Here is a 54,754-nt window from a genome sequence, read left to right on the forward strand (position 1 = left end):
CCCCGCCCCGCCCGTCGTGATCGAAGCGCTGAAGGAATGGCAGTCCGCTTGTCCTAAGGGCGAACTCGGCCTCGTTTTTCCAAATGGCGCCGGCAAAGTCGAAGCGCTGAACAACATTCTCCGCCGCGGGCTGCATCCTCTCTGGATCGCGGCGGGCGTCACGATCCAGACGAAGGAGAAGGACGAGCACGGCAAACCGATTCTGGCGCAGCGCTATTCTGGCATGCACGCGCTGAGGCATTTTCATGCGTCGTGGCTGATCAACCGAAAGGAGGATGGCGGCCTCGGCCTACCGCCGAAAACGGTGCAAGATCGCACGGGTCATTCCACGATCGCGCTGACGATGAATAGATATAGCCATCTGTTTCCGACCAATGATGATGGCTCAGAAATGGCCGCCGCGTCGGCTCTGCTCGTCGGCTAGATTTCAGCCCGACAAGGTCGCTGGGGCCGATTTGTGCGGTTTGCAACAATATGGCCCTGCAACATGGACGCAACATGGCTTCGGAACCCCAGCATTCGCGGGCTTCGGACAGGCTTTGTAATCAGGGGGTCGCGGGTTCGAGCCCTGCAGCCGGCACCACGGGTCCACAAACCTCCATTCGATCGTTGATCTTTGTAGTCTTCCCAGCGTTCGACGGCGTCGGGTGAGTTTCAGAGCGTGGCAGTTTGCTCCCGATATCTCGGTCGAGCCTTGCCTCTTCTTCTGACCCTCGCCAATATTGATTGAATCGTATTTTCAATAAAACCCGCTAATGAGAGCAAGCATGTTTTCGCCATAGGCGGCAGACATGCAAATGGCATGGCCGTTACTGATCAGTTGGTTCGATCTTTAATGGTTTTTTCCATCCCGCCTGAACGGCCGGTGGCCAATCTGGCCCCACGCTGAACATGCTGATGGAGCCTAGCGATGGCCAAGAAAACGAAAACGAAAGCCGTGAAGGTCGAGACCGGCGAGCCGGCGACCAAGCGCGGCCTGTCGCGCAAGGTCAAGATTCTGGCCGGCTGCGCCACGATGTTCGCCATCGTTTCAGGGGCCGGTGGGGCCTATCTTCTGACGCAGTCGCCCGCCCATGCCGTCGAGACGGTCGAAGCCGGCCCCCCGCCGATTCCGGTTCCGATGCCGGTGGAACTCGTCGCGTCCGCTGCGCAGCTTCAGGCAAGCGATTATCAGATCGTGTCGATCTTCCGGAACGAGGCGATCGTGGCGACGCGCGACAATCTTGTTCGCCTGAAGATCGGCTCGTCCGCGCCGGGCATCGGCACGGTGACCGCCATTCAAGCCGGCGACAATGGCGGCGGCGCCATCGTCGGAACGGACGCGACTTTGAAAAGCCTCTGACGGCACGCGAGGCCCGATCTCGGGCGGAGATGGTCCGTCTTCGCGAAATCGATCGTCTCCCCTTCTCGCGTTCCTTCCCAACTCACCATTCGGAAAGGCCAGCCTTCGGGCTGGCCTTTCGCGTTTGCGGCTTCGTTTCGGGGATGACGCCCCTTTTCGAATGGCGGGCTCCGCTATATCCATTCGGACATATCGGATCAGCTGAGGGGTCGTCCGTGACGAATCGTAGATGCCTGTTTCGTCTTTTGACTGCCGTGGCCCTCGTGATCGGCGGGCTGTGCCAGGCTCCCGCTCACGCGCAGGACAAGGCTCCCGTGGTCTTTGCGGCCGCGAGCCTCAAGAACGCGTTGGACGATGCGAATGCGGCTTGGAAGAAAGACGGCGGCTCCGGCGCGACACTGTCCTATGCCGCGAGTTCCGCGCTCGCGAAACAAATCGAGGCCGGCGCGCCAGCCGATCTCTTCGCCTCCGCCGATCTCGCCTGGATGGACTATCTCACGGGGCGCAAGCTGATCCGGCCGGACAGCCGCGTCGATCTTCTCGGAAACGATCTGGTTCTGATCGCACCGGCAAACTCGACTGTCTCGGCCGAGATCGCATCGGGCTTTCCGCTCCGTTCGATGCTTTCAGGGGGCAAGCTCGCCATGGCGAATGTCGATTCGGTGCCGGCGGGCAAATATGGCAAAGCCTCGCTGCAAAAGCTCGGCGTCTGGAGCGATGTGGAAGGCAGCGTGGCACAGGCCGAAAACGTGCGCGCCGCGCTGCTCCTCGTATCTCGCGGCGAAGCGCCGCTCGGCATCGTGTATAAGACGGACGCGGTGTCCGACCCGAGTGTTCGAATCGTCGCGACCTTTCCCGCCGATTCGCACGAGCCGATTGTCTATCCCTTTGCCCTGACGGCGGACACGAACTCGACGCAAGCCGAAGCCTTTCTCACCTTTCTGAAAAGCGACGCAGCCGCCGCGCTGTTTCGGAAACAGGGTTTCACGATCCTCGATCCGGCCCGCCCGTAAGCGTCGGGCGAGGTCGAGGCATGGAAACAGCATGGGGCTTCAGCCCGGACGAATGGACGGCCGTGCGACTCAGCCTTCGCGTGGCGAGCGTCGCGACGCTGGCCAGCCTGCCCTTCGCGCTTCTGGTCGCCTGGCTCCTCGTGCGCACCCGCTTTCCTGGCAAGACGCTGCTGAACGGTCTCGTTCATCTGCCGCTGGTTCTGCCCCCGGTGGTCACGGGCTACGTTCTGCTGCTGCTGTTCGGGCGGCGCGGGCCACTAGGCATCTTCTTCGAGTCCTGGTTCGGACTGGTCTTCTCGTTCCGCTGGACCGGCGCCGCGCTTGCCTCCGCCGTGATGGGGTTTCCGCTCATGGTGCGGGCGATCCGCCTGTCGCTGGAGGCGATCGACCGCCGGCTGGAGGATGCCGGCGCGACGCTCGGCGCGGGCCCAGTCTGGGTCTTCCTCCTCGTGACCCTGCCCCTCGCCCTGCCCGGCATTCTGGCGGGCCTCATTCTGGGTTTCGCCAAGGCAATGGGCGAGTTTGGTGCCACCATTACCTTCGTCTCCAACATTCCCGGCGAAACACAGACGCTTCCGGCAGCGATCTATACGCTCACCCAAGTGCCAGGTGGGGATGCTGCGGCGCTGCGCCTGACGGCACTCTCCGTCGCTCTCTCCATGGCCGCACTGATCGCCTCCGAGTGGCTGGCGACGCGGCTCAACCGACGCGTCGGCTCTGCATGAGCCTCGATGTGTCCGTGCGCCAGCGCCTCGGCGCGTTTCAACTCGACATCGCCTTCCGCGCCGAAGGCGGGCTGACCGCGCTGTTCGGGCGCTCGGGCTCGGGCAAGACCTCGCTGGTGAATCTCGTCTCTGGTCTCACGCGGCCGAATGAGGGGCGGATTGCGATGGGAGACCGTGTGCTGGCCGATACGAAGACCGGGCTGTTCGTCCCCGCCCATCGACGCCGGATCGGCTATGTCTTCCAGGAAGCGCGCCTGTTTCCCCATCTAACGGTGCGGCAGAACCTCGTCTTCGGCCGATGGTTCGCGCCTCGGGCGGAACGACGCGCGGATTTCGACGGGGTGGTCGATCTCCTCGGCCTATCCTCGCTTCTCGCGCGCCGTCCGCAGCGCCTCTCGGGTGGAGAAAAGCAGCGGGTCGCCATCGGCCGCGCGCTTTTGGCCAGCCCACGCCTTCTTCTGATGGACGAGCCGCTGGCCGCGCTGGACGAGGCACGGAAGGCGGAGATCATCCCCTATATCGAACGGCTGCGCGACGAGGCGGGCGTGCCGATCCTCTATGTCAGCCATTCCGTCTCCGAAGTGCGACGGCTCGCCTCGCATCTGGTGGTTCTCGCCAACGGCCGCGTCGTCGCCAACGGACCGGCTGCCGGCGTGATGGATCGTCTCGACCTGTTTCCGCTCGCAGCCGATCAGGAGCCGGGCCGAGAACTCGATGCACAGGTCGTCTCGCATGACCCATCCTATGGGCTGACCACCGTCGCATTGGCAGGCGCGCGGTTTCATCTCCCCACCGTCGCCGCTCCGATCGGCAGTCCTCTGCGGCTGCGCATCCGCGCGCGGGACGTGATGATCGCGACACGAGCGCCGGATGGGATCAGCGCGCTGAATGTCGCGCGCGGGCGGATCGTGTCCGTGCGCCCCGATGGCCGCAGCGGCATGGATCTGGTGCTGGATTGCGCGGGTGACGAAATCCTCGCGCGCATCACGCGCCGCTCCTTCGACGAACTCGGCCTGCATCCCGGCACCATGGTCTATGCCGTGGTCAAGGCGGTGGCCTTTCGCCCGGCCGGCGAGCGCCTGCCAGAGGACTGATCTCAGACGAAACGCAGCGTCGCCAGCGGCTTCAGCGCGGCCTCCAACGGTTCGACGATAGAAGGTTCGCGTCCGTCGACCGCGACCACACAGGACGCGAAGGCGACGGGCTCGCGCAGAAGAGCGGCAAAGGCCGTCGCCCAGGCCCGTGTGTCATCGCGTGTCGGAATGCGGGTCGATGTGATCTGGGCCAGTCCGGGGACGGCCAGAAGCCCGGCCAGTCGCGCGGGCGATAGATCCAACACAGCGGCCGGGGTAATGAGGCGGCCCATGAAGCCGGCCGGCCGATAGCCATCCGCGATCAGCCAATCGGCTAGGCCGGGCACACGCCCTTCCGTTTGGAGAAGCGGGCCTGCGCGCGTCCAGGCTGCCTCGGCGCGGCGGCCGGGCACGGTGACGAGAAGAATCGTCCGAGTCTCCATGCTGTCGGCCTGTGCGCCCCAGGGACGGGCCACGGCCCCGCCAGCCAGCGCCAGCCCACCAGCCAGAACCGCGCGACGCGTCGGGCCACTCGTCACGCCTTTCATGATCCACCTTCCTCGATCTGGATGGTCTGGCGCAGAAGCTGCGTGCGGTCGGCCGAGGGGCCGACGAGGATTTCATATTCACCCGGCTCGACGGAGGGCGTCAGATCGGGGCCAGGAAAAGCGAGAGCAGCCACGGGCAGCGTCAGCATCGTGCGCGCCTCCTCGCCCGGACGCAGCGCCAGGCGATTGAAGCCCTTGAGTTCGAGCAGCGGCCGGGCGACGCGCGCCACGGGCTTGCGCACGAAGAGGAAGACCGTTTCTTCCGCCAGATGCTCGCCGTCGTTGGCAAGATCGACCGCGACCGTGATCGTCTCGTTGCCCTTCGGCCGCTTCGGCTCGACCTCCAGCGAGGCATAGCGGACCCGCCCATAGGTCAGACCATGGCCGAAGGCGAAGAGCGGCGTCGTCGGCAGGTCGATATATTTGCTGGTATAGTGCCCATCGGACGCCGGCCGGCCTGACGGCCGTTCGCCGAAGAAGATCGGCACCTGCCCGACCGAGCGCGGCCAGGTGATCGGCAGTCGGCCCGAGGGCGAGGCGCGCCCGGTCAGAAGATCGGCGACCGCATGACCCGCCTCGCTGCCGAGGAACCATGTCGCCAGAACCGCATCGGCCCGGGCAAAAAGCCAAGGCACGGCGATCGGCCGGCCGGAGGACAGGAGCACGACGGTCGGCCGGCCGAGATCGAGAACGGCGCGGGCGAAATTAGCTTGATCGCCCGGCAGGTCGAGCCCCGTGCGGCTCGCGGCTTCGCCGCTCATGTCGCGCGTCTCGCCGATGGCCAGAATTACGAGATCGGCCTCGCGGCAAAGCGCCAGCGCCGCTTCCGGCCCGCCCTCTTCCGCCTCGTCCACACCGACGCCGCGCGCATGGGAAATGGTGCAGTCCGGCCTGATCTCGCGCAGCCCTTGCAGGAAGGTGACGCACTCGCCCGCCTCCCCCGCGCCGGACCAGCTTCCCATCATGTCCGTCGCCGCATCGGCCAAGGGGCCAACCATAGCGATCCGCTGCGGACGCTCGGACAGGGGCAGGACCGAATGGCGATGGCTCAGCAGCACGGCCGAGCGCCGCGCCGCCTCGCGCGCCAGCGGGCGGTGCTCGGGCAGAAGCGCCCCGGCGCCCTCACCGCCGGGCGCAAGCCCGCGCATCGGATCGTCGAAGAGGCCGAGACGCTCCTTCAGCGCCAGGACGCGGCGCGTGCTCGTCTCGATCTCGCCAAGGGTCACAAGCCCGCGCTCCAGGGCAAGAGGCAGCCCCTGCTCATAAGCGCCGCTCATCATGTCGATGTCGACGCCGGCCTTCAGCGCCAGTGCGGCGGCTTCGGTAAGATCGGTCGCGACGCCATGCGCGACGAGTTCCGCAATCGCGTTGTAATCGCTGATGACGACGCCATCGAACCCCGCCTCGCCGCGCAGCCAGCCGTTTAGGAGCGGGCCATTGGCCGTCATCGGAACGCCCGATAGATCGGAAAAAGCTGGCATGACGGCCGCGCAGCCCGCCGCGATGGCCGCTTGAAACGGTGGCAGATAGGCTTCGCGCAGCGTGCGCTCGGACATGTCGGTCGAGGCATAGTCGCGCCCCGCCGAGGCCGCGCCATAGGCGACGAAATGCTTCACGGTGGCCGCGACGCTCCTCGGATCGGACAGATCGTCCCCCTGAAAGCCACGCACCTTGGCCGCGCCGAACAGTGACTGGACATAAGGGTCCTCGCCCGCACCCTCCACCACGCGGCCCCAGCGCGGATCGCGCGAGACGTCGAGCATGGGTGCGAAGGTGAGCGCCACGCCGTCGACGGCCGCTTCACGCGCGCTCGCCCGCGCCGTCGCCTCCCAAAGCGACGGGTCGAAGGCGGCGGCTTCGGCCAGCGGCACGGGAAACACCGTGCGATGCCCGTGCACGACGTCGAAGCCCAGCAGCAGCGGGATTTTCAGGCGCGATTCCTCGATCGCGACGCGCTGGATGTCGCGCACAGACTTCGGGCCGAAGACGTTGAGGAGGCTCCCCGCCCGCCCCGCGCGCACCGCGCCGGACGCATCGCCGCCGAGAATCGGCCCGGTGACGGAAAAGCCGGCGGCCAGCATGTTGAGCTGGCCGATCTTCTCCGTCAGCGTCATCTGCGACAGAAGCGCGTCGATGCGCGATGCGGACATGGGCAGGTCTCCGTCTCGAGAGATGTCTTGGACCATGGCGATGGGCCGCCTATCAACCGGTCCTGCGACGAGAATGAGGCCGCGCGTAGGGGCCTGCCCCAGGCGCGGACCGCTTGCCGGCTGACCATCTCCATGGATAAGCATGGTCTTTCGTCCATGGGAGAGGTGCGCGGATGGCCGTCTTTTCGGTTCGTCACAAGACGGTGTTCTATTACGCTCGGCCGGTCTCGTTCGGCGAGCACAGGCTGCTGTTCCGTCCGCGCGACAGCTACGACCAGCGCCTGCTCACCTCCACGCTCGATATCGATCCGGCCCCGGCCGACATTCGATGGATGCACGACGTTTTCGGAAACTGCGTCGCTCTAGTCAGCTTCGACACGCCGGCCAAGCGCCTGTCCTTCGACGCGCGGCTGACGGTGGATCACGCCCCGCAGGCCGCGCCCGACTTCCAGATCGACCCGGCCGCCCTCACCTATCCGTTCGACTATGGCGCGGACGATCGGCTCGATCTCGGACAGACCATCGAGCGCCATTATCCCGACCCGCAGGACGAGGTCGGCAAATGGGCGCGGCGCTTCCTCGCCCACGGGGACCGGCATACGGATACGGGCAAGCTCCTGATGACGCTGTGCTACGCGATCCGCGAGTGCTTCTCCTATGCGCGCCGACACGAGCGAGGGACGCAGACGCCCTACGAGACGCTGCTGCTGCGCAAGGGCACCTGCCGCGACTTCGCGTTGTTCATGATGGAGGCCGTTCGCTCGCTCGGCTTCGCCGCCCGCTTCGTCACCGGCTATATCTATGTGCCGGATCGGGATGGGTCGGATACGCTGGGCGGCGGCGCCACCCATGCCTGGTGCCAGGTTTTCCTGCCGGGCGCCGGGTGGATCGAATTCGACCCAACCAACGGCATCGTCGGCAATCGTGATCTGATCCGGGTGGCCGTGGTCCGCGACCCCACGCAGGCGACGCCCTTGTCCGGTACCTTCAGCGGCGCCGCTGCCGACAGTCTCGGCATGACGGTGCAGGTCAACGTCACCACCGAAGGTAGATTGGAAGGGACACTGCCTATCGAAGAGGCAATTTGTAAAAAGATTGGAACATAAGCAGCGTTCGTGCCTTCATAGCGAAACGGCGCACTCCGCGCCGCGCGAAGGGGACTCACGAATGCGGATCAAGGCAGGCTTCACGCTGGGTTATGAATGCGCGCAGCCCACGCCCATGCTTCTCGTCCTGAATATCCACCCATCGCGACGGGTCGATCTTTTGAGTGAGCAGGTGCTTTACTTCGACCAGCAAGTGCAGCCTTGGACCTACACGGACGGGTTCGGCAACTCCTGCACGCGCATTCTCGCGCCGGCCGGCACGACGCATATTTCAACGAGCTTCGAAATCTACGACTCCGGCGAGCCTGACGCCGTTGCCTGGAACGCCGTGCAGCACGAAATTCAGGACCTGCCCGACGAGGTGCTCGTCTATCTTCTTGGCAGCCGCTATTGCGACACCGACAAGCTCGCGAACTTTGCCTGGCAGCAATTCGGGCACACCGCGCCGGGCTGGGGCCGGGTGCAGGCCGTCTGCGATTTCGTGCACAACCATATCGCCTTCAACTATCAGAACGCCGATTCCACGCGCTCGGCGCATGGGGGGTTCACGGATCGCACCGGCGTCTGCCGCGATTTCGCGCATCTGGCGATCACGCTCTGCCGCTGCCTCAACATTCCCGCGCGCTACTGCACGGGCTATCTCGGCGACTTCGGCGTTCCTCTTTCGCCCGCTCCCATGGACTTCAGCGCCTGGTTCCAGGTCTATCTCAGCGGCCGCTGGTACACGTTCGACGCGCGTCATAATTTCCCGCGCATCGGCCGCATTCTGATGGCGACAGGCAGGGACGCGACAGACGTCGCCCTGTCCACCAATTTCGGCCCCGCCCTCCTTTCGCATTTCCATGTCGTTACCGAGGAAGCGTTCGCCTACGCCTGACGGCGAGGTGATCTGCGACGGATTCGTCAGCCGGCTCATGAGCACGGAACGGGCGAGCCCTTGCCCGATTGCAGTTTCGATAGCGCCGCAGGGCGCTCGGACTTCAATCGGATAGGTAGGACATGGCCGATAGCACGCAGATTCAAGAACATATGGAAATCCTCGGCTCCGACGGGGAGCATGTCGGAACCGTCGATCGCCTCGATGGTGCGCGTATGAAGCTGACGCGCACCGACCCGGCCGCCGGGGGCGAACACCACTTCATCCATGTGGACTCGGTGGAAAGCGTGGAAGATGGCAAGGTCCGCCTGAACCGGACGGGGGCGCAGGCGCGCGACGAATGGGGCGTGGAAAGCGTCGGTGGCTTCACGGCGGAGGATCACGAGCATGGCGCCGAGCCCGGCTCGGCGAGGGTCGGCCCATGAGCCGCCTTCCGAACCATCCGCAAACCGGCATCCGCGCCGCGCTCATGGCTGCTGCGCTGCTCACCGTCTCGCCGGCCGCCTTCGCGCAAGTGCCCTCGCCCGCACAGGCTGCGCCCAAGCTCGAAAAGCTGGCCGATTTCCCCCATCAGGTAACGGGCGTGACCGTCGCCGAGGATGGCCGCGTCTTCGTCAACTTCCCACGCTGGACCGAGGATTCGCCCGTATCCGTCGCCGAACTCACCAAGGCCGGCACACTGAAGCCCTATCCGAGCGACGAATGGAACGCGTGGCGCAACGCGCGCAAGGACGAGATGGACGCCAGCCAGCACTGGGTCTGCGTCCAGAGCGTGGTGGCCGATGGGCGCGGCCATGTCTGGGTGCTCGATGCCGCCGCGCCCGCGCAGTCTCTGCTGGTGCCCAAGGGCGCCAAGCTCGTGCGCATCGACCTTGCAACGAACGAGATCGGGCAGACCATCGCTTTCGACGAGACGGCCGCGCCGCAGGGTTCTTATCTCAACGATGTGCGCTTTTCGCCGGACGGACGCCACGCCTTCATCACCGATTCCGGTGCCAAGGGCGCGCTTCTGGTGGTGGATCTCGAAAGCGGAAAAGCCCAGCGCGTGCTGGACGGCCATCCGTCCACGCAGGTCGAGAAAGGCGTGGAGGTCAAAGCCGACGGCCAAGTGCTGCGCCGTCCCGATGGGCGCGGCGTGGAATTCGCCGCCGATGGCATCGCCCTCTCGAAAGACGGCCAGTATCTCTATTGGCAGGCGATCAAGGGCAAAACACTCTATCGCGTCGCGACTGAAACGCTTGTTGGCTCCGGTCTGAAGGGGGACGACGTTTCGAGCGCGGTGGAGCCCTTCGGCGAGAACGGCGTGGCGGACGGGCTGCTGATCGGGCGCGAGAGCGGAGCCATGTATGTGACCGCGCCGGAGGAAGATGCCGTGAAACGGCGCGACCTCTCCGCCGGCCCATCGGGCAAGCCGGAAATCCTCGTGAAGGACGAGCGGTTGCGCTGGCCCGATACGTTCAGCGAAGCGCCGGATGGCTCGGTCTATGTCACGACCTCGCGCATTCAGGACTCCGCCTTCTTCAAACCGGACGCACCGGCCAGCCTGCCAACGCAGCTTTGGCGGATCAGCTTCGGCGAATGAGCCTGCGCAATTCGTAGAAAAGGCCGGCGCTTTGCCGGCCTTTTCGTTGCAACCCGTGCGACGGCAACAACAAGGGAAAGCCTCGCCCGACTTGCAGCCGAGGCCCGCAAACGGCATGGAGACGGCAGGAATGTTTGTCGCCGCGCCGAGATCGCGGCCTTGAGACTGAAAAAGGCTTCATCATGAGCGCCGCAACGGACATGACGCAGGCTGCGTCCGCCGTGCCGACCGGCTATGCCGCCCGTCGCACCTTCGCCATCATCTCCCACCCGGACGCCGGCAAGACGACGCTGACGGAAAAGCTGCTGCTCGCCGGCGGGGCCATCAACATGGCCGGCGCGGTCAAGGCGCGCGGCGAGAACCGCCGCGCCCGGTCCGACTGGATGGAGATCGAGCAGTCGCGCGGCATCTCCGTCACCTCTTCGGTCATGACCTTCGAGCGCGAGGGCATCACCTTCAACCTACTCGACACGCCGGGCCACTCGGACTTCTCGGAAGACACCTATCGCACGCTGACCGCCGTCGACAGCGCCATCATGGTGGTGGACGCGGCCAAGGGCATCGAGTCCCAAACGCGCAAGCTCTTCGAGATCTGCCGCCTGCGCGACATTCCCATCATCACCTTCGTCAACAAGGTGGATCGCGAAGGCCGCAGCCCGTTCGAGGTGCTGGACGAGATCGAGGAGGCGCTGGCGCTCACCGTCTCTCCGCAGGTCTGGCCTGTCGGCATGGGCACCGATTTCCAGGGCTGCTACGATTTCGCCCATGACGAGTTCATCTATTCCAAGACCCGCGCCAACGGCCCCTGCGACAGTCTGAAGAAGGTCGAAGGGCTGGACGACCCGGCCTTCACCTCCATGATCGCGCCTCACGTGCTGGAGCGCTTCGCGGAAGAAGCCGAACTCGCGCGCGAGGGCTATGCGAGCTTCGACGCCGACGCCTATCGCCAGGGGCATCTGACGCCCGTCGTCTTCGGCAGCGCGCTGCGCGACTTCTCGGTGGACCAGCTCTTGCGCATCGTCGCGCGCTTTGCCCCGCCGCCGCGCCCGCAGCCCTCCGACAAGGGGCCGGTCGAGCCGACCAATGACGAGGTTTCGGCCTTCGTCTTCAAGGTTCAGGCCAATATGGACCCGAACCATCGCGACCGAGTCGCCTTCGTGCGTTTCTGCTCGGGCCATTTCAAGCGCGGCATGAAGCTGAATCATGTGCGCTCGGGCAAGCCGCTGGCCGTCAACAACCCGATCTACTTCTTCGCGCAGGAGCGCGCGCTGACGGAAGAAGCCTTCGCGGGCGACGTGATCGGCATTCCCAACCACGGCACGCTGCGCGTCGGCGACACGCTGACCGAAGGCGCGGCCTTCCGCTTCACAGGCCTGCCCTCTTTCGCGCCCGAAGTCATGCGCCGCGTGCGCTTGGAAGACACGATGCGCATGAAGCAGCTCCGCCGTGCGCTGGAGGATCTGGCCGAGGAAGGTCTCGTGCAGGTCTTCAAGCCCATGTTCGGCTCGAACTGGATCGTCGGCGTCGTCGGCCCGCTCCAGCTCGACGTTCTCGCCTCCCGCATTCGGGGCGAATACAAGACCGAGATCGGCTTCGAGCCCGTGCCCTATTCCACCGCGCGGTGGATTTCGTCGGCCGACGAGCGCAAGCTCAAGGACTTCATCAAGGACAACGGCATGAGCATCGCGCTCGATCGCGACGAGCGGCCGGTCTTTCTACCGAAAAGCGACTGGGAGCTGCGTTACGCCCGCGAGCGCAACCCGGACATTTCCTTCGATGAGACCCGCGAACTGGTGGCGGTTTGACATGTCTCAGGCCGGTGGGTGCGGATGATGCCCGCCGGCTTTCTTGGGTCGATCTCTGTTGGAGCTATTGGCAAGAGAAGCGATGGCCTGAGCGGCAAACGCCTGACGGCGTTTGCCTGAGGTGACGCACCGTTTCCTGTGTGGAGCATTGACCGGCCACCACCGCATCGCAACAGTGCGCCGAACTCGTATCCCACAGGGAGACTTAATATGAAAAAGGTCGCCGTACTCGTCGGCTCGCTCCGCAAGGATTCCATCAACCGAAAGTTCGCCCATTCGCTGGGCAAGCTCGCGGAAGGCCGGCTGGAATTTCACTTCGTCGAACTCGGAGACGTGCCGATGTACAATGACGATCTCCTGGCGGACATGCCCGCGCCCGTCGCCCGCCTGAAAAGCGAGATCGCCTCGGCCGACGCGGTGCTCTTCGTCTCGCCCGAATATAACCGCTCCTTCCCCGCCGTCCTGAAGAACGCCATCGACTGGGGTACCCGCCCCTATGGCCAGAACGTCTTCGCGGCCAAGCCCGGCGGTCTCGTCGGCACCTCGCCGGGCGCGGGCGGCGCGGGCACTGGGCAGAACCACCTGAAGAGCGTGCTCAACGTCGTGGACGTCGTGCTCATGGGCCAGCCGGAAGTCTATTTCCACTACAAGCCGGAGCTTTTCGCCGAGGATGGCTCGGTGACGGACGAGGCGACCAAGGCCTTCCTTCAGCGCTATGTCGACCGTTTCGTGCAGTGGATCGAGCGCACGTCGGAGCCCAAGGTCAACGCCCAGCCCGACGCGGCCTGAGCCTCAGGGCAGATCGCGCATCGCGATCCTGACGATCCCGCGCGCGTCCATCTCAGCTCGGGCGCGCGCGAGCGAACCATCGAGATCGATGCCGCGGCAGGCATCCTCGACCACCACGACCTCCAGCCCTGCTTCGCGTGCGTCAAACGCCGTCCAGGCGACGCAGAAATCCGTGGCGAGGCCGCAGAGAAACACGCGGTCGACGCCAAGATCGCCGACATATCCGGCCAGCCCCGTGGGGCTCACGCGATCCGCCTCGCGAAATCCCGAATAGCTGTCGACGGCAGGGTTCAGGCCCTTGCGGATCACCGCCCGCGCGTGGGGAATGTCGAGGCCGTGGTGGAACTCCGCCCCGTTCGTCCCCTGAATGCAATGATCGGGCCAGAGAACCTGCGTGCCATAGGACAGTTCTACCGTCTCGAACGGCGTCTTGCCATGGGTCGAGGCGAAGGAGGCGTGGCCGGCCGGGTGCCAATCCTGCGTCAGGATCACATGCCGGAAGCGCCGGCCCAGCGCATTGGCAAGCGGCACCACGGCATCGCCCTCAGTCACGGCCAGCGCGCCGCCCGGGCAGAAGTCGTTCTGCACATCCACCACCACCAACGCGTCGCGGTCACTCGGGGTCAGGTCCATGGATTCGCCCTTCTGAAACGTACGGTAAAGCTAAGCGGGAGACCCCACTCCTGCCAAGCACCTGCTGCGGCGCAGCGGGAACGAAGCGAAGCCTTCGCGGGTTCGACCTCAATGAGTTCCGAGTGGAGGACACGGCGATGAAATGGACCCTCGTCATGGCATCGATCAGCCTGATGGCGGGCCTGTCCGCCGCCTCGGCCCAAAGCGATCTTGATGCCCTTCGCTGGAAGAACCGCATCCTTATCCTCTTCGCGCCGGAGACGAACGACCCCGCGCTCACCCAGCAGAAGCAGCGCCTCCTGTCGGACCGCGAAGCCCTGTCGGAGCGCGACCTCGTGGTGCTGAGCGTCGCGGGCGAGCGGGTCGAGGCTCTGTACGGAGACCCGAAGGCGCAGCACAGCGCCGCGGCGCTGCGCCGCCATTTCGGCTTCGGAGCCAAGCCCGAATTCGAAGCCATCCTGATCGGCAAGGATGGCGGCGTGAAATGGCGCAGCGACGCGCCGTTCGAGCCCAAGGCCATGAACGCCGTCATCGACGCCATGCCGATGCGGCGCTCGCAGAGGTGACCTTTCAATGCGGAAGGCTTAGGTCTTTCGCTTCTTCTTCTCGTCCTTCACCATGCGCTCATATTGCTCGACCAGCTTCGGGTCGGCGGGCTTGGGCGAGAGGTCGACACCGGCCGACAGGCGATCGGCAATCGTGCCCAGCGCCTCGATGCGCGCATGGCGCTTGTCGTTGGCGGGTACCACGAGCCAGGGCGCGCAATGGCTGGACGTTCGCTCCAGCATTTCGTTCGCTGCGTCCTCGTATTCCGACCATTTGTCGCGGTTGCGGAAATCCTCGTAGGAGAGCTTCCAGCGTTTCAGCGGATCGTTCATCCGGTCTTCGAATCGCTTCATCTGTTCATCGGCATCGATGAACAGGAAAATCTTGACGATACGCGTTCCCGCGTCGGTCAGGAGGCGCTCGAACTCGTTGATTTCCCCATAGGCGCGCCCCCATTCCGCCGGCTTGGCGAAGCCCTCAACCCGCTCTACCAGAACGCGGCCGTACCAGGAGCGGTCGAAGACGCAGATTTCTCCCGTAGCCGGAAGCCTCGCCCAGAAGCGCGAGAGATAATGATGCTGCAGGTCCTGCGGCGTCGGCGCGGCGATGGGCCAGACCTTGAAGCCGCGCGGGTCCATCACGGCCGACATACGCCGGATCGCGCCGCCCTTGCCGGCCGCGTCCCATCCCTCGAATACCACCACGGCGCTATCGCCCGTGTGCAGATAGGCCTGCTGGATTTCCTGAAATTTCAGCTGAATGGCCTTGAGCCGATCCTCGTAGAGCGCCTTGTCGAGCTTGGCTCCCATGTCGAGCCTGTCGAGCGGCCGATGGCCTGCATGGGTCGTGTCCTCGTGATGCGCCATGGGAATCTCCTCTCCTGTCTCGAACGTCCCGCCATAGCTATCGGCCGGGCCTCGACCGACCAGTGGCGACACCTCAAAGAGCGCAAGCCGTTGCTCGAACCATAGCCAACCATAGGTTCGGGATCGTTGCGACGGATCGCACGTTTCTCAAGCATGCCCGATCATGGGCGAGGCTTCGAAAGACCCCATGCTGCAATCCGTGACGATCGAAACGCAGGCCTCGAATGTCGATGCGCTGGTGCCGCTTCACCCCTTGGGCGCGACCGCGAGTCTCATTCGCGAGCGAGCGGCAGAAGCGAGGGGCCGCCCGATCGTCTATGTCGCGCAGACGGTTCGCCGTGCGAAAGAGCTGATGGCTATTCTCGCCGGCTTCGACCCCGACCGCTCGCTGGCGTTCTTTCCGCCATGGGACTGCCTGCCCTATGACGGAAGCTCACCGTCCCGCTCGGTCATGGGGCAGCGCATGGGCGTCCTGCGCTGGCTCACCAACCCCAACAACAAGCCTGAGATCGTGCTGACCACCGCCGAGGCGATCCTGCGCCGCGTGCCCCCGGCCTCGATCTGGAACAGGCTGCACCGTGAGTTCCGCGTCGGCGACCGAATCGAAATCGGCGAGGTCGAAGCCTATCTGCGCGGTGTCGGCTATGTCTTCGACGACCGGGTGGACGAGCCGGGCGAGGCCGCGATCCGGGGCCGGGTCATCGACTTCTTCCCCGCCGCCGCGCCTCTGCCTTGCCGCATCGAGCATGAAGACGGGATCGTCAGCGCGATCCGCTCCTATGATCCGGTGACACAGAGAACGCTGGGCTCCAGCGACATGTTGATCGTCGATCCCGCGAGCGAGGTTCCCGGCGCGGCCCCAGCGCCCTCCGGCGAAAGCGTCGGCCGAGAGCACTGGCTCTGCCAACATTACGAAACGGGCCTCGCTACGCTGTTCGACTACGTGGACGAGGCCAGCGTTCTTTTGGAAGACGGGGTCGAGCTTCGTGTCGGCTCGTTCTTCGAAACCATCGCCAATGGTTTCGAGGAAGCCGGGGCGGGCCGAGGCAAGCGCCGTGCGCCCAAGCCGGAGCGCATGTTCCTTCAGCGCGAGGAATGGGAGACTCTCGTCGGCACGCGTCTTCTGGCGACGATCCATGATGGCGACGAGTCGTTCGAGCTGCCGCGTTTCGCCGAGATGGACGCGCCCTGGCGTGCTTTGGCCGACTATCTCGACAGCCAAAGCAAGAACATGACCGTCATTCTCGCCGCGCCCGATCAGGGGCTTCTGAAGGAATGGTCACGTCGCTTCCGCCGCAATCTCGGCCGCAGCCTCGAACTCGACGCGGATTGGGCGACAGCGCTCGCGTCCAAGAAGAAAGACGCAGGCTTCGGACTGGTTCTTCCCGTCGCGCATGGGTTCAGGGTGCCGGGCCACAAGGCCGTCGTCGTCACCGTGCAGGATCTCGGCGGCTCGTCGGCGGTCTCGCGGCGCGCGGACTCGGCCTCTTCGCTTCTGGCACCGGCCGATGCTACCTTCTCGCTCGGCGACGCGCTGGTCCATCTCGACCACGGCATCGGCCTTCTGGAAGGGCTGACGGAGGTCGAGCAGGACGGCACCAAACGGGACGCGGTTCGCCTGCGCTATGCCGACAATGCCACGCTGCTCGTGCCCGTTCGCGAGATCGGTGCGCTCTGGCGTTATGGCGGCCAAGGCACCGGCGTGACACTCGACCGCCTCAAGGGCGGCAATTGGATCGAGCGACGCAATCGCCTGCTTCAGGACGTGCATCGGACGGCCGAGGGGCTGGTCGAGATGGCGCGCGCCAAGGCCAAGCGCCGCACCAAGGCCCTGCGGCCCGACCGGCGCGATTTCGAGCGCTTTTGCGGCCGCTTCCCGCATGAGTTGTCGAACGATCAGGCAGCCGCGGTGGATGCCGTGCTGGAGGATCTCGCGAGCGGAAAGCCTATGGATCGCCTCGTTTGCGGTGATGTCGGCTTCGGCAAGACGGAGGTCGCCCTCCGGGCGGCAGCGGCCGTCGCCTTCAGCGGCCGTCAGGTGGCCATCGTCGCACCGACAACCGTTCTTGCGCAGCAGCATATGCGCACGGTCCAACGCCGGTTTGCGGGCTTCGGCATCGAAGTCGCGCACCTCTCGCGGCTTTCGACCCCCGCCGAAGCCCGCCGCGTCAAGGCCGGGCTGGCGGACGGTTCGATCCGTATCGTGGTCGGGACCCATGCCGTCGGCGGCAAGGGTGTCGGCTTTGCCGACCTCGGGCTTATGGTGATCGACGAGGAGCAGCGCTTCGGCGCCAAGCAGAAGGAAACCCTGCGCTCGCTCGGAAAGGACGCTCATCTGCTGACGCTGACGGCCACGCCCATTCCGCGCACCTTGCAGGCAAGCTTCGTCGGGTTGAACGATCTCAGCATCGTCGCGACGCCGCCGGTTCTGCGCCAGCCTATCCAAACGGTTCTGGCGTCGTTCGAGGATGACCGAGTGCGCGAAGCCTTGGAGCGCGAGACCAGACGTGGCGGCCAGAGCTTTGTCGTTTGCCCGCGTGTCGAGGATATCGAGCCCATGCGAGAGCGCCTGACGCGGATCGTGCCCGATCTCGACTTGGCCGTGGTTCACGGCAAGCTGCCGGCCGAGGAGGTGGACGACACGATGCTGCGCTTCACCGAAGGGCATGGCGACGTTCTCCTCGCCACCAACATCATCGAGAGCGGATTGGACGTGCCGGCCGCCAACACGATGATCGTCTGGCACCCGGATCGCTTCGGCCTGTCGCAACTGCACCAGCTTCGCGGGCGCGTGGGACGCGGCACACGGCGGGGCGTCGCCTATCTCCTGACCGAGCCCGGTCGGTCGCTGACGCCAGAGACCGAGCGCCGCCTTCGCACTCTGGAAGCGCTGAACCGCCTCGGCGCGGGCTTCGAAATCAGCGCGCGCGATCTCGACATGCGCGGCGCGGGCGAGCTTCTGGGCGAAGAGCAGGCGGGCCATCTCCAGCTCGTCGGCCTCGCGCTCTACCGCCATGTGCTCGGCCGCGCGCTGACCGTGGCGAGCGGCGGCGCGGTTCTGGACGAATGGCGGCCCGACGTGGCGCTGGGCGTCGCCGGCCGCATCCCGGCCGAATACGTGCCCGACGAGGAAACCCGTCTCAATCTTTATGCCGAGATCGACCGGGCACATGACCGCGCCGGTCTGGACGAACTCGCCGCCGACATCGAAGATCGTTTCGGCAAGCCGCCCGCTGCCACGCGTACGCTTCTGAAACTGGCGGAGGTGCGGGTCCGTTGCGCCGAACTCGGCATCCAGAAAATGGCGGCCGGTCCGAAAGGCATCGCGGCCACGTTCCGAACAAAGGACGACGCCAAGCTCGGAGCGGCAGCCAAACTCTCCAAGGACTGGAAGTGGACCGATATGAAGCTCGTTTATCCCATCGCGACGCAAACCGTCGCCGAGCGATTCGAGGCGGCGACCCATCTTCTGGACAGGGTGGACCCGGCCGAAGAATGAGCGCGCGGGTCTCGGCCGGCTTCGTCCGGCCACACGCGATCCCGGACGAGGTGGAGCATGTCTTCGCGATCGGCGACGTGCATGGGCGTGTGGACGAGCTTGCGGCGCTCCTCGCCCAATTCGAGCAGAGCACGGGCGCGACGCGGCGCAGCGCGCTCGTCTTTCTGGGCGACGTCGTAGATCGTGGCCCGTCGAGCCGCGAGGTCGTGGCGCTGGTGGATCAGGCCCTGTCGCGCTGGCCGGACAGCGTGTTCTGCCTCGGCAATCACGATGACTGGTTTCATCGCTTCCTTCTGGCCGATCTCGAATTCGAGGAGGAAGTCGATCTCTGGCTGATGCAGGGCGGGGAGGAAACGATGCGCTCCTTCGGGGCAGATCCGCTGCGGCCGCGCGAGGCGCGAGAGAGCGTCCTAAGCGAGCATCCTGTCTGCATCGACCTGCTCGGCCGCGCGGTTCTCCTCGCCACGTGGAAGGGGTTCGTCTTCGTCCACGCCGGCATCGACCCGGCTGCGTCGCTGGAGCGCCAGACGCGCCGCACTTGCCTCTGGACTCGCGCGCCGTTTCTCGACCATCGCGCTCCTCTGCCCGGTCTTGTCGTCCATGGGCACACGCCGCAGGTTCCCGCCCGCCCTCACGTGACCGAAAACCGCATCTCGCTCGACACCGGTGCTTTCTTCAGCGGGACGTTGACGGCGCTGGAAATCGACGGCGCACGATCGGAAATCCGCTTCTGGCAATCCCGGCATGGCGGGAAAGCCCAACATGTCGACCCGGTCGTGCTGGAGCGCGGATACGACCTGCCGTTTCGGCCCGATGCGTCGCAGCCGGGTGTGTTCAGCCTCGCATTCCAGAGCCTCTCCGATAAGGGCTGAGCGATCTTTCATGCCCCGCGGATGCGCCGCGACTGGTCGCTCAAAGCAGGGCAAAAAAAAGGGCGGCCGAGGCCGCCCAGTTTGGCTGGAGTATCGAGCCATGAAAGAACCCGATGCCTGTTAAGTGGTTAAGTCAGGAGAAGGTTGCCATAATCCTTACGAATGTTTCACGAGGCATGTTCTCCCCATTTTCACACCGCGTCGCAACCAAGAACAAGGCGTGACGTTATGGCAGCGCTGACGGGCGCGGTCCGTCAGGCGTGTTTTTGACTGGCGATCGCCTTCTGCGATCGAGTCCAGCGAAGTTGAGGAGAACCCCATGTTCCGCGACAAGCCTTCGGCCTACGAGCGCGTGACGGATGCCCTGAGCGACATCGCAGATCGAATCGGAGAACTCGAAACCCAGGTCGCGGACCGCCTTCACCTGCGCCCCTCACGCGCCGAGCGCATTCGCCGCGCGGTGGAGCATGAGGTCGGGCGTCTCTACGGCGATCATGGTGCGTCGCGTTATCTGCCGTCTTTCCTCAGTGGCTGGTCGCTCCCCTCCTCCAGCGATGCCAAGGCCGGCTTCTACAAGGCCAAGCGCTCGTTCGAGGACGGCACGGCGGATGCCCGCAGCCGCTTGTCGGACAGCGCGTCCGATGCTCGCGATCACCTGTCCTCCTTCTCGCTTCCCTCGCTCTTCAGCCAGCGCGCCAGCTTCCATGGCGGTCGTGGCTATCAGCGCGGCGTCGATTTCTTCCGCGAACGCCCGAACACGTCGGCGGTGGTGATAGCCGGCGGCGCGATCCTCGCGCTCGGCGCGGCCGTTTATGTCACCAAGAAGATCGCCGATCATGCCGAAGAGCCCGACTATGAGGTCGTGCGCCGGGACGGCGATGTCGAAGTGCGCGACTACGACGCCATGATCGTCGCCGAAACGGTGAAGACCGGCTATCACGAGAAGGCCCGCCGTCGCGGCTTCGAGACGCTCTACGACTTCATCTCGGCGAACAATCGCTCGGGCAAGAAGATCGCGATGACCGTGCCGGTGCTTCAGCAGCTGTCGGACAGCGAAGGGCGCACCAAGGGCTGGGCCGTGCGCTTCATAATGCCGAAGAAATACACCAAGGCGAGCCTGCCGACGCCGAACTCGCATGATGTCACCATCAAGGAAGTCGATGCCAAGCGCATCGTGGCGATCCGCTTCAGCGGCAATTTCACGGCGTCCACCGCATCCAAGAAACTGATGACGCTGTACAATTATCTGGCCGACGAGAACCTGAAGCAGAAGGGCGACCCGATCTACGCGTTCTACAACGCGCCGTGGACGCCGGGCTTCATGCGCCGCAACGAAATCCTGATCGAAGTCGAACGCTGATCCGATCAGCGGTCCTGAACGTCTCGAAGGCGCGAGCGGAACACCCCGCCCGCGCCTTTCGCTTGAATGCGTCTCGCGTCACCCGAGCGTTCATCCGGGCTGTTGCATCGCCCCGGCTTCGGGCCGTACCAAAGTGGCATGACCCATGCCGACTCCCCACTCCCTGAATCCCTGAGCATAGACGCTGACGGACGCGCCTTTCATCTCGATCCGCGCGATCCCACCTTTTTCGCCGATCCCTATCCGGCCTATGCGGCGCTTTACGCCCAAGCGCCGGTGGCCTTCTGGCACGAGGCCGGTTGTCTCGCGGTCGCCTCGCATCCTCTGGTCGAGCGCATTCTGAAGTCGCGCGATTTTGGACGCGTCCTGTCGCAGGACGGCAGCGGCCGGCCGGTGCGCGGCGACATTCCCGATCATCTCGCGCATTTCTACGAGGTCGAGAACCATTCGCTGCTCGACCTGGAAGCCCCGGCACATACGCGGCTGCGCGCGCTCCTGACCCGCGCCTTCGTGTCACGACGAATCGAAGCGCTCGCGCCCGAGATCACATCCATTGTCGAAGACCTGATCGATCGCTTCGATCCGGCCGCGCCGGTCGAAATCGTCTCGGCCTTTGCCGAACCGCTACCGGTTGCCGTCATCGCCGGGCTGATCGGCGTGCCGCGCGAGGATGCGGGCCATCTCCTGCGCTGGTCGCACGCGATGGTCGCCATGTATCAGATGGGCCGCACGCCCGAGATCGAGCACCGGGCGAACGCAGCGGCGCGCGAGTTCCGCGACTATCTCCTCGAGGTGATCGGCGAGAAGCGGCGCAAGCCGACGGACGATCTCCTGTCCGGGCTGATCGGGGCCGAGACGGAGAGCGGCAAGCTGACGGAAGAGGAACTCGTCTCGCTCGTCGTCCTGCTCCTCAACGCCGGCCACGAGGCGACGGTTCATCAGATCGGCAATGCGCTGGCGGCGCTCGCGCGGCAACGGGTCCCGCTGGCCCCGCTGGGCGAAGACGATGCGCTTCTGGAACGCACGGTCGAAGAAGCACTGCGCTTCGACACGCCGCTCCATCTCTTCCGACGTTTCGCGCTGCGCGACGTCGAGATCGGCGATCGGATTCTAAAACGCGGCGAAGAGGTCGCGCTGCTTCTGGCGGCGGCCAATCACGATCCGGCAGTGTTTCCCGAGCCCGGACGTTTCGACGCCGGACGCGCGCGCATTCCGCATGTCTCCTTCGGGGCGGGCGTCCATTTCTGCATCGGCGCGCCGCTCGCCCGCCTGGAACTGAAGATCGCTTTCCGAGGCCTCGCCCGCCGCTACCCTACGCTGGCTCCCGTCTCGCCGCCGCGCTTTCGCGACAGCTATCACTTTCGCGGCGTCGAACGGCTCGACATTACGCTCTGAGTTCTGTCGTCAGAGCCGGATCACATAGCGTTTGCGCGTCGTCTCTTCGACGCGCCAGCGCCCCTTGAAGCCTGGGCGCAGAACAAAGGCGTCCCCTGCCGTCACCCGGCGCTCGGCCCCGCCCTCCTCGATCAGCACGGAGGCGCCGGACAAGATTTCGCAATATTCCCATTCGGTATATTCGATCAGCCATTCGCCGGGCGTGGATTCCCAAATACCGGCATAGAGTCCATCGGCCTCCTCGAGATTCCAGGTTCGATGGATGGGATCGCCCATCGTGACTTTCTCGGCAGCAGGCCGGCTTTCCTCGGGGGTGATCCCTTCGGGATCGAGGGCGAGAAAGCTTGTCATGGAGAACTCCTTGGGCGTCAGCTTGTATCGGTCGGGTTGACGTGCGGCTGAACGAAGACGGTTCAAGGCTAATAAAGCGGCCGCCCTAGTGTGGTATCAAGAGGCCTATTTTACGGTATTAAAATACCTTATCTTTAAGTTTCTGTTTTTATTGCCTTTATACAGGCTGCGCGACGGCTCGGTCCTTTCGGACGCCCTTGCCAATCATCTACTCGTTCGTTATGGAACCGTCATCAAGAGCGGCGCGAGCCGCCCTTTTCGTATGGCCGGGATTGGTTTCGCGGCTGACGCGCGACTGACCCAAAGGGTATTTTCATGAAGACCTTCTCGCAGAAGTCCGAGACGGTGGTGAAGAAGTGGATCGTCATCGACGCCGAAGGGCTCGTTGTCGGCCGTCTCGCCTCCCTCGTGGCGCTTCGCCTTCGCGGCAAGCACAAGCCTTCCTTCACGCCCCATGTCGATGATGGCGACAACGTCATCATCGTGAACGCCGACAAGGTCGTGTTCACGGGCAAGAAGTACGAGGACAAGACGTACTACTGGCACACCGGTTATGCCGGCGGCATCAAGGAGCGCAAGGCTCGCCAGATCCTCGAAGGCCGCTTCCCCGAGCGCGTGCTCGAGAAGGCCGTCGAGCGCATGCTGCCGCGCGGCCCGCTCGGCCGTCGCCAGCTCAAGAACCTGCGCGTCTATGCCGGTGCCGCGCACCCGCATGAAGCCCAGTCGCCTGAGACGCTCGACGTCAAGGTGCTGAACTCCAAGAACTCGAGGGCTGCATAATGGCCGACCTGAACTCGCTGCAGGGCCTCGCCGGCGCTGGCGTCACGGAAGCGGCTGCTCCCGTTCACGTCCAGAAGCTCGACTCGAACGGCCGCGCCTATGCCACCGGCAAGCGCAAGGACGCAGTCGCTCGCGTCTGGGTCAAGCCCGGCTCGGGCAAGATCACCGTCAACGAGAAGGACTTCGCGGACTATTTCGCGCGTCCGGTTCTCCAGATGGTGCTCCGTCAGCCGATCGTCGCCGCTTCGCGCGACGGCCAGTTCGACATCATCGTGACGGTTGCCGGCGGCGGCCTCTCCGGCCAGGCCGGTGCGGTTCGTCACGGCATCTCGCGCGCCCTCACCTACTATGAGCCGGGCCTGCGCTCGATCCTCAAGAAGGGCGGCTTCCTGACCCGCGACTCGCGTACCGTCGAGCGTAAGAAGTACGGCAAGGCCAAGGCCCGCCGCTCCTTCCAGTTCTCGAAGCGCTAATCGCTTCTCGCAAGCGCCAAGCTTCACCGAAGCTCCAAGCTTCGAACGGACCAACGGGAAAGGGCTTCGGGAAACCGGAGCCCTTTTTTCTTTGCGAGCGGCACAGCCGTCTTTGACTTCAAGCTGTCGCCCTCTTGGCCTATGTCTGGCGGCAATTCGAAACGGGGTTCCCATGGCCAGCAAGTCGATCGACCATGCCTTTACCGCCGCCGGCCCGCTGGGCGCGGCCAGCGACCCGACCTATGCCGGCGCGCTCTCCTTCATGCGGCGGCGCTTTTCCAAGGATGTGGCGGGCTCGGATGTGACGGTCTGGGGCATTCCCTTCGATTCGGCCGTGTCGAACCGGCCGGGCGCGCGCTTCGGACCGCAGGCTTTGCGGCGGGCGTCGGCCATTTTCGACAACGACCCGCAATATCCCTTTCAGCAGGACTTTTTCGAAACGCTGGATGTCGTGGACTATGGCGATTGTCTTCTCGACTATCGCCTGCCCGAGCGGGCCCATCTGGCGATGCGCGAACAGGCGGCCGCGCTTCTGGAGAAGACCGGCTTTCTCCTGACCTTGGGCGGCGATCACTCGATCACCTTTCCGCTGCTTCAAGCCCACGCCGCCAAGCACGGGCCGGTTAGCCTCGTGCATTTCGACGCGCATCAGGACACATGGGAACTGGCCACCGACACCCATGGCCGGCCGCGCGTCGATCATGGCTCCTTCGTCTCGGCCGCGCTGCGCGAAGGGCTGATCGATCCCGCCACCTCGATCCAGATCGGCATCCGCACCCACGCGCCCGAGACCGGCGGCATCGACATTCTCTATGGCCACGAGTTGGACGACCTGTCGTCCTCCGCGATCGCGCAGCGCATCATCGAGAAGACGGCGGGCGGGAACTGCTACCTGACCTTCGACATCGACTGCCTCGACGTCGCCTTCGCGCCCGGCACGGGAACGCCCGTCGCGGGCGGACCATCGAGCGCCAAGATGCTGGCCGTGCTGCACAAGCTGGGTGCGCTCCATCTCATCGGCGCCGATGTGGTGGAAGTCTCGCCACCCTATGATCACGCCGACATGACAGCCATCGCAGGCTCGACGGTTGCCATGTACCTGGTCGGCCTTCTCGCCGCGCGAAAAGCCGGCCGCTGAGCCTCCCCATCCCTTCCCGCCTTCCCTCAGACAGGTCACGACGCTCATGAAACCGCGCATCTTCATCGACGGCGAACACGGAACCACCGGCCTCCAGATCCGCGTCCGCATGGCCGACCGGAGCGATGTGGAGCTTCTGTCGATTCCTGAAGCCGAGCGGCGCAACGCTTCGCTGCGCGAGGAGCTTCTGAAAGCCGCCGACATCGCCATCCTCTGTCTGCCGGACGATGCGGCGCGCGAGGCCGTGGCCCTCATCGGCCCCGATGCCTCGACTCGTGTCATCGATACGTCGACCGCGCACCGGGTCGATCCGAACTGGGCCTATGGGTTTGCGGAACTCGCCAAGGGTCAAGACGAGGCTATCGCCAAGGCACGGCTCGTCGCCAATCCCGGCTGCTACCCGACCGGCGCCATCGCGCTCCTGCGCCCGCTCCGCGATGCCGGCCTCCTGGCCGAGACGCAGCCGGTGACCGTCAACGCCGTGTCGGGCTATACGGGCGGCGGCAAGCAGATGATCGCGCAGATGGAGGATGCCACCCGCGACGATCACATCGACGCGCCGCACTTCCTCTACGGGCTCGACCTCGCCCACAAGCACCTGCCGGAGATGCGCGTCTTTGGAAAGCTCGACCGCGATCCGATCTTCGCACCCTCGGTCGGCCGCTTCGCCCAGGGCATGATCGTTCAGGTGCCGTTCCACGCCGAGGCTGTGAACGGCGCCAGCGCGGAGCGCCTGCGCGAGGCGCTGGCCGATCATTATGCCGGCCAGTCGATCGTGGAGGTGGCGAGCGGGGAGGAAACGTCGGGGCTGAAGCGCATCGACCCGACCGAACTCGCCGGCACGGATCGCATGAAGCTCTTCGTCTTCGGCTCGAAGGACGGCGCGCGCTTCAATCTCGTCGCCCTTCTCGACAATCTCGGCAAGGGTGCGTCGGGCGCGGCCGTCCAGAACATGGACCTGATGCTGCAGGGCTGACCCGTTAGGCAGCGGCTGGAAGGGGATAGGCCCCTTTCAGTTCCCGCGCATGGAACACAGCGCCGGCCAGCACGAAGAGCGCGCCTGCCTGATGCAGAAGCGCCCAGCCGATCGGCACCTGCAAGAGCAGCGTGGTGATCCCGAGCGCGGCCTGCAGAGTGACGAGACCGGCGAGATGGGTCGCCATTTTGGCATGGCGCGAGCCGGGCGCGAGGCGGCGCGCGGCAATGGCGTGAAGCAGCGCGACGGTGAAGAGCAGGTAGGCGCCACAGCGATGCGTGAACTGCACCGTCATCACATTCTCGAAGAAATTGCGCCAAGCCGGTGACATCGCGAGAAGATTGGCCGGCACGATCTGCCCGTCCATCAGCGGCCAGGTGTTGAAGCTGAGACCGGCATTGAGACCGGCCACCAGGCCGCCGAGATAGATCTGGAGCAAGGCCAGCGCGACCAGCAGCGCACCGACCTTGGCGGAATGGCCCGTCGGTGGCGCTTCGATCCGCTGTGGCGACAGGCCCTTGGCGATCCAGAGGGTCGAAGCGAAGATGATGCAGGCCATGGTGAGATGAACCGCCAGCCGATACTGGCTGACCTCGGTGCGCTCCACCAGCCCTGAGGCCACCATCCACCAGCCGATGCCTCCTTGAACACCGCCGAGCGCCAGAAGCCCGACGAGGCGCGGCTTCAGCCAAGGCTCGATCCGCCCCGTCAGCCAGAAGAAGGCCAGCGGAAGGGCGAAGGCGAAGCCGACGCTGCGCGCCAGAAACCGGTGCGCCCATTCCCACCAGTAGATCGTCTGGAAGTCCGACAGGCTCATGCCCTTGTTGAGCAATTGATATTGCGGGATCTGACGATAGAGATCGAATTCCTCTTGCCACTGCGCCTGCGAGAGCGGCGGAACGATACCGTGAATCGGCTTCCATTCCGTGATCGACAGGCCGGATTCGGTCAGACGCGTGGCTCCGCCCACGACGACCAGCGCAAGGATCAGCGCCGCGACGCCATAGAGCCAGAAGCGAATGAGACGGCGCGAGCGTGCCCAGCCGTCGGCTTCGCGGGCAAGGGTGGCGGCATGGGTCGATAGGGTCATGTCTGTCTTGAACCGGCTTGCGAACTCAGCCGCTTCATCCCCTTGTTTTCGGCCGATCGGATCGGCAATCTAGGACCGGACCCGAAGGGTTTGCGAAATGGGCCCTGGCCCCGAGGTTTGGTACGATGTGCCACGCTTGGCAAGGGTCATCGGGTCGCGGCACCATCACGTCTGCGTCCCAAACCGGAGGTTTCCCATGCCCATCCGATTGAAGAAGCTCATCGGCACGCTGCTGCTGGTCGGCTTCGTCGCGGTCTATGCCGTGGTGGCGACGGCCTATGCCACTCTTTACCTCGCCGATTCAGCGGCTTACATCCATTTGCTCTACTTCTTCGCGACCGGCATCCTCTGGGTTGTGCCGGCCATGTTCGTGATCAAATGGATGGAAGGCGCGCGGCGTTCCTGAAGCGTCGCTGCGACATCCACGCCGACATCGGCGTCAAGCGCTTTGCCGGTCCCGCACCAGGATCATATCGGCGAAGCCGCTTTCCGCCAGCGTTCCGACGGCTGCGTCGGTTTCGCTTGACGAGCACCCCTCGACCGACACGAGCAGCGCGGCCTCGGCGTCGATCATGGTCTTGAGACGCGTCGTATCGACCCGCCCGGCGTCGATCAGCAGCGTTTCGTAGCTGCGCTCCATGAAGTCGAGCGCATGGCGACGTTCGCTCCAGCGCCCCGTGTCGTCCTCACCCTGGAGGCTGCGACCGGCGGCCACGATGTCCGCGCCGGTGGCGAAATCACGCCGGGCAATCTCGGAAAAATTCGCGTCGCCGCGCACGAGGTCGATGAGCCCGGGCTCGCTGGGAGCCAGTCCCATGGCGCGTGCGGCGTCCTGTGTTTTCGACAAATCGACCAGCAGCACGGAGCGGCCCCGCAGCGCAAGGCGGCGCGCCAGATCGACGCTGAGCGGACGCCCATCGCCCGCGCCGGCGGCCACCACGATGGCGCGGGACAGTTCGCTCGCCCGCAGCGCCTCGATCACATCGTCGATCATCGCGACTTCGGGCCGGCTCGGGGCCTCACTCGTCAAGGACACGGCCGGCAAGATCGGCCCGGCCTCGATCTCCTCCTTGCGCCGCAAGGAACGCGACAGGGCGAGAAAGAACGAGGATCCGAGAAAGCCCGCGACGCTCCCGGCAAGCGCGCCCGGCCAAAGCGAAAGCGAGCGCTGTGTTGGCGGGAGTTGCGTCTGCGCGATCAGGGGCTTGGCCGCTGTTGCTTGCGCATCGGGTGAGGCGGCCTCCTCCGATCTCCGCTTGGCACGCCACGCGGCCAGATCCGCTCGCGCAGCTGTCAGATCGGCCCTCAGGGTGTCTCTGGCCTGCATACGGGAATCGGGATCGGCCGAAGCGGAGGCGCTGGGTGTCAGGGCGCGCAGAGCCGCTCCGTTGGCCGCGCGTTCCGCCCGCAGATCGGCGAGCAGCGTTTCACGCTGCTGCTCGATATCCGCGGTCAGCTGGCGCAGGCGCAGACGCACCATCTGCACACGCGGATGGGACTCGTCGAACTGTGCCGCGAGTTCGTCAGCCTTGGGCTTGAGCGTTCGAGTCTCGGCCACGAGTCGCCGCCAAGTATCCCACCCTTGCCAGAGGTTCGAAGGGGCATCCCCCTCCTCGCCCTTCTCGACCGCAACGATGGCCGCATCGAGGTCCGCCTGCCGCTGTTCCAGCAAGGCTCGCGCGGCGATTTCCTGCCCCTCGGCGGCTGCCGGTGCGGGCGAGGCGCTGATCACCGCGTCGAAATCCGCCAATCGACGCTCGGCATCCGCCATGCGCGCTTCCAGATCCTTCAGCACCGGATCCTGATCCGATCTCCGCGCCGGATCGGGCGCCGCGTCGTTCGCGCTTTGCGGCGAGCCCGCTCTTCCATCGGCCGCCGCCAGACGCTTGGCCGGGCTCGGCACGCGGGCCAGGAGATCGGCGACGATCAGGCGAACACGCTTTTCGGCAAGAGCGGCGCTTCCGGCATCGGCCCAGACCACGCTCCTCGAACTCGACAGGGATGTCACGCCCGCGCGCCGGCTGACGCTGCCTTCGAGCGGCCCCGAACTCCGGTTCAGAAGGTCGTTGAGGGAGACGACCTCGTCCGCCTCTGTCTCATCCGCATGGGTCTCACGGCGGATCAGATCGTGAATCTCGGCATTGGTCCAGGATGGCAGAGGCGCGCCATCGGCGGAAAGCTCGATCCGGGCCCGGTGCACGGGGGGTACGAGCGAAACGGCGAAGGCGGCGATCGCGCCGGACAGGACCGTGGACGCACCGACGATCCCAAGGCGCCGCGCGACGTCGCGCGGCCCCTTTAGATCGTCCTGTCCCCGCTGCGGCCAGATCGCCGGCATGGTTTGCCCTTCCTGTCGCACGCCGCCCCTTGGATCGATTCTCGTATCCGTCATCGAGTTCGAGGATAGAAGGTTGAAATTCGCGGACAATATGCACGCGAGTTTACGTACGGTTAACCCTAATTCGAGAATGTTGGCGCGGGCGAGTCGCCCGACACACGATTTGAAGCTTTTCTGGAGTGAGACTCATGCGCGCCGGCTTCGTGACGATGGTATTGATCGGAGCGCTGCTGTCGGGCTGCGTGACGGCGAAACCGCCCGCCCCTGCGTTTCATGCGGTTTTGAACCAACCCTATAAGCTCGACGCGGGCGATCGAATCCGCGTGACGGTGTTCGAGCAGGACAACCTGTCCAACATCTATGCTGTGGATAAGTCCGGCTATCTGTCGCTACCGCTGGTCGGGGCGGTGCCCGCGCGCGGCAAAACGACCGAACAGGTGCAGGCCGCGATCACGGCGGCGCTTCGGAACGGCTATCTGCGTTCGCCTGATGTCTCGGTTCAGGTCGAGCAATATCGCCCCTTCTTCATCATGGGCGAAGTCGCGAGCGGCGGCCAGTACTCCTACGTTCCAGGCATGACGGCCCAGAACGCCATCGCCATTGCCGGTGGCTTCTCCTCGCGCGCCGACCAGCGCACGGTGGACATCACGCGGCAGGTCAATGGTCAGGTCATCACAGGGCGCGTGTTGATCTCCGATCCGATCATTCCGGGTGACACGATTTCCGTTCGCGAAAGGCTATTCTGATTTCGGCCCGTCGGCTCAAACTCCTTTAGCCTTTGACCGCTAGATCTGACGTCAGCCGGACGGTTCATTCGCTCCTTCAAGAGAGCCCGCCGGCACTAGGGTGGCGATCGGATGAAGAACAGGAAGCCAAAGGCCAATCTTTTCGAGCGCGACATCGTTCGCACCTATCGTCCGGACGAGAAGGAGATCAAGCGGGATGCGGCGGAGGTCGAGCTGCCGGTCAACGCGCGTCGTCTGGCGCAGATGTTGGAGCGCCGCGTTCTGTCGCCCCGTCTGGCGAGCGGGCTCGTTCGTCTCTTCGAGATCGTCGTGCTCGGCCTTCTCGCGATCGTCTGCCTCCGCAACTCTGTCGATGGTCTGATCGCGCGCCTCAGCCTCAGCGCGCTCCTGATCGTCGTCTTGGCCGCGATGATGCAGATGACCCACGGCTATGAGCCTGCGGTGCTGCGTTCGCGCCGCTCGCAGTTCCTTCGCCTGGGCGCCTCGATCTTTTCCGCCACGATCATCGTCGGCTTATGCGCCTCCCTCACCGGCAAGCTGACCTGGGCGCTGACCCACGATCTCTGGATTTGGGCCGTCGCCGGCTTCGGCCTTTTGAGCGTCGTGCGCTTTTTCCTGGCCCGGCGGATGCGCCGATGGGTTCGCAACGGCTTCATGGAGCGGCGCGCGATCCTGGTGGGCGGCGGCAGCGCGGCGGAGGCCTTCATTCGCCGCCTCGAAATGCACCCCGACAACGATGTGCGTATCTGCGGCATCTTCGATGACCGGAGCGACGACCGCTCCCCGCCGATCGTGGCGGGCTATCCCAAGCTCGGCTCCATCGCGCAATTGACCGAGTTCGCGCGGCGCGCCCATATCGACATGCTGATCGTAACCCTGCCCATGAGCGCACAAGCCCGGCTGCTCTCGATCATGCGTGAACTCTGGGTTCTGCCGCTGGATATTCGCGTCGCCGCCTCCTCGGCCGACTTGCGGTTCCGCTCCCGTTCGCATTCGTTCCTGGGCGACATTCCGCTTCTGAACGCCTTCGATCGGCCGCTCGCGGAATGGAGCATGATCACCAAGCGCACGCTCGATCTCGTGGTCGGCACATTCGCGCTGATCGCGCTGAGCCCGGTCATGATGGCGACGGCGATCGCCATCAAGCTCGACAGCCCCGGCCCTGTTTTCTTTCGCCAGAAGCGCCACGGCTTCAACAATCAGATCATCAATGTCTGGAAGTTCCGCTCGCTGCGCCATGAGATGTCCGATCCTCTCGCGCGCAAGATCGTCACTCATAACGACCCACGCGTCACGCGCGTCGGCCGCTTCATCCGGCGCAGTTCCATCGATGAGCTGCCGCAGCTGTTCAACGTGTTGACGGGCGAGCTCTCGCTGGTCGGCCCACGCCCGCACGCGGTCCATGCCCGCTCGAGCTTCGACGCGACCTTCACGGAAATCGTGGACGGCTATTTCGGGCGGCACAAGGTCAAGCCCGGCATCACGGGCTGGGCGCAGATCAATGGCTGGCGCGGGGAGATCGACGACAGCGAGAAGCTCAAGAAGCGCTTCGACTACGATCTCTATTATATCGAGAACTGGTCCCTGCTTCTGGACATCCGCATTCTCGTGATGACGCCCATCAGCCTCTTACGCAGCCAGGGCGCGTACTGAGACGAAAAGGCCGGCGCGGGATGAGCGCGCCGGCCGGCCGCCTCAGATGGCGGCGATCACGATGATCTCGACGAAATAGTCAGGCGTGGCGAGCTTCGATTCGCCGGTCGCGCGCGCGGGCTTGTTGGACGGATCGACCCAAGCGTCCCAGACCGCATTCATGGCGCCGAAATCCTTCATGTCGGCGAGCCAGACGGTCGCCTGAAGGATCTTGGACTTGTCGGTGCCGGCCTCGGCCAGGAGGCGATCGATCTCGGACAGCACCGTCTTGGTCTGAGCGGTCACATCCTCACCGGGATTGCCGACCTGACCCGCGAGATAGACCGTGTTGCCGTGAACGACGGCCGCGCTCATGCGATGACCGGGCTCGATGCGACGAATGCTCATACGAAATCCTTCCGCTTTGGGCTTTGTGCCGGCTGCGTTCTAGATGCGAATGAGCAAGGTCAGCAAGCGTTTCCAGCCATGACCAAGCGATGCGGCCCGGCCCGCCTCAACGGGGCGACCATACCCTGGCGGTCTGCGGCTCCCGGCCGGACGAGGCGCCAAAGCGCGGGGATGTGGAGGTTTTGCCGTAGAGGTCGGACAGGCGTTCGACCATCCCCTGCTCGACGGCTTCGTTTTCAGTGATCAATCCCGCCTCGAGGGCGGTGACGATATCGGACGCTGTCATGGAGTTCCCCATTTCATCAGGGCGGGAGTCAGACGAACACTTTGTTTCCAGCTTGGTTCCGTAAAGATTTACGGATTTTTAACCATTTAGCCGCCGAAGAACAGTCCCTTTGATGATTTGAAACGATCGCGATTCGCATCGAACGGCGCGGCTGCGGCACCGGCACTCTGGCTTCCGGCCGGTGATGCTCCAGTTTGCCGTTTCGAACCACCTGCAGCCCGGTCGCTCAACAGCGTCGGGCTCTCCCGATCTGGAGACATTCGATGCGCCTTCCCGTGTTCGCAGCCGCCTTGCTTCTGGGCTCAACCTTGGCGAGCGGGGCTTTCGCGGCACCCGTCACTGTCTCGTCCAAGATCGATACCGAAGGCGGCGTCCTCGGCAACATGATCATGCTGGCGCTGCAGAATGGCGGGATTGAGACGACCGACCGCATTCAGCTGGGCGGAACGCCGGTGGTGCGCAAGGCCATCACATCGGGCGAGATCGACATCTATCCCGAATATACCGGCAATGCGGCCTTCTTCTTCAACCGCGCCGAGGACCCTCTCTGGAAGGACGCGGCCAAGGCCTATGCGGAGGCCAAGAAGCTCGACTACGACGCCAACAAGATCGTCTGGCTGACGCCCTCGCCGGCCAACAACACCTGGGGCATCGCGCTGCGCGGCGATGTCGCGGACCAGAACAAGCTGACGACGCTCAGCGAGTTCGGCTCTTATGTGGCCAAGGGCGGCGACGTGAAGCTCGCCGCCTCCGCCGAATTCGTGAACTCCGCCTCCGCCCTGCCCTCGTTCCAGACGACCTATGGCTTCACGTTGAAGCCCGACCAGTTGCTGACGCTTTCGGGCGGCGACACGGCGGCGACGATCGCGGCGGCGGCCCAGAACACCAATGGCGTTAACGCCGCCATGGTCTATGGCACGGATGGCGGCATCGCGGCCTCCAACCTCAAGGTGCTGGCGGACGACAAGAACGTGCAGCCGGTCTACCAGCCCGCGCCCATCGTGCGCGAGGCGGTGCTCAAGGAGCACCCGGAGATCGAGAACCTGCTGAAGCCGATCTTCGAGAGCCTCGATCTCGTGACTCTGCAGGAGCTGAACGGACGCGTCCAGCTCGGCGGCGAGCCGGCGCGCGCGGTGGCCGAAGACTATCTGCGCTCGAAGAACCTCCTGAAATAGGTCTCCCGCACCAACCATAGAAAGAGCCCGGCCGCATCCTGCAGCCAGGCTCTTTTCGTGTCAGCGGTCGGGCTTGGGTCCTACTGCTTCGCCTCGCCCTTGCGGGCCTGCGCTTCGCAGACCTCCACATGCTTGCGGAGCGCTTCGGTCGACAGGATGGACGCGATGGAGCGGATGTTGCGTCCCTGCATCTGTGGGAGGTTCTGAACCTCCTGCAGACGAACGAGAAGCTCGGCTCTGCTGCTCATGGCTGTCTCCTTTCCCTTTGGTGTGGAACGGCTTCGGCCCACCGGACAGACTGTCCGGCCGGCTTCAATGCGCCGTCAGGAGTGCCGCTTGCTGCGGCAATTCGATGTCGACTTCCAGCGTCGACATCTGATCTTTGCGGTCCATCTTCACCTTCACCTTGTCCCGGTTGATCGGGACATGGCGCGCGATGACGGCCAAAATTTCCTCGCGCAGCACGGCGACGAGATCGGACTGTCCGATCTCGGCGCGTTCGTGGGCGAGCAGGATCTGGAGGCGCTCACGCGCCGCCGGGGCGGTGGTCCGCTGCTTGTTGAAGAAGTTGAAGAGGCTCATGCAGCCCTCCGGCTGAAGAACTTGCCCAGAAGACCGCGCTTGTCCGTCGGCACGTTCATGGGGACGGTCTGACCCATGAGCCGCTTAGCGGCGTCCATATAGGCCCGCGCCGGCGCGCTCTGGGCGTCCGACAGCGTGACCGGCGTGCCGAGGTTGGACGCACGCAGAACTTCCGCGCTCTCGGGCACGATGCCCAGAAGCGGGATGGAGAGGATTTCCAGAACGTCGTCGACCTTGAGCATGTCCCCGCGCTCGGCGCGAATGGGGTCGTAGCGCGTCAGAAGCAGATGCTTCTCGATGCGGCCGCCCTTTTCGGCGCGCAGCGTCTTGGAATCGAGAAGGCCGATGATGCGATCGGAATCGCGCACAGAGGACACTTCCGGGTTGGTGACGACGACGGCGAGATCGGCATGGCGCATCGCCAGCGTCGCGCCGCGCTCGATGCCGGCCGGGCTGTCGCAGATCACCCAGTCGAACTGCGCGCGGAGCTGATCCATGACGCGATCGACGCCGTCCTGGGTCAGGTTGTCCTTGTCGCGGGTCTGCGAGGCCGGAAGCAGGCAGAGCGTGTCGACGCGCTTGTCGCGGATCAGCGCCTGGTTGAGGTTCGCGTCGCCCTGAACCACGTTGATGAGGTCGTAGACCACGCGCCGCTCGGCGCCCATCACGAGGTCCAGATTGCGCAGGCCGACGTCAAAGTCCACCACGACGACCTTCTGGCCGCTCTGTGCCAGAGCTGCGCCCAGCGCGGCGGTCGAGGTGGTCTTTCCGACGCCCCCTTTGCCCGATGTCACCACCATCACCTCAGCCATGTCAGGCCTTTCCCTGTTGTCGTTTTTTTCGTTTCGTTTCGTTCGGCCGTCGCACCCGCCCCGAGGCGAGCTCAGTTCGATAGGACCACGGTTCTCAGAGCCGTGTCGTCGAGCCAGATGTGGACGGGCTGGCCCAGCATCTTGGGGTCGAGGTCCTCGGCGGTCTTGTAGAGACCGTCGATGGCGATCAGTTCGGCCTCGAGCTTGCGGCAGAAGATGCGCGCATTGGCATTGCCGGCCGACCCTGCCAGCGCCCGCCCCCGCAGGGCGCCGTAGACATGGATCGAACCGCCGGCGATGACCTCGGCCCCCGAGGCGACATGGCCGAGAACGGTTACGTCCCCTTCCGGGAAGATGATCGACTGGCCCGAGCGAACCGGCGTGTCGATCACCAGCGCCGGCGTAACGGGCGGCGCCGTCATGCGCGGAACGGCGGGCGCCTGGGGCGCCGCGCCGGATTTCGCCGCCGCCGGGGCGGAGGTTTCGTCGGGCATCTCGATGTCGGCTGCGTTGCGGCCGCCGCGCATTTCCGGCGGCATTCCCGGCCCAAGAATCGAAGGCAGTGCGCCTTCAATGCCCATGACGCGGACATTGCGCTTGGTCAGTTCCGCGAGCAGATCGGCCAGCTGCTCGCGGGTGATCGGCAGACCCGCCACATCCAGAACGATGGGCCGGCCCAGGAAAAAGCCCGTGGAGCGCCGGGCAAGGTCGTCCAGCTGCGCGAGCCAGTCGCGGAACGGCAGTTCGGGCGACAGGACCAGCGCGAGAAAGGATCGGCCGCGCAGGCGGACCGCTTTGCTGTTCGGTAGGGCTTCGGTCATCTTCATTAACGCTTTGTTGCTGAGGGAGTTAAACCGTTCAGCCTTAACTGAGGGTTAACTCTTCGCCGACCTGCGTCAGATGGAGGCGGCCGAAGCCCCCTGGCACGGGGGCGTGGCCTGCTGAATTTTATGGATGCCAAACAAAAAGGGCATCCCGATCAATGGGATGCCCATAGTGGCGAAACGCGGCAAAGGTTCCGCCTCTCAATCGCGAAAGATCACCGTCTTGTCCTTGTTCAGGATCACGCGGTTGTCGAGATGCCAAGCGATGGCGCGCGACAGGACGCGGCGCTCGATGTCGCGCCCCTTGCGCACGAGGTCTTCCGGCGCGTCATGATGGGAGATGCGCTCGACATCCTGCTCGATGATCGGGCCCTCATCGAGATCGGCCGTCACATAGTGCGCCGTCGCGCCGATCAGCTTCACGCCGCGCCGATGCGCCTGATGATAGGGCTTGGCGCCCTTGAAGCCGGGCAGGAAGGAGTGATGGATGTTGATGCAGCGGCCCGAGAGATAGGCCGAGAGTTCGTCCGACAGGATTTGCATGTAGCGCGCGAGCACCACGAGGTCGGCGCCGGTTTCCTCCACGATGCGGATGATGTCGGCCTCCTGCTGCGGCTTGGTGTCGCGCGTGATAGGCAGATAGTGAAACGGAATGCCGTCGAAATCATGATGGGCATAGGTCTCGCGCGGGTAGTTCGAGACGATGCCCACGATGTCCATGCGCAACTCATCGATCCGCCAGCGATAGAGAAGATCGGCGAGGCAGTGATCGAAGCGTGAAACGAGGATCAGCACCTTCTGGCGCGCATCGTTGGCCGCGATGCGCCAATCCATGCCGAACCGCTCGGCGATCGCGGAAAAGGCCGTGGTCAGGCTTTCGACCCGCACCACCGATTCCACGATGGCAAAACGCACGCGCATGAAGAAGCGGCCGGTTTCCGGGTCGTCGAACTGGTGCGCCTCGCGAATATCCGCGCCATTGTCGTAGAGATGCCGCGACACGGCAGCGACAATGCCCGGACGGTTCGCACAGGACAGGGTCAGAATATATTCGGGGCTGGGCACGGCACACTCCGGCAGGCGCGAGAGCCCTCCCCGGAACCTTCGTTCAAGAGGAAGACCCTCACCATTTGTTTTCAGGCATAGGCCGAAGCCGAAGCGGGGTCGCTTCGGCTGAACAGGCGCTGGACATGCCCTCCCCTAACCGATCCCACGGCCGCCGGGAAGCGAGGCGGAGAGCGGCGCATGGCCCCGGCTCAGATCGAGCCCGCTTCCACCATGTAATTGTTGGCGGTGCACATGGCCGCGTCGTCGGAGGCGAGGAACAAGGTCATGCGCGCGAGATAAACCGGCTCGATCGGAAACGGCAGGCACTGGCGCTTGAGATGGGCCTCCAGCGCCTCGGGCGTCACCCAAAGCTCCTTCTGGCGCTCGGTCATGATCCAGCCGGGAACCACTGTGTTGACGCGGATGCGATGGGGGCCGAGATCGCGCGCAAAAGAGCGCGTCATGCCGTGCACGGCCGATTTCGCGGTCGTATAGACCGGCATTCCGCCGCCCGCTTCCCACCAGGAGTTCGAGCCGAAATTGATGACCGATCCGCCGCCGGCCGCGATCATGCCGGGCGCGACGGCCTGGATGGCGAAGAACATGTGCCGCAGATTGGTGGCGATGCGCTCGTCGTAATAATCCGGGGTCACGTCCTCCCAGCCGTGGCGATCGTCCCGCGCGGCATTGTTGACGAGGACGGTGGCCGGTCCGAGCCAGGCTTCGAGCCGTGCGAAGGCAGCGCGCAGCGCATCGATATCGCGGAGGTCGCAGGGCTCGAAGGCCACGTCGCAATCCTTGCCCGACAGGTCTTCAGCCAGCTTGGCTCCGCGCTCGGCATCGATATCCACGAAGCCCACCTTGGAGCCCTGATCGACAAAGGCGCGCACGATGTCCGCCCCGATGCCAGACGCGCCGCCCGTGACGAAAACTGTGCGCCCGCGCAGGCTGGGATAGATGGCATAGGACATGAAACCTCCCGGCAGGCGATAGGCCCGCTTTGTGTGAAGCCGGATTGGCAAGGCACCGAACGGGCGTCAAGACACCTGTCTAAGCAAATGTGCCGCGGTCTCGATTGAGCTGCCAGACCTTAAGATTGAGCGCAGCGGCGACGCAGACCCAGGCCAGATAAGGCACGAGCAGAAACGCCGCTGTCCGGCTATAGGGCCAGAAGGCCAGGATATTGACCGCGATGGCGAGGCCCAGCAGCGTTATGTCGAGAAAGGCGAGGTCGGGCCGCCGCCGGCCGAAGAACAGCATCGACCAAAGGAAATTCAGGATCATCTGCCCCAGGAAGATGCCGAACGGGATGATCACGAAGCCGGCCTGCCGCCAGACCAGCCACCCGCTGATGGCGATCAGGAGGTAAAGCACGCTCCAGACGATCGGGAAGGCGCGGTTGGGCGGCGTCCAGGATGGCTTCGTCAGCCCCTGATACCAAGTGCCTGGTTTGAAGACGATGCCGCTGGCGGCGATCAGCCCCGAGAACAGGATGAAGCCGAGAAGGATGAGAATGGAAGTCGTCATGGGAGAGTCCACCAATCTGTCATGCGCCTAACGTCCCATGCGCCTGCCGCGTCGTCACGACGCACGGGGCGTATCGACCGGCGAGTTCTCGATAGACGGTAGCATGAGGCGTCAAATCCAACCGCCAACGCGCAGGCCGACGACAGCCAAAGACACGACCGCCAGCCCCATCTGCATCGGTCGAAGTCCCGCGAAATAGTTCGGCACTTCTTCCCTGCGCGCGGCAATCGGGTCCAGCACCGCCAGCGAAAGATAAGCTAGGAGGAGAAGAGCTGTCGCGAGGCCGAACCGCCCGGCTCCGGTCAGCAGGATCGAGCCGATGCCGGCGAGAAAAAGCCACATCATCATCGCCAACTGGCTGAGATGGGCGCCATCGGGCATACGGAAGCTCACCCCGCGCCGCACGCCCGACAAGAACGTCACGATTGCCCCGGCCCAGACGAGGGTCAGCGGCAGGAGCGTCGCGCTCCAGTCCGGCAGAACGAAGAGCGAAAGCGCGCCCGCCGTGATCGGCACGATCGCCGCATAGGCCAGCAGCCAATCCTCCGGGGGCGGGCGAAGCGGCTCGTGGACAGGCAGGGTGATCGTTTCAGGTGCGCGCTGGGTCATGGAAGGCGAGTTAGGCAACACCTCTCGCTCTTCCAGCGCGCGGGCGCCACGCATCGCCGCTTTTCGTTCCGAGAGAGGCTTGACCGCCCTATTCGCCTCACTCGCCGCGCGATAAGCCGCACCTCATCGCTCCCAGCGGACCCGTTCGACCTTGCGCAAGCTCCTGTTCGTCGTCACCGAAGATTGGTTCTTCGCGTCTCACTTCCTCCCCATGGCCCGCGTTGGCCTGAAGCTTGGGCTGGAGGTGGTGGTGGTGACGCGCGTTCGCGATCATGCCGAAATCATCGAGGCGACCGGTGCCCGCGTCGTCGCGCTGGAAGCCGAGCGCCGGAGCACCAACCCGCTTCACGCGCTGGACACGGCACGGCGGCTGGCTGCCATCCTGCGCCGCGAGCGGCCCGATCTCGTTCACTGCATCTCGCTGAAGCCCATTCTCGTCGGCGGCCTCGCCGCCCGACTGGCAGGCGTGAAGCGGACCGTCTTCGCACTGACCGGCCTCGGCTTTCTCGGCGCGCGGCAGGACGGGACGGCGCGCCTTGCTCGCCGGATGGTTCGCACCATCGTGCGTTGGGGGCTGGAGACCGCTGGCACGCATTACCTGTTCGAGAACCATGACGATCCGCACCTGCTCGGTCTAGACCCCGCTTCACCCCAGGTGACGATCGTCAATGGTGCCGGCATCGATCCCGCACGCTATCCCGCCTCCCCCCTGCCCGAGGGAGATACATTGCGCCTTGCCCTCGTCGCCCGCCTTCTCTGGTCGAAGGGTGTGGACACGGCGGTCGAGGCCGTTCGGCTCGCCCGTTCGCGCGGCACGAATGTCGAGCTCGACCTCTACGGCTCGCCCGATCCCTCCAATCCAAAGGCCGTACCGCTGGAGACGCTGCACGACTGGTCGCGCGAGCCGGGCCTGCGCTGGTATGGGCCGACCCGCGACATCGCCTCCGTCTGGCGCGATCACGATCTGGCCATCCTGCCCTCGCGTGGCGGCGAAGGCCTGCCACGGACGCTTCTGGAATCGGCGGCCTGCGGGCGCGCGGCCCTGACGACGGACGTTCCGGGCTGCCGCGACTTCGTTCGCGATGGCGAAGACGGATATGTTCTGCCCGTTGGCGATGCCGCAGGCTTCGCGGCCCGGATCGAAGAACTCGCGCAAGATCGCGCGCGCCTCTCGGCCCTGGGCGAGAGCGCGGCGGCCCGTGTGCGCAGCGGCTATACGGAAGCGGACGTGATGGCGACCGTCGCCGCGCTCTACCGTCGCATGGGTCTCGGCTAGCGCCATCACGCGCTTGCGCCCCGGCCCATCAATCGTGATAGGCCCTCCCTTCGCCTCGCTTGGTTTTTGCGCGGCGAGGCTTTAGAGCCTGTTTGGAAACTCCACCGGGTCGGTCCGGCGGTTCTTTTACGGCCTCGGTTTGTCGTCAATATCAGCCGATGCCGCCGGCATCGACTGCGTTTGCCTCCGCCCGAAGGCCGAAAAATCCCTCGCCAGCCCTCCGCCGGGGAGTTTCCAAACAGGCTCTGAGCGCTGAGACGCTGCGGATGCGCGTCGCCGCATCCGTTTCTGACGAGGACCCCGACATGACTCAACCGATTCCGTTCATCGATCTGGCAACGCAGCGCGATCTCATTCGCGAGCGGATCGAAGCGCGTCTCGGCCGGATCATGGATCAGGGCTCGTTCATCCAAGGACCCGAAGTCGCCGAGTTCGAAGCCGCGCTTTCGGCTTTCAGTGGCATGAAGGAGACGATCTCCTGCGCGTCGGGAACGGATGCGCTCCTGATGCCGCTCATGGCCTGGAACATCGGGCCGGGCGATGCCGTCTTCGTGCCGAGCTTCACCTTCGCGGCGACGGCCGAGGTCGTCGGCCTCACCGGCGCGACAGCCGTTTTCGTCGATGTCCTGCCCGATACGTTCAACATGGACCCCGCACATCTGCGCCGGACGGTCGCGGCCATCGCCAGCCGGGGCGAGCTGCGCCCGCGCGCGATCATCGCAGTGGACCTGTTCGGCCAGATCGCCGATTACGCGCCGATCCGTGCGACGGCGGACGAGTTCGGGCTGAAGCTGATTTCCGACGCGGCGCAGGGCTTCGGCTCGACGCGCGACGGGCATCTTGCCGGCCATTGGGCCGATGTCGTGGCCACCAGCTTCTACCCCGCCAAGCCGCTTGGCTGCTATGGCGACGGTGGTGCGATCCAGACCGACGACGAAGAGCTCGCCGCCATCCTGCGCTCCATTCGCATCCATGGCAGTGGCAGCGACAAGTATGATAATGTCCGGCTGGGCCTGACTGCCCGTCTCGACTCGTTCCAGGCCGCCGTCCTGAACGAGAAGCTGCCGCTCTTTGCCGGCGAGATCGAAGCGCGGATGCGCATTGCCGCGCGCTACAGTGAGATGCTGCTCGGCGTCGCCCCTCAGACGATCGCCGGCGATGTCGTGTCCACCTGGGCGCAATACACGATCCGGGTGCCCGGCGGCCGGCGCGACGCCTTCATGGCCGCGATGAAAGAGCGCGGCGTCCCGACCGTCATCTATTACGGCAAGGGCCTGCACCAGCAGACGGCCTATCGCCACTTCCCGGTCGGCGGCAACGGGCTGCCCGTGACGGAAGCGCTATGCGGCGAGGTCGTAAGCTTGCCGATGCACGCCTATCTTTCCGACGAGACACAGGATCGCATCGTGCAGGCGGTGGCGGAATCGTTGAGCGCCGTTCAGGTCGCCTGAGCCCGAGGAGTTCTGGGGCGGAGCGAGAACCGCTCGCCCCTCCCGTTTCACCCCGAGATCGAACGGCGCGGCCGCCGCATCATAATACGGAACACCACGCGCGCGACGACGAACATCGGTCGCGGCAGATGGTGGTAAAGATGATGGGCCACCAGCATTAGGCGGGGATAACGCCGCCAGAGCTCCGGCACCGGAAGAATGAACGGGTTCTCGAGCGGCCGTAGTTCCGTCCGGGCGAGTGACGCCATCTCACTGAACGAGGCCCCCTCGCGCGACGCCCTGCGCAAGGCCGGAACGGCTTCGGCGGCCGTCGCAATCATGCCGCGTCGCTCGGCCAAAAGCGCGAAGAGACGCTCCAGCGCATGGGCCACCGTTCCGTCGAGCTGGCCCTTTTCGCGCTCGAACAGGGTCTTCAGCTTCGGCTCGTTCAGAGCTTCGAGCGCGCCCCGCCGGAACCAGAACATGGAACTGGCGGCGAAATGGTCACTCTCCAACGCTTCGAGATCGAGAGGAAGCTGGAGGGCATCGGCCACCCGGCGCAAAGCGCGCGCGTTCAGGCCGATGCGGCTATCGAGCGACAGCATATGATTGGCCGGCGCCACCAGTCCGAAGCGCGTATCCTCTTCCATCAGAGCCAGCGGCTCGGGCAGAGTCTCCCCGGCCGCGGGGCGAAGCAGCGTGCCGGTCAGATGCAGCCGCCACGCTTCTCCGTCGCTGCGATGCTTGGAGCGCTTGGTGTGCAGCTTCAGGCCGATCTCGAAGTTCGGGCCGACTTCTTTCAGCGCCAGAAGAAAGGGAAGGACGTCCCGCCCCCGGTTCTCCACATCGATCCGTCTTTGACGCACGAGATGCGGGCTCTGGACGGTCACCAGTTCGAGCGCCGAGTTCGGGCAAGTTAGAACGACCTCGAACGGCCGATCGAAGCTTCGGGCGATCTCCTCGGCCATCTCCGCCCAGACATCGGGGTAGAAGACATGGACGAAGATGACGGGAACGTCGTGTTTCAAGGAGCCTCGTTCGCGGCCAGAGCCGCCATGCAGCGGGACACGCCTTCGGTCCATTCGGGCAGGCTATGGCCGAAGGATTGACGGAAGCGTGTCGTGTCGAGACGCGAATTGGCCGGGCGTTTGGCGGGCGTCGGATAATCCGCCGTGGTGATCGGCTCTACCGTGACGTGCTTGCCACCCGTCTCGGCCAAACGTGAGAAGATCGCCTCGGAGAAACCGGCCCAGGTCGTCTCCCCTTCGGACACCATGTGGAACACGCCGCGCTTCGATGCATCTCCCGGTGCACTCACGAGCGCACGGGATACGGCGACGATGCCCTCGGCAATATCGGGCGCGTAGGTCGGCGTTCCCCGCTGATCGGCGACGACGCGCAAGAGATCGCGCGTTTGCGAAAGACGCAGCATGGTCTTCAGGAAGTTCGCGCCATAGGGACCGTAGACCCAGGCCGTGCGCAGGATCGCGTGGTTCGGATTGGCCTGTGCGACCAGCCGCTCGCCCTCGAGCTTGGAGCGGCCGTAGGCGCCCTGCGGTCCGGTCGGATCGCTCTCGACATAGGGTCCCGCCTTGTCACCGGCAAAGACATAGTCGGTCGAGATATGAACGACCGGAAGCCCAGCCGCGGCGGCAGCAGCCGCGACGTGGCCGGCGCCCTCGGCGTTGACCGCATAGGCTGCCGCCTCGTCGCTTTCCGCCTTGTCCACCGCCGTATAGGCGGCGGCGTTCACGACCACGTCGGGCCGATGCTCGGCGATGGCGCGCTCGATCGAAGCGCGATCGGTGAGATCGAGCGTCGGACGGCCGAGCGCGACCACCTCCAGATCGGAACCCGAGAGCGCCAGAAGCGCCTGCGCGACCTGACCGTCGCGCCCCGTCACGAGAAGCCGCATCGCCGTCACGCCTTCGCGCCGAGACGCTCGCCGCTATAGCGGCCTTCGCGGATCGGCTGCCACCAATCCTTGTTGTCGAGATACCAGCGAACCGTCTTTTCGAGGCCGGTCTCGAACGTCTCCTGCGCCTTCCAGCCCAGCTCCGTTTCGATGCGAGTGGCGTCGATCGCATAGCGCAGATCATGGCCCGGACGATCGGTCACGAAGTCGATCAGCGTACGGCGCTTGGTGCCATCGGGCAGCGGCGACAGGCGATCCAGCGTGTCGCAGATCGTCTCCACCACGGTCAGGTTGGAGCGCTCGTTGCGCCCGCCGATATTGTAGGACCGGCCAAGCTCGCCCTGAGTCGCGACCAACGCCAAAGCCCGCGCGTGATCCTCGACATAGAGCCAGTCGCGCACATTCTCGCCCTTGCCGTAGACCGGCAGGCGCTTCCCCTCCAGACCGTTGAGGATGATCAGCGGGATCAGCTTCTCGGGGAAATGGTAGGGGCCATAATTGTTCGAGCAGTTCGAAAGGACGACCGGCAGATGGTAGGTATGGTGCCAGGCCATTGCGAGATGGTCGGACGCCGCCTTCGATGCCGAATAGGGCGAAGACGGCGCATAGGGCGTGTCCTCGGTGAAGAGGCTGTCGTCCAGCGGCAGATCGCCGAACACTTCGTCGGTCGAGATATGGTGGAAGCGGAAGCCCGCCTTCTTCTCGCCTTCCAAGCCGGACCAGTAGGCGCGCGCCGCTTCCAGAAGCTCGTACGTGCCCACGATATTGGTCTGAATGAAATCGCCCGGTCCGTCGATGGAGCGATCCACGTGGCTTTCGGCGGCCAGATGCATGATCGCATCGACCGCTTCGCGGCGCAGCAGATCCAGCACGAAAGCGCGATCGAGAATATCGCCCTTCACGAAGGAATAGCGCGGGTTCGAGGCGATCGAATCCAGCGAGGACAGGCTGGCGGCATAGGTCAGCTTGTCGAAGTTGATCACCGAATGATCGGTGTCATTGATCAGATGGCGGCAGACGGCCGAGCCGATGAAGCCGGCGCCGCCGGTGACGAGAATCTTCATGATGGTCAGGCCTCGTAGACGAAGGGCGACTCGATGTCGCGAAGATGCGGAGCGGCTTCATCCTTAGTAGAGAGGATGGGCTGACGCCCTCCCAGCGGCCATTCGATGGCGAAATCCGGATCGTCGAAGCGGATCGAACGGTCGTGCTGCCCGCTATAGGGCGCGCTCACCTTATAGAAGACTTCCGTATGCGGCACGAGCGTGACGAAACCATGCGCGAAGCCGACGGGCACCAGAATCTGATTGAAGCTTTCGGCCGAAAGCTCCAGCGCGACCCACTTCCCATAGGTCGGCGAGCCCCGGCGGATATCGACCGCGACATCCAGGATCTTGCCGCGAAGCACGCGCACGAGCTTGTCCTGCGCGAAAGGCGGCTCCTGGTAATGGAGGCCCCGCAACGTAAAGGCCTCGGCCGAATAGGACTGATTGTCCTGCATCCAGTCCTTGTCCACGCCACTGGCGCGCAGACGCTCGCGATTGAAGGTTTCGGAAAAGAAGCCGCGTTCGTCCCCGAATTTTCTCGGCGTGATTTCCAGAACGTCCGGTATTTCCAGAGCGCGGACTTCGAGCATGAAACAACCTTCGCCTGTTGGTTTTGAACGCGTTTACAGTTATTGCCCGCATTGCGGCAAGAAGGGAAGCAGCGCGAACTGCCCCGGCCAGGCCCGCACGAGCGGATTGGGTTAACAGGACGGATGGAGGCATGGCGATGAAGGGGATCATTCTGGCGGGTGGAAGCGGCACCCGGCTGCACCCGATGACGCTGACGGCGTCGAAGCAGCTGCTTCCCGTCTACGACAAGCCGATGATCTATTATCCGCTGTCGGTGCTGATGCTCGCCGGCATCAAGGATATTCTCATCATCTCGACTCCGCACGACCTGCCGCGCTTCCGCGCGCTGCTCGGCACGGGCGAGCGCTGGGGCATGAAGTTCACCTATGCCGAGCAGCCGAGCCCGGATGGCCTCGCTCAGGCCTATCTGATCGGCGAGGACTTCGTCGGCGGCGAAAAGTCGGCACTGATTCTCGGCGACAACGTCTTCTACGGCCACGGCCTTCCCGAGCTTCTGGGCAGCGCCGTCCAGCGCGACAGCGGTGCAAGCGTCTTCGCCTACCACGTCAACGATCCCGAGCGGTACGGCGTCGTCGCCTTCGACCAAGAGGGCCGTGCCACCTCGATCGAGGAAAAGCCTGTCAAGCCGGCGTCGAACTGGGCGGTGACGGGACTGTATTTCTACGACGGACGTGCATCTGAGATCGCCCGCTCGCTCAAGCCCTCGCCGCGCGGCGAGCTGGAGATTACCGATCTCAACCGGGTCTATCTGGAAGAAGGCTCTCTCAGCGTCGAGTGCATGGGGCGCGGCTTCGCCTGGCTGGACACGGGCACGCCCGATTCGCTTCTTCAGGCGGCCGAGTTCGTGCGCACGCTCGAACATCGTCAGGGTTTCAAAGTCTGCTGCCCCGAAGAGATCGCCTTCAATCTCGGCTTCATCGATGCCGACCAGCTGACGCGTCTCGGCAAGGAACTCGGCAAGAGCCAATACGGCATCTATCTTCAGAAGATCGCGGCTGGCGGCCTCTGATCGTCAGCCTCGCTTGTGGCAGGCGAGACGAACCTATATCAGCGCGACTTCGCTGGGCGGCTCTTCCCGCCCGGCCATGGTGGCCGATGGCGCATGAGGCGCCACGTCGCCACGATGCCTGCTGGAAAGGACCATCGGCAGAATGTCTTCGACGGATGCTCCTGTCTATGTCTCGAACGGTCGAGCCGACCGCGCGGATCGGATGCGCGAATGCCTTGCGGACTTTTCCAAGGGGCTCGGCCTGCGTGAACTCTGGCTGTTTCTCGGCTGGCGCGACGTGCGCAAGCATTATCAACGCTCGCTGCTCGGTCCTTTCTGGCTGACCTTATCCATGGGGTTCATGGTGCTGGGTCTGGGCGTTCTCTATTCCCAGATCTTCAAGCAGCCCATTCAGGACTATCTGCCCTTCCTGGCGGTCGGCTTCATCACCTGGGGCTTGATCAGCGGCTTGATCGTGGGCAGCTGCGACGTCTATTCATCCGCTGCCTCGTCCGTGCGGCAGGTTCGGATGCCGCTCAGCATCTATATCTACCAGTTCGTCTGGCGGCAGATCATCACCTTCGGGCACAATTTCATCATCTATATCGCCGTCGCTCTTTATTTCGGGCTTTGGCCGGGGTTGAACGGGCTGATGTTCCTTCCGGCGTTCGTCCTGATCACGGCGAACGGATTCTTCATGGCCATGATTCTCGGGCCACTCTGCGCGCGCTTCCGTGATATTCCGATGATCATTCAAAGCGTCGTGCAGATCGTCTTCTTCATGACGCCGATCCTCTGGGATGCGAAGCAGGTGCCCGAGCGCGCGCTGTTTCTGCATGCCAATCCCTTCTATCACTTCATCGAGATCATCCGCGATCCCCTGCTCGGCCATGCCGCCTCGCTGGAAAACTGGGGCGTCTGCATCGCCATCACGCTGGCGATGGGCTTCGTCGCCTTCCACTTCTTCGCGCGCTATCGTCCGCGCATCGCTTACTGGGCCTGATCCTGAATGGCTTCGATCAAGTTCGAGAACGTCTCGGTCGACATTCCCGTGTTCAACGCGAGCAATCGCTCGCTGAAGAACAATGTTCTGTCGGCTGCGACGGGCGGCCAGATCCAGCCGCGCGACAGCGGCCGGATGTCGGTTCGGGCCATCGACGATGTCTCCTTCGACCTGACGCACGGCACGCGCGTCGGCCTGATCGGGCACAATGGCGCGGGCAAGTCGACCATGCTGCGCGTCATCGCCGGCATCTATGCGCCGACGGGAGGCCGCGTCAGCGTCGAGGGCGATGTGGCGCCGATGTTCGACATCGGCTTCGGCATGGACCCGGATGCGACGGGCTGGGACAACATCATCCTGCGCGGCATGTTGCTCGGCTATTCCAAGCGCGAGATCCACGAGCGCGCAAAGGACATCGCCCTGGTCAGCGATCTCGGCGAGTTTCTGGACATGCCGATCCGAACCTATTCGGCGGGCATGGCGACGCGTCTCGCTTTCGCCGTTTCGACGTCGATCCGCCCCGACATCCTGCTGATCGACGAGGGCATCGGCGCGGGCGACGCGGCCTTCATCGCACAGGCGCGCGAGCGGATGAGCCGTTTCATCGGCGAAGCCGGTCTCCTCGTTCTCGCCTCCCATGCCGACGACATGCTGCGTCAGTGGTGCCAGACGGGCATCTGGATGGAACATGGGCGTATGCGGATGCAGGGCGAAATCGGAGAGGTGCTGGCTGCCTATCACGCCTCGCTCGCGCAGGGCTGAGACGCGCCCAACGAAGGCGGCGGAGGATCACCCTGCCCCGCCGGCTAGTCGCGACCTGCGAGACTCAGGCCGTCGGGATACCTCGCCGCCGAAGCGAGAACCATCCAGCGCTCGAGCCGATGGACCGATCCGCGAGGTCCCATGCTTCGTGGGCCTCCCTTCCCGTTCACATGATTGCGAGCCCTCTGATTCGAGGCTTGCTTTCGAACCGGAAGACCGGGTCCTCGACGGCCTGGCCCTCCGCCCATTCATTTGGCAGATGCCTCGATTCACTCCACGCTTTGCCGCCGGAATAAGCGACGTGACCGCCCGAGCCTGACTCGAGCCCGCTCGACGCGACGGAATATCAGCCATGCCGCGTCACGAGGCTTGGCATTTGGACGGTTTAGGCCATTCTTGTGATGGTTGATAAATCGGGGGGTTGGGTTGAGCGCATTCGACGAAATGCTGGCGAGCGAAGCAGGCGTTCGCGATCCTTATCGCCGTTTCCATTCCTGGTTCGAGACGCAGGTTCCCCAGACTCTTTCGCGCAAGGCCACCGAGGCCGAAGGGTTCTTTCGTCGCACCGGCATCACCTTCAACGTGTATGGCGATGAGGAAGCCGCCGAGCGCCTGATCCCCTTCGATCTCGTTCCGCGCATCATTTCCGGCCGCGAATGGTCGAAGTTGGCGGAAGGCATCGAACAGCGCGTTCGCGGGCTCAACGCCTTTCTGGACGACATTTATCATGACCAGGAGATCGTGAAAGCCGGCATCGTTCCCGAGCGGCTGATCAAGGGCAACGAGGCCTTCATTCCGCAGATGGTCGGCTTCCGACCGCCCGGCGGCGTCTATACTCACATCATCGGCGTTGACATCGTGCGCACGGCCGAGAACCAGTTCTACGTGCTGGAAGACAATGCCCGCACGCCCTCCGGCGTCTCGTATATGATCGAGAACCGGGAAACGATGATGCAGATGTTTCCCGAGCTTTTCGCGCAGAATCGCGTGCGCCCGGTGGAAACCTATCCGCGCCATCTCCGCCGCTCGCTTCAGGCGGTCGCCCCGCCCGCCTGCAAGGGCACGCCGCGCGTTGCGGTGCTGACGCCGGGCATCCACAACTCGGCCTATTACGAGCATGCCTTCCTCGCCGACCAGATGGGCGTCGAACTGGTGGAAGGCACCGACCTGAAGCTGGTGGACGGCCGGATCGCCATGCGCACGACGCAAGGCTACGTGCCGATCGATGTCCTTTATCGCCGCGTGGACGACGCCTTCCTCGACCCGGACGTCTTCCGCCCTGAATCCGTGCTCGGCGTTCCCGGCATCATGGACGTCTATCGCAACGGCGGCATCACCATCGCCAATGCGCCGGGAACCGGCATTTCGGACGACAAGGCGATCTATTCCTACATGCCGGAGATCGTCGAGTTCTACACAGGCAAGCCGGCCATTCTCGAAAACGTGCCGACATGGCGCTGCGCCGAGGAACAGAGCCTCGCCTACGTGCTGGAGCACCTCGAAGACCTGGTGGTGAAGGAAGTGCACGGGTCGGGCGGCTACGGCATGCTGGTCGGCCCCGCGGCCTCGAAGGCCGAGCGGGAGGCCTTCGCCGCCAAGCTGCGCGCGCGCCCCGGAAACTACATCGCCCAGCCGACGCTGGCCCTGTCCACCGTTCCGATCCTGACCGAAAAAGGTCTCGCGCCGCGCCATGTGGACCTGCGCCCCTTCGTGCTCGTGTCCGATAGCGTGAAGATCATTCCGGGGGGGCTGACGCGCGTCGCGCTCAAAGAGGGCTCGCTCGTAGTGAATTCCAGCCAGGGCGGCGGCACCAAGGACACCTGGGTTCTGGAAGACTGATGTCCTCCCGGCTCGGCCGTTCGCGGCCGGGCCATTTCCCTTTTCGCTCGGTCATCGTACGCACGTAACCGTCTTCGGCTCGCGCCGCCCCAACAGGATCAGAATCGCGACACATGGCTCTTCTCGGACGCACCGCCAACGGACTCTTCTGGATGCAGCGCTATATCGAGCGTGCCGAGAACATGGCCCGTCTGCTCGATGCCGGCCTGCGCCTGTCGCTGACCAACCTTTCGGCCGAACCCGACGAATGGCAGTCCGTGCTCGTGTCGGCAGGCGTCGAGACAGGGTATCTGGCGAAATACCGGAGCTTCGAGCCGAACCAGATCGTCGATTACATGCTGCGCGACTTCGACAATCCGTCGAGCGTCATCTCCTCCATGGGCATCGCGCGCACCAACGGGCGCATGGTGCGCACGGCGCTGACGCGCGAGACGTGGGAAGCGATCAACGAAAGCTGGCTGATCCTGCGCCAGCATCTCTCTCAGCCCGTGGACGATCTTCCGGCCGTTCTCGACCTTGTGAAGGCCCGCACGGCACTGATTCGCGGCTCGTTCCACGGGACGATGCTGCGCAATCCGATCTTCGACTTCTGCAATCTCGGCACCTTCGTGGAGCGCGCCGACAACACCGCCCGCATTCTCGACGTGAAATATTGGGTGCTCATGCCGACCCATTCGTCGGTCGGCTCGTCGCTCGACAATTACCAATGGGGCTCGATCCTGCGCTCGGTCTCGGCGCTGCGCTCCTATGCCTGGGAATATGACGCGGACTTGCGGGCGGTCGACATCATCGACTTCCTGCTTCTCAATCGACGGATGCCGCGTTCGCTCGCCTATTCCTATCGCTGCATCAACGACAGCCTCGACTATCTCGCCCGTGCCTACGGGCAGGAGCGCGAATGCCATGCGACGGCTCGCGCCATCTCCACCCGGCTGGAGCAGCACAGCGTCACCGAAATCCTGGAGACCGGGCTGCACGAGTTCCTGGAAACGCTGATCGTGGACAACAACCGCCTGTCCAACGAGATCGCGCGCGACTTCAGCTTCTATTCCTGATCGTCACGGCACATGTGCCCTCGATAGCGGGACGCTTCTGTTGCGATGCCGCGCCGCGTGTGGTTGCGGGCGTTAACCTCCTTCGGCATAAGCTGCCGCCGAACGGCTCCCTTGGGAGCGGAAAGCGTCAGGAGCGTTCGAAGTGACCTATTGCGTCGGTCTCCTTCTCAATCGTGGCATGGTCTTCATGTCGGACACCCGCACCAATGCCGGGATCGACAATATTTCCGTCGTCACGAAGCTGCGCACCTGGAACATGCCGGGTGATCGCTTTCTCTGCCTCATGTCGGCGGGCAATCTCGCGACGACGCAGTCCACCATCTCGCTTCTGGAAGAGCGCGGCTTGGCCTCGCATGATCGCAAGCCCAAACTCCTGACGCAGCCGACCATGTTCCAGACGGCCAAGCTTGTTGGCGAGACACTGCGTGAAGTCATCTCCTATACGAACGAAGGCAGCGACGGATCGAGCCGCTTCCTCGGCTCCTTCATTCTGGGCGGGCAGATCAAGGGCGGCCGCCCTCGCCTCTTCATGATCTATCCCGAAGGAAATTTCATCGAGGCAGGCCCCGACAACCCGTTCTTCCAGATCGGCGAGCACAAATATGGTCGCCCGATTCTGGTGCGGACCTACGAGCCCACCATGTCGCTGGAAGATGCGGTGAAGCTTCTGCTCGTGTCCTTCGATTCGACCATCAAGTCGAACCTTTCGGTGGGCCTGCCGATCGATCTTCAAGTCTATGAGACCGACAAGCTCGAAACCGGCTATCGCCAGCGCTTCGACGATCGCGACCCCTATTACCGGCAGATTTCGGAAGGCTGGGGGGATGCGCTGAAATCAGCCTTCGATCAACTGCCGGCGTTCAGTCCGGCAGGTGTCGAGCGCTGACCCGATTCGTCAGGAATCGCGGCTGAGGCCTTTGGCCGCGAGTTCGTCCAGATAGGCGTTCCACAGACGCCCGCCGTCGCGCGCGAGCTGGAGCAGATAGGTCCAGGTGTAAATGCCGGTATCATGCCGATCGTCGAAGGCGATTCGGATGGCGTAATGGCCGACCGGAAAGATATTGGCGATCCGCACCTCGCGCTTGCCGCCGACGGTGACGCGCTGGTCCGGCGAATGGCCCTGCACCTCGGCCGAAGGCGATAGAACGCGCAGCATCTCGGCCGTGATTTCGGCCGGCGGCGCACTTCCGAAGCGCAAAACCAGGGTCTTGCGATCAGGCAAAACGCGAATTTCTTCGGGGACAGGCGCGGCGCACATGGTCATTCTCCTCAGCGAGTGTGATGCTCCCGCTTGACCGCGTTGGCAAGCCTTTCCACATTCGTCACACGACGCAAGGAAAGGATGGCGGTTCGACGCCGCCGAGCATGACCCTGATCACGCCTCTCGCCCCGCGCCCGGAGAAGCCCGCGCTGATCGACCCGTTCCAGCGGGCGATCACCTATCTCCGTGTTTCCGTGACCGATCGCTGCGACTTCCGCTGCACCTATTGCATGGCGGAGGATATGGAGTTCCTGCCCAAGCGCGATCTCCTGACGCTGGAGGAGTTGGACCGCCTGTCGTCGGCCTTCATCGAGCGGGGCGTGCGCCGGCTCCGGCTGACGGGCGGCGAGCCGCTGATGCGCAAGAACATTCTCTACCTCATCCGTTCCCTATCTCGTCATCTGGAGAGTGGGCATCTGGACGAGCTGACGCTGACCACCAATGGCTCGCAGCTCCAGCGTTTTGCCAGGGATCTCGCAGCCTGCGGCGTGAAACGCCTCAACGTGTCGCTGGATACGCTCGACCCGGACAAGTTTCGCCACATCACGCGGCGCGGCGATCTCGCCGGGGTTCTGGCCGGCATCGACGCGGCTTTGGCGGCGGGCATCCAGCTCAAGCTCAACGCCGTCGCGCTCAAGAATTTCAACGAAGGCGAACTGCCCTTCATGATGCGCTGGGCCCACGAGCGCGGCATGGACATGACGGTGATCGAGACCATGCCGCTCGGCGAAATCGACGAGGATCGAACCGACCGCTACCTGCCGCTGAACCAGGTTCGCCGCAGCCTTGAAGAGCGCTTCACGCTGCGCGACATTCCCTACAAGACGGGCGGCCCCGCGCGCTATGTGGACGTGGCGGAAACGGGCGGGCGTCTGGGCTTCATCACGCCGATGACCCACAATTTTTGCGAAAGCTGCAACCGGGTTCGGGTGACCTGCACGGGCACGCTCTACATGTGTCTCGGGCAGGAGGACGCCGCCGATCTGCGCGGCGCGATGCGCGGTTCGGAGGGCGACGAAGCGCTGCATCGGGCGATCGACGAAGCCATTTCCCGCAAGCCCAAGGGTCACGATTTCGTCATCGATCGCGCCACCAAACGCCCCTCCGTGTCCCGCCATATGAGCGTGACGGGCGGCTGATCTCCGCAAATCGCTTCGCCGAATTGCGAAAGCCCGACGCGGGAACGCGCTATACTGGTGGATTTCTAGGGAGCCACGGTATTTGCCGCGACGCTCGGGCGGCTGAACTTGGAACGACCTGTTAACGGTTCGCGTTACCCCGGTCAGTTCAGCACCAGCGTTTGGAAGGCTCCGATGAAAACCTTTGTGAAGACCAGCTTGGCCCTTGGTGCCGTGGTGATGGTGACGGCCGGCTGCACCACCACGGAGCGCACCGTGGGCGGTGCCTTGATCGGCGGCGCGGGCGGCGCGGTGGTTGGCGATGCGATCGGCGGTTCGGGCGGCGCGGTGATCGGCGGGTTGGCCGGCGGCACCGCGGGCGCGCTGATCGGCCGCGAATCCGGTCGCCGGGCCAACAACGGATATTATCGAGGATACTGAGCCGAGACGAAGCTCTGACACTCATGCTTCAGGGGATCGACACACTCGTGGTCGATCCCCTGAAGCTTTCGGCGTATCGCCGCTATAAGAAACGAGAGCGCGCTATCGGCTGCCGTCTTCCTTGTAGGCGTTGGATGCCGATGTCGCTGAAATCGCATAAGCCCCGCCGCTGACGGAGATCGGCAAAGCCACGAAGGCGGGGGGAAGTGTCGCGGCGGCGGCAAGCCCGCCCGCGATCGCAGAAGCCGGTCCTGGGATCTGCACCTCGGCTGGATTGGCGAGCGTCGCGGTTGCGCCGGCTTTGCTCCAGGTGGTGCGCCATTGCGACAATTGCTGGCTTCGCACCGCTTCATCTGAAAATGCCAATCGATCCATCATGATCTGGCGTCGTCCCGCGTTCCGCAGTCCCGAGATCGGGGCCAGCCCTCACATAGGCTGAAGCAACTGCTCGCTTCCAATCTAGAGCGATTGTCTTGCCGGATTCTTCGCCAGACATTTCAAATTGTGGATAACCCTGTCGTAGCGTCAACGCCCTCACCAAAGCGCCGATCCGGCCACGCATTGCGAAAGCCGATGGCGCTTGTCCGCGCTCACATTAAGCCTTTAGAAGCAGGCATCGATATGGTGAAGGCGAATGCCTATGAACGCGTCAGGCTCCTCTCTCGCCAGCGAGAATGCGCGCGCGAGCCTCCTGATGACAGGCGCCATGGCCTGTTTCGCCCTCAACGACATGATGGTGAAAACGCTCTCCGCCTCCATGGAGGCACCTCAGATCATGGCCCTTCGCGGGGTCATCGTATCCTGCCTCCTGATCGCGCTCGGCTTGCAACAAGGCGTTCTCCGTCCGCTGTCGCGCCTTCGTCATCGCGCCGTTCTGTTGCGCACCCTGGCCGACATCCTGACGACCATTTCCTACATCTCGGCGCTCAAACATCTCTCGCTGGGCAATGCCTCGGCGATCTTCCAAGCCCTGCCCTTCACGATCACGATCGGGGCGGCGCTGTTCCTGGGAGAAAGCGTCGGCTGGCGACGCTGGGTCGCCATCGTGGTCGGT

Annotated in this window: 58 protein-coding genes (1 of these 58 cut by a window edge); 35 read left to right on the forward strand and 23 right to left on the reverse strand. The window is 64.5% G+C overall.

Annotated elements, in window-relative coordinates; all coding sequences use genetic code 11:
- From AUL36_RS00140 to modC, 5 genes are all read left to right on the forward strand, one after another.
- Positions 1-424, forward strand: a 424-nt coding sequence (locus tag AUL36_RS00140; RefSeq protein ID WP_156418209.1) for a site-specific integrase, incomplete at its 5' end; no start/stop codon positions are given.
- A 486-nt stretch (positions 425-910) separates the two neighbouring features.
- Positions 911-1,342: a hypothetical protein gene (locus AUL36_RS00145; RefSeq protein ID WP_062216661.1), complete on the forward strand. Its 432-nt coding sequence runs from the start codon at positions 911-913 to the stop codon at positions 1,340-1,342.
- 215 nt (positions 1,343-1,557) lie between these two features.
- Positions 1,558-2,355 (forward strand): molybdate ABC transporter substrate-binding protein, encoded by a 798-nt coding sequence (gene modA, locus AUL36_RS00150; protein WP_062217142.1) that lies wholly within the window; start codon positions 1,558-1,560, stop codon positions 2,353-2,355.
- Positions 2,356-2,375: 20 nt separating this feature from the next.
- The gene (modB, locus tag AUL36_RS00155; RefSeq protein WP_062216664.1) at positions 2,376-3,080 is read left to right on the forward strand and encodes a molybdate ABC transporter permease subunit; all 705 of its coding nucleotides are present in this window, start codon (positions 2,376-2,378) and stop codon (positions 3,078-3,080) included.
- Positions 3,077-4,174 (forward strand): molybdenum ABC transporter ATP-binding protein, encoded by a 1,098-nt coding sequence (modC, locus tag AUL36_RS00160; RefSeq protein ID WP_062216667.1) that lies wholly within the window; start codon positions 3,077-3,079, stop codon positions 4,172-4,174. The genes modB and modC overlap by 4 nt, the downstream gene beginning before the upstream one ends.
- Before the next feature lie 2 nt (positions 4,175-4,176).
- Here modC and AUL36_RS00165 read toward each other — a convergent pair whose 3' ends face one another.
- Together AUL36_RS00165 and AUL36_RS00170 are read right to left on the reverse strand one after the other, a co-directional pair.
- The gene (locus tag AUL36_RS00165) at positions 4,177-4,701 is read right to left on the reverse strand and encodes a hypothetical protein (RefSeq protein WP_062216670.1); all 525 of its coding nucleotides are present in this window, start codon (positions 4,699-4,701) and stop codon (positions 4,177-4,179) included.
- Positions 4,698-6,851, reverse strand: coding sequence for a glycoside hydrolase family 3 N-terminal domain-containing protein (locus AUL36_RS00170; protein WP_062216673.1), 2,154 nt, complete (start codon positions 6,849-6,851; stop codon positions 4,698-4,700). Before AUL36_RS00170 ends, AUL36_RS00165 begins: the two co-directional genes overlap by 4 nt.
- 173 nt (positions 6,852-7,024) lie before the next feature.
- On the opposite strand from AUL36_RS00170, the gene AUL36_RS00175 reads away from it, so the two are divergent.
- The 6 genes from AUL36_RS00175 to AUL36_RS00200 all read left to right on the forward strand — a co-directional run bounded on the left by AUL36_RS00175 (position 7,025) and on the right by AUL36_RS00200 (position 13,010).
- On the forward strand, positions 7,025-7,957 hold the full coding sequence (locus AUL36_RS00175) for a transglutaminase family protein (protein ID WP_062216676.1): 933 nt from the start codon (positions 7,025-7,027) through the stop codon (positions 7,955-7,957).
- A 61-nt stretch (positions 7,958-8,018) separates the two neighbouring features.
- Entirely contained in the window at positions 8,019-8,834 is an 816-nt protein-coding gene (locus AUL36_RS00180) for a transglutaminase-like domain-containing protein (protein WP_058598946.1), read from the forward strand.
- Between the two features lie 122 nt (positions 8,835-8,956).
- A complete protein-coding gene (locus AUL36_RS00185; protein ID WP_082655372.1) occupies positions 8,957-9,259 on the forward strand; it encodes a DUF2171 domain-containing protein in 303 nt (100 codons plus the stop codon).
- Entirely contained in the window at positions 9,256-10,416 is a 1,161-nt protein-coding gene (locus AUL36_RS00190; protein ID WP_062216679.1) for an SMP-30/gluconolactonase/LRE family protein, read from the forward strand. Before AUL36_RS00185 ends, AUL36_RS00190 begins: the two co-directional genes overlap by 4 nt.
- A gap of 182 nt (positions 10,417-10,598) precedes the next feature.
- Positions 10,599-12,221: a peptide chain release factor 3 gene (locus AUL36_RS00195; RefSeq protein ID WP_082655373.1), complete on the forward strand. Its 1,623-nt coding sequence runs from the start codon at positions 10,599-10,601 to the stop codon at positions 12,219-12,221.
- Positions 12,222-12,431: 210 nt separating this feature from the next.
- Positions 12,432-13,010, forward strand: coding sequence for an NADPH-dependent FMN reductase (locus tag AUL36_RS00200; protein WP_062216682.1), 579 nt, complete (start codon positions 12,432-12,434; stop codon positions 13,008-13,010).
- A gap of 3 nt (positions 13,011-13,013) precedes the next feature.
- Here the strand turns inward: AUL36_RS00200 and pncA are convergent, their stop codons facing one another.
- Complete coding sequence (gene pncA / locus AUL36_RS00205) at positions 13,014-13,643, reverse strand: bifunctional nicotinamidase/pyrazinamidase (protein ID WP_062216685.1); 630 nt, start codon at positions 13,641-13,643, stop codon at positions 13,014-13,016.
- A gap of 137 nt (positions 13,644-13,780) precedes the next feature.
- Between pncA and AUL36_RS00210 the strand changes: the two genes are divergently transcribed.
- On the forward strand, positions 13,781-14,209 hold the full coding sequence (locus AUL36_RS00210; protein WP_062216688.1) for a DUF4174 domain-containing protein: 429 nt from the start codon (positions 13,781-13,783) through the stop codon (positions 14,207-14,209).
- 18 nt (positions 14,210-14,227) lie between these two features.
- Here the strand turns inward: AUL36_RS00210 and AUL36_RS00215 are convergent, their stop codons facing one another.
- Positions 14,228-15,055 (reverse strand): polyphosphate kinase 2 family protein, encoded by an 828-nt coding sequence (locus AUL36_RS00215; RefSeq protein ID WP_062216691.1) that lies wholly within the window; start codon positions 15,053-15,055, stop codon positions 14,228-14,230.
- A gap of 187 nt (positions 15,056-15,242) precedes the next feature.
- On the opposite strand from AUL36_RS00215, the gene AUL36_RS00220 reads away from it, so the two are divergent.
- The 4 genes from AUL36_RS00220 to AUL36_RS00235 all read left to right on the forward strand — a co-directional run bounded on the left by AUL36_RS00220 (position 15,243) and on the right by AUL36_RS00235 (position 22,181).
- Positions 15,243-18,554, forward strand: coding sequence for a transcription-repair coupling factor (locus tag AUL36_RS00220; RefSeq protein WP_062216712.1), 3,312 nt, complete (start codon positions 15,243-15,245; stop codon positions 18,552-18,554).
- Positions 18,551-19,426: a metallophosphoesterase gene (locus AUL36_RS00225; protein WP_062216715.1), complete on the forward strand. Its 876-nt coding sequence runs from the start codon at positions 18,551-18,553 to the stop codon at positions 19,424-19,426. Before AUL36_RS00220 ends, AUL36_RS00225 begins: the two co-directional genes overlap by 4 nt.
- A 319-nt stretch (positions 19,427-19,745) precedes the next feature.
- Positions 19,746-20,786 (forward strand): SOUL family heme-binding protein, encoded by a 1,041-nt coding sequence (locus AUL36_RS00230; RefSeq protein ID WP_062216718.1) that lies wholly within the window; start codon positions 19,746-19,748, stop codon positions 20,784-20,786.
- Between the two features lie 138 nt (positions 20,787-20,924).
- Positions 20,925-22,181, forward strand: a complete 1,257-nt coding sequence (locus tag AUL36_RS00235) for a cytochrome P450 (RefSeq protein WP_082655374.1) — start codon at positions 20,925-20,927, stop codon at positions 22,179-22,181.
- A gap of 9 nt (positions 22,182-22,190) precedes the next feature.
- Here AUL36_RS00235 and AUL36_RS00240 read toward each other — a convergent pair whose 3' ends face one another.
- Positions 22,191-22,532, reverse strand: coding sequence for a cupin domain-containing protein (locus AUL36_RS00240; RefSeq protein WP_062216721.1), 342 nt, complete (start codon positions 22,530-22,532; stop codon positions 22,191-22,193).
- A 315-nt stretch (positions 22,533-22,847) separates the two neighbouring features.
- On the opposite strand from AUL36_RS00240, the gene rplM reads away from it, so the two are divergent.
- The 4 genes from rplM (at position 22,848) to argC (ending at position 25,899) form a co-directional block, all read left to right on the forward strand.
- Complete coding sequence (gene rplM / locus AUL36_RS00245; RefSeq protein ID WP_058598956.1) at positions 22,848-23,312, forward strand: 50S ribosomal protein L13; 465 nt, start codon at positions 22,848-22,850, stop codon at positions 23,310-23,312.
- Positions 23,312-23,785, forward strand: coding sequence for a 30S ribosomal protein S9 (gene rpsI, locus AUL36_RS00250; RefSeq protein ID WP_058598957.1), 474 nt, complete (start codon positions 23,312-23,314; stop codon positions 23,783-23,785). Before rplM ends, rpsI begins: the two co-directional genes overlap by 1 nt.
- Positions 23,786-23,957: 172 nt before the next feature.
- Entirely contained in the window at positions 23,958-24,923 is a 966-nt protein-coding gene (gene speB, locus AUL36_RS00255; RefSeq protein ID WP_062216724.1) for an agmatinase, read from the forward strand.
- Positions 24,924-24,969: 46 nt separating this feature from the next.
- On the forward strand, positions 24,970-25,899 hold the full coding sequence (gene argC, locus AUL36_RS00260) for an N-acetyl-gamma-glutamyl-phosphate reductase (RefSeq protein ID WP_062216727.1): 930 nt from the start codon (positions 24,970-24,972) through the stop codon (positions 25,897-25,899).
- Positions 25,900-25,903: 4 nt separating this feature from the next.
- Here the strand turns inward: argC and AUL36_RS00265 are convergent, their stop codons facing one another.
- On the reverse strand, positions 25,904-26,989 hold the full coding sequence (locus AUL36_RS00265) for a COX15/CtaA family protein (protein WP_062216729.1): 1,086 nt from the start codon (positions 26,987-26,989) through the stop codon (positions 25,904-25,906).
- Positions 26,990-27,185: 196 nt separating this feature from the next.
- Here AUL36_RS00265 and AUL36_RS00270 point away from each other — a divergent pair, with 196 nt between their 5' ends.
- Complete coding sequence (locus AUL36_RS00270) at positions 27,186-27,395, forward strand: DUF2842 domain-containing protein (protein ID WP_062216732.1); 210 nt, start codon at positions 27,186-27,188, stop codon at positions 27,393-27,395.
- A 33-nt stretch (positions 27,396-27,428) separates the two neighbouring features.
- On the opposite strand, the gene AUL36_RS00275 is transcribed toward AUL36_RS00270, so the two are convergent.
- Positions 27,429-29,327: a hypothetical protein gene (locus AUL36_RS00275; RefSeq protein ID WP_062216735.1), complete on the reverse strand. Its 1,899-nt coding sequence runs from the start codon at positions 29,325-29,327 to the stop codon at positions 27,429-27,431.
- A 209-nt stretch (positions 29,328-29,536) separates the two neighbouring features.
- On the opposite strand from AUL36_RS00275, the gene AUL36_RS00280 reads away from it, so the two are divergent.
- Together AUL36_RS00280 and AUL36_RS00285 are read left to right on the forward strand one after the other, a co-directional pair.
- Entirely contained in the window at positions 29,537-30,073 is a 537-nt protein-coding gene (locus AUL36_RS00280; RefSeq protein WP_374700725.1) for a polysaccharide biosynthesis/export family protein, read from the forward strand.
- A 111-nt stretch (positions 30,074-30,184) separates the two neighbouring features.
- A complete protein-coding gene (locus tag AUL36_RS00285) occupies positions 30,185-31,726 on the forward strand; it encodes an undecaprenyl-phosphate glucose phosphotransferase (protein ID WP_062216739.1) in 1,542 nt (513 codons plus the stop codon).
- 42 nt (positions 31,727-31,768) lie between these two features.
- Here AUL36_RS00285 and AUL36_RS00290 read toward each other — a convergent pair whose 3' ends face one another.
- Together AUL36_RS00290 and AUL36_RS00295 are read right to left on the reverse strand one after the other, a co-directional pair.
- Complete coding sequence (locus AUL36_RS00290) at positions 31,769-32,113, reverse strand: RidA family protein (protein WP_062216742.1); 345 nt, start codon at positions 32,111-32,113, stop codon at positions 31,769-31,771.
- Positions 32,114-32,219: 106 nt separating this feature from the next.
- Complete coding sequence (locus AUL36_RS00295) at positions 32,220-32,399, reverse strand: hypothetical protein (protein ID WP_153005319.1); 180 nt, start codon at positions 32,397-32,399, stop codon at positions 32,220-32,222.
- Between the two features lie 263 nt (positions 32,400-32,662).
- Between AUL36_RS00295 and osmF the strand changes: the two genes are divergently transcribed.
- Entirely contained in the window at positions 32,663-33,574 is a 912-nt protein-coding gene (gene osmF / locus AUL36_RS00300; protein WP_192843754.1) for a glycine betaine ABC transporter substrate-binding protein OsmF, read from the forward strand.
- Positions 33,575-33,654: 80 nt separating this feature from the next.
- Here the strand turns inward: osmF and AUL36_RS24110 are convergent, their stop codons facing one another.
- The 8 genes from AUL36_RS24110 to AUL36_RS00335 all read right to left on the reverse strand — a co-directional run bounded on the left by AUL36_RS24110 (position 33,655) and on the right by AUL36_RS00335 (position 39,029).
- Positions 33,655-33,822: a hypothetical protein gene (locus AUL36_RS24110; protein WP_192843390.1), complete on the reverse strand. Its 168-nt coding sequence runs from the start codon at positions 33,820-33,822 to the stop codon at positions 33,655-33,657.
- A gap of 64 nt (positions 33,823-33,886) precedes the next feature.
- Positions 33,887-34,156, reverse strand: coding sequence for a cell division topological specificity factor MinE (minE, locus tag AUL36_RS00305; protein WP_058598967.1), 270 nt, complete (start codon positions 34,154-34,156; stop codon positions 33,887-33,889).
- Entirely contained in the window at positions 34,153-34,968 is an 816-nt protein-coding gene (gene minD, locus AUL36_RS00310) for a septum site-determining protein MinD (RefSeq protein WP_058598968.1), read from the reverse strand. The genes minE and minD overlap by 4 nt, the downstream gene beginning before the upstream one ends.
- A gap of 71 nt (positions 34,969-35,039) precedes the next feature.
- A complete protein-coding gene (gene minC / locus AUL36_RS00315; protein WP_058599031.1) occupies positions 35,040-35,789 on the reverse strand; it encodes a septum site-determining protein MinC in 750 nt (249 codons plus the stop codon).
- 204 nt (positions 35,790-35,993) lie between these two features.
- Positions 35,994-36,857: a formyltetrahydrofolate deformylase gene (gene purU / locus AUL36_RS00320; RefSeq protein ID WP_058598969.1), complete on the reverse strand. Its 864-nt coding sequence runs from the start codon at positions 36,855-36,857 to the stop codon at positions 35,994-35,996.
- A 191-nt stretch (positions 36,858-37,048) separates the two neighbouring features.
- On the reverse strand, positions 37,049-37,810 hold the full coding sequence (locus AUL36_RS00325; protein WP_058598970.1) for an SDR family NAD(P)-dependent oxidoreductase: 762 nt from the start codon (positions 37,808-37,810) through the stop codon (positions 37,049-37,051).
- Between the two features lie 79 nt (positions 37,811-37,889).
- On the reverse strand, positions 37,890-38,366 hold the full coding sequence (locus AUL36_RS00330; protein WP_062216748.1) for a TspO/MBR family protein: 477 nt from the start codon (positions 38,364-38,366) through the stop codon (positions 37,890-37,892).
- Between the two features lie 111 nt (positions 38,367-38,477).
- Positions 38,478-39,029, reverse strand: a complete 552-nt coding sequence (locus AUL36_RS00335) for a DUF3429 domain-containing protein (protein WP_082655376.1) — start codon at positions 39,027-39,029, stop codon at positions 38,478-38,480.
- Between the two features lie 97 nt (positions 39,030-39,126).
- Between AUL36_RS00335 and AUL36_RS00340 the strand changes: the two genes are divergently transcribed.
- Both AUL36_RS00340 and AUL36_RS00345 read left to right on the forward strand, forming a co-directional pair.
- Positions 39,127-40,251, forward strand: a complete 1,125-nt coding sequence (locus AUL36_RS00340) for a glycosyltransferase family 4 protein (RefSeq protein ID WP_062216760.1) — start codon at positions 39,127-39,129, stop codon at positions 40,249-40,251.
- Between the two features lie 305 nt (positions 40,252-40,556).
- Entirely contained in the window at positions 40,557-41,702 is a 1,146-nt protein-coding gene (locus AUL36_RS00345) for a DegT/DnrJ/EryC1/StrS family aminotransferase (protein ID WP_062216763.1), read from the forward strand.
- Positions 41,703-41,749: 47 nt separating this feature from the next.
- Here the strand turns inward: AUL36_RS00345 and AUL36_RS00350 are convergent, their stop codons facing one another.
- From AUL36_RS00350 to rfbC, 4 genes are read right to left on the reverse strand one after another with little or no spacing between them, the layout of a single operon-like run.
- Positions 41,750-42,709, reverse strand: coding sequence for a rhamnan synthesis F family protein (locus AUL36_RS00350; RefSeq protein ID WP_062216766.1), 960 nt, complete (start codon positions 42,707-42,709; stop codon positions 41,750-41,752).
- The gene (gene rfbD / locus AUL36_RS00355; RefSeq protein ID WP_062216769.1) at positions 42,706-43,596 is read right to left on the reverse strand and encodes a dTDP-4-dehydrorhamnose reductase; all 891 of its coding nucleotides are present in this window, start codon (positions 43,594-43,596) and stop codon (positions 42,706-42,708) included. The genes AUL36_RS00350 and rfbD overlap by 4 nt, the downstream gene beginning before the upstream one ends.
- 5 nt (positions 43,597-43,601) lie before the next feature.
- Positions 43,602-44,660: a dTDP-glucose 4,6-dehydratase gene (rfbB, locus tag AUL36_RS00360; protein WP_062216772.1), complete on the reverse strand. Its 1,059-nt coding sequence runs from the start codon at positions 44,658-44,660 to the stop codon at positions 43,602-43,604.
- A 5-nt stretch (positions 44,661-44,665) separates the two neighbouring features.
- Positions 44,666-45,232 carry a dTDP-4-dehydrorhamnose 3,5-epimerase gene (rfbC, locus tag AUL36_RS00365; protein WP_062216774.1) on the reverse strand — a complete coding sequence of 189 codons (567 nt, stop codon included), beginning with the start codon at positions 45,230-45,232 and terminating at the stop codon, positions 44,666-44,668.
- Between the two features lie 137 nt (positions 45,233-45,369).
- Here rfbC and rfbA point away from each other — a divergent pair, with 137 nt between their 5' ends.
- The 6 genes from rfbA to AUL36_RS00395 all read left to right on the forward strand — a co-directional run bounded on the left by rfbA (position 45,370) and on the right by AUL36_RS00395 (position 51,766).
- Positions 45,370-46,242: a glucose-1-phosphate thymidylyltransferase RfbA gene (rfbA, locus tag AUL36_RS00370; protein WP_062217153.1), complete on the forward strand. Its 873-nt coding sequence runs from the start codon at positions 45,370-45,372 to the stop codon at positions 46,240-46,242.
- 142 nt (positions 46,243-46,384) lie between these two features.
- A complete protein-coding gene (locus AUL36_RS00375) occupies positions 46,385-47,224 on the forward strand; it encodes an ABC transporter permease (protein ID WP_062216777.1) in 840 nt (279 codons plus the stop codon).
- 6 nt (positions 47,225-47,230) lie between these two features.
- Entirely contained in the window at positions 47,231-47,986 is a 756-nt protein-coding gene (locus AUL36_RS00380; RefSeq protein WP_058598979.1) for an ABC transporter ATP-binding protein, read from the forward strand.
- Positions 47,987-48,412: 426 nt separating this feature from the next.
- Positions 48,413-49,825 carry a circularly permuted type 2 ATP-grasp protein gene (locus AUL36_RS00385; protein ID WP_156418210.1) on the forward strand — a complete coding sequence of 471 codons (1,413 nt, stop codon included), beginning with the start codon at positions 48,413-48,415 and terminating at the stop codon, positions 49,823-49,825.
- 113 nt (positions 49,826-49,938) lie between these two features.
- Positions 49,939-50,880, forward strand: a complete 942-nt coding sequence (locus tag AUL36_RS00390) for an alpha-E domain-containing protein (RefSeq protein WP_058598981.1) — start codon at positions 49,939-49,941, stop codon at positions 50,878-50,880.
- Positions 50,881-51,022: 142 nt separating this feature from the next.
- Positions 51,023-51,766 carry a peptidase gene (locus AUL36_RS00395; protein WP_058598982.1) on the forward strand — a complete coding sequence of 248 codons (744 nt, stop codon included), beginning with the start codon at positions 51,023-51,025 and terminating at the stop codon, positions 51,764-51,766.
- Positions 51,767-51,775: 9 nt separating this feature from the next.
- On the opposite strand, the gene AUL36_RS00400 is transcribed toward AUL36_RS00395, so the two are convergent.
- The gene (locus AUL36_RS00400; RefSeq protein ID WP_058598983.1) at positions 51,776-52,138 is read right to left on the reverse strand and encodes a gamma-butyrobetaine hydroxylase-like domain-containing protein; all 363 of its coding nucleotides are present in this window, start codon (positions 52,136-52,138) and stop codon (positions 51,776-51,778) included.
- A 107-nt stretch (positions 52,139-52,245) separates the two neighbouring features.
- Here AUL36_RS00400 and moaA point away from each other — a divergent pair, with 107 nt between their 5' ends.
- Positions 52,246-53,280, forward strand: coding sequence for a GTP 3',8-cyclase MoaA (moaA, locus tag AUL36_RS00405; protein WP_058598984.1), 1,035 nt, complete (start codon positions 52,246-52,248; stop codon positions 53,278-53,280).
- A 174-nt stretch (positions 53,281-53,454) separates the two neighbouring features.
- Entirely contained in the window at positions 53,455-53,700 is a 246-nt protein-coding gene (locus AUL36_RS00410; RefSeq protein ID WP_058598985.1) for a YMGG-like glycine zipper-containing protein, read from the forward strand.
- 102 nt (positions 53,701-53,802) lie between these two features.
- Here the strand turns inward: AUL36_RS00410 and AUL36_RS00415 are convergent, their stop codons facing one another.
- A complete protein-coding gene (locus tag AUL36_RS00415) occupies positions 53,803-54,066 on the reverse strand; it encodes a hypothetical protein (RefSeq protein ID WP_156418211.1) in 264 nt (87 codons plus the stop codon).
- A gap of 274 nt (positions 54,067-54,340) precedes the next feature.
- On the opposite strand from AUL36_RS00415, the gene AUL36_RS00420 reads away from it, so the two are divergent.
- Positions 54,341-54,754, forward strand: the start of a protein-coding gene (locus tag AUL36_RS00420; RefSeq protein ID WP_062216786.1) for a DMT family transporter. It continues 498 nt past the right edge of the window; the window shows 414 of its 912 coding nt (coding positions 1-414); its start codon is at positions 54,341-54,343; the stop codon falls past the right edge of the window.

Source organism: Aureimonas sp. D3, from assembly GCF_001463805.1.
GTDB classification, from domain to species: domain Bacteria; phylum Pseudomonadota; class Alphaproteobacteria; order Rhizobiales; family Rhizobiaceae; genus Aureimonas; species Aureimonas ureilytica_A.

What these genes read in the sequence shown, in the direction of transcription:
- AUL36_RS00145 (WP_062216661.1), top strand. Translation starts at nt 911, where the DNA reads ATGGCCAAGAAAACGAAAACGAAAGCCGTGAAGGTCGAGACCGGCGAG.
- modB (WP_062216664.1), top strand. Translation starts at nt 2,376, where the DNA reads ATGGAAACAGCATGGGGCTTCAGCCCGGACGAATGGACGGCCGTGCGA.
- modC (WP_062216667.1), top strand. Translation starts at nt 3,077, where the DNA reads ATGAGCCTCGATGTGTCCGTGCGCCAGCGCCTCGGCGCGTTTCAACTC.
- AUL36_RS00165 (WP_062216670.1), bottom strand. Translation starts at nt 4,701, where the DNA reads ATGAAAGGCGTGACGAGTGGCCCGACGCGTCGCGCGGTTCTGGCTGGT.
- AUL36_RS00170 (WP_062216673.1), bottom strand. Translation starts at nt 6,851, where the DNA reads ATGTCCGCATCGCGCATCGACGCGCTTCTGTCGCAGATGACGCTGACG.
- AUL36_RS00175 (WP_062216676.1), top strand. Translation starts at nt 7,025, where the DNA reads ATGGCCGTCTTTTCGGTTCGTCACAAGACGGTGTTCTATTACGCTCGG.
- AUL36_RS00180 (WP_058598946.1), top strand. Translation starts at nt 8,019, where the DNA reads ATGCGGATCAAGGCAGGCTTCACGCTGGGTTATGAATGCGCGCAGCCC.
- AUL36_RS00185 (WP_082655372.1), top strand. Translation starts at nt 8,957, where the DNA reads ATGGCCGATAGCACGCAGATTCAAGAACATATGGAAATCCTCGGCTCC.
- AUL36_RS00190 (WP_062216679.1), top strand. Translation starts at nt 9,256, where the DNA reads ATGAGCCGCCTTCCGAACCATCCGCAAACCGGCATCCGCGCCGCGCTC.
- AUL36_RS00195 (WP_082655373.1), top strand. Translation starts at nt 10,599, where the DNA reads ATGAGCGCCGCAACGGACATGACGCAGGCTGCGTCCGCCGTGCCGACC.
- AUL36_RS00200 (WP_062216682.1), top strand. Translation starts at nt 12,432, where the DNA reads ATGAAAAAGGTCGCCGTACTCGTCGGCTCGCTCCGCAAGGATTCCATC.
- pncA (WP_062216685.1), bottom strand. Translation starts at nt 13,643, where the DNA reads ATGGACCTGACCCCGAGTGACCGCGACGCGTTGGTGGTGGTGGATGTG.
- AUL36_RS00210 (WP_062216688.1), top strand. Translation starts at nt 13,781, where the DNA reads ATGAAATGGACCCTCGTCATGGCATCGATCAGCCTGATGGCGGGCCTG.
- AUL36_RS00215 (WP_062216691.1), bottom strand. Translation starts at nt 15,055, where the DNA reads ATGGCGCATCACGAGGACACGACCCATGCAGGCCATCGGCCGCTCGAC.
- AUL36_RS00220 (WP_062216712.1), top strand. Translation starts at nt 15,243, where the DNA reads ATGCTGCAATCCGTGACGATCGAAACGCAGGCCTCGAATGTCGATGCG.
- AUL36_RS00225 (WP_062216715.1), top strand. Translation starts at nt 18,551, where the DNA reads ATGAGCGCGCGGGTCTCGGCCGGCTTCGTCCGGCCACACGCGATCCCG.
- AUL36_RS00230 (WP_062216718.1), top strand. Translation starts at nt 19,746, where the DNA reads ATGTTCCGCGACAAGCCTTCGGCCTACGAGCGCGTGACGGATGCCCTG.
- AUL36_RS00235 (WP_082655374.1), top strand. Translation starts at nt 20,925, where the DNA reads ATGACCCATGCCGACTCCCCACTCCCTGAATCCCTGAGCATAGACGCT.
- AUL36_RS00240 (WP_062216721.1), bottom strand. Translation starts at nt 22,532, where the DNA reads ATGACAAGCTTTCTCGCCCTCGATCCCGAAGGGATCACCCCCGAGGAA.
- rplM (WP_058598956.1), top strand. Translation starts at nt 22,848, where the DNA reads ATGAAGACCTTCTCGCAGAAGTCCGAGACGGTGGTGAAGAAGTGGATC.
- rpsI (WP_058598957.1), top strand. Translation starts at nt 23,312, where the DNA reads ATGGCCGACCTGAACTCGCTGCAGGGCCTCGCCGGCGCTGGCGTCACG.
- speB (WP_062216724.1), top strand. Translation starts at nt 23,958, where the DNA reads ATGGCCAGCAAGTCGATCGACCATGCCTTTACCGCCGCCGGCCCGCTG.
- argC (WP_062216727.1), top strand. Translation starts at nt 24,970, where the DNA reads ATGAAACCGCGCATCTTCATCGACGGCGAACACGGAACCACCGGCCTC.
- AUL36_RS00265 (WP_062216729.1), bottom strand. Translation starts at nt 26,989, where the DNA reads ATGACCCTATCGACCCATGCCGCCACCCTTGCCCGCGAAGCCGACGGC.
- AUL36_RS00270 (WP_062216732.1), top strand. Translation starts at nt 27,186, where the DNA reads ATGCCCATCCGATTGAAGAAGCTCATCGGCACGCTGCTGCTGGTCGGC.
- AUL36_RS00275 (WP_062216735.1), bottom strand. Translation starts at nt 29,327, where the DNA reads ATGCCGGCGATCTGGCCGCAGCGGGGACAGGACGATCTAAAGGGGCCG.
- AUL36_RS00280 (WP_374700725.1), top strand. Translation starts at nt 29,537, where the DNA reads ATGGTATTGATCGGAGCGCTGCTGTCGGGCTGCGTGACGGCGAAACCG.
- AUL36_RS00285 (WP_062216739.1), top strand. Translation starts at nt 30,185, where the DNA reads ATGAAGAACAGGAAGCCAAAGGCCAATCTTTTCGAGCGCGACATCGTT.
- AUL36_RS00290 (WP_062216742.1), bottom strand. Translation starts at nt 32,113, where the DNA reads ATGAGCATTCGTCGCATCGAGCCCGGTCATCGCATGAGCGCGGCCGTC.
- AUL36_RS00295 (WP_153005319.1), bottom strand. Translation starts at nt 32,399, where the DNA reads ATGACAGCGTCCGATATCGTCACCGCCCTCGAGGCGGGATTGATCACT.
- osmF (WP_192843754.1), top strand. Translation starts at nt 32,663, where the DNA reads ATGCGCCTTCCCGTGTTCGCAGCCGCCTTGCTTCTGGGCTCAACCTTG.
- AUL36_RS24110 (WP_192843390.1), bottom strand. Translation starts at nt 33,822, where the DNA reads ATGAGCAGCAGAGCCGAGCTTCTCGTTCGTCTGCAGGAGGTTCAGAAC.
- minE (WP_058598967.1), bottom strand. Translation starts at nt 34,156, where the DNA reads ATGAGCCTCTTCAACTTCTTCAACAAGCAGCGGACCACCGCCCCGGCG.
- minD (WP_058598968.1), bottom strand. Translation starts at nt 34,968, where the DNA reads ATGGCTGAGGTGATGGTGGTGACATCGGGCAAAGGGGGCGTCGGAAAG.
- minC (WP_058599031.1), bottom strand. Translation starts at nt 35,789, where the DNA reads ATGACCGAAGCCCTACCGAACAGCAAAGCGGTCCGCCTGCGCGGCCGA.
- AUL36_RS00325 (WP_058598970.1), bottom strand. Translation starts at nt 37,810, where the DNA reads ATGTCCTATGCCATCTATCCCAGCCTGCGCGGGCGCACAGTTTTCGTC.
- AUL36_RS00330 (WP_062216748.1), bottom strand. Translation starts at nt 38,366, where the DNA reads ATGACGACTTCCATTCTCATCCTTCTCGGCTTCATCCTGTTCTCGGGG.
- AUL36_RS00335 (WP_082655376.1), bottom strand. Translation starts at nt 39,029, where the DNA reads ATGCGTGGCGCCCGCGCGCTGGAAGAGCGAGAGGTGTTGCCTAACTCG.
- AUL36_RS00345 (WP_062216763.1), top strand. Translation starts at nt 40,557, where the DNA reads ATGACTCAACCGATTCCGTTCATCGATCTGGCAACGCAGCGCGATCTC.
- rfbD (WP_062216769.1), bottom strand. Translation starts at nt 43,596, where the DNA reads ATGCGGCTTCTCGTGACGGGGCGCGACGGTCAGGTCGCGCAGGCGCTT.
- rfbB (WP_062216772.1), bottom strand. Translation starts at nt 44,660, where the DNA reads ATGAAGATTCTCGTCACCGGCGGCGCCGGCTTCATCGGCTCGGCCGTC.
- rfbC (WP_062216774.1), bottom strand. Translation starts at nt 45,232, where the DNA reads ATGCTCGAAGTCCGCGCTCTGGAAATACCGGACGTTCTGGAAATCACG.
- rfbA (WP_062217153.1), top strand. Translation starts at nt 45,370, where the DNA reads ATGAAGGGGATCATTCTGGCGGGTGGAAGCGGCACCCGGCTGCACCCG.
- AUL36_RS00375 (WP_062216777.1), top strand. Translation starts at nt 46,385, where the DNA reads ATGTCTTCGACGGATGCTCCTGTCTATGTCTCGAACGGTCGAGCCGAC.
- AUL36_RS00380 (WP_058598979.1), top strand. Translation starts at nt 47,231, where the DNA reads ATGGCTTCGATCAAGTTCGAGAACGTCTCGGTCGACATTCCCGTGTTC.
- AUL36_RS00390 (WP_058598981.1), top strand. Translation starts at nt 49,939, where the DNA reads ATGGCTCTTCTCGGACGCACCGCCAACGGACTCTTCTGGATGCAGCGC.
- AUL36_RS00400 (WP_058598983.1), bottom strand. Translation starts at nt 52,138, where the DNA reads ATGTGCGCCGCGCCTGTCCCCGAAGAAATTCGCGTTTTGCCTGATCGC.
- moaA (WP_058598984.1), top strand. Translation starts at nt 52,246, where the DNA reads ATGACCCTGATCACGCCTCTCGCCCCGCGCCCGGAGAAGCCCGCGCTG.
- AUL36_RS00410 (WP_058598985.1), top strand. Translation starts at nt 53,455, where the DNA reads ATGAAAACCTTTGTGAAGACCAGCTTGGCCCTTGGTGCCGTGGTGATG.